The following is a 46890-nucleotide window of genomic DNA, read 5'->3' as shown; positions in this document are numbered from 1 at the left end:
CCGGCAAACCCCGGCCCGGCACGTACAACTACGCCATCAACAACTCGTTCGGATTCGGCGGACACAACGTCGCGATCACGTTTGGGCGGTACTGATCCTCTCGAACATCACCGAAACAGGAGACACGCGATGACAATCACGGCCCCCGAGGCGGTTGGCGAATCGCTCGACCCCCGCGACCCGCTGCTGCGCCTGAGCACATTCTTCGACGACGGCAGCGTGCAGTTGTTGCACGAGCGTGACCGCTCGGGCGTGCTCGCCGCCGCGGGGACCGTGAACGGCGTGCGCACCATCGGCTTCTGCACCGACGGGACCGTGATGGGCGGCGCGATGGGTGTCGAGGGCTGCGCGCACATCGTCAACGCCTACGACACCGCGATCGAGGAGCAGAGCCCGATCGTGGGCATCTGGCACTCCGGCGGGGCGCGGCTGGCCGAGGGGGTGCGGGCGCTGCATGCGGTCGGAACGGTTTTCGAGGCCATGATCCGCGCGTCCGGCTACGTCCCGCAGGTCTCGGTGGTGGTCGGCTTCGCCGCCGGCGGCGCCGCCTACGGTCCCGCGCTGACGGACGTGATCGTGATGGCTCCGGAGAGCCGGGTGTTCGTCACCGGGCCCGACGTGGTGCGCAGCGTCACCGGCGAGGACGTGGACATGGCCTCGCTCGGCGGCCCGGACACCCACCACAAGAAGTCCGGGGTGTGCCACATCGTCGCCGACGACGAGCTCGACGCCTACGAGCGTGGCCGTCGGCTCGTCGGATTGTTCTGCCAGCAGGGTCATTTCGACCGAGGCAGCGCCGAAGCCGGTGACACCGACATCAGGGCGTTGCTGCCCGAATCGCCCCGGCGGGCCTACGACGTGCACCCGATCGTCACCGCCGTGCTGGATGCGGACACGCCGTTCGACGAGTTCCAGGCCAAGTGGGCGCCGTCGATGGTGGTGGGGCTGGGCCGGTTGTCGGGGCGCACCGTGGGCGTGCTGGCCAACAACCCGCTGCGCCTCGGGGGCTGCCTGAACTCCGAAAGCGCCGAGAAGGCCGCGCGTTTCGTGCGCCTGTGCGACGCGTTCGGCATTCCGCTGGTGGTGATCGTCGACGTTCCCGGCTACCTGCCGGGGGTCGACCAGGAGTGGGGCGGCGTGGTGCGCCGCGGCGCCAAGCTGCTGCACGCGTTCGGCGAGGCCACGGTGCCGCGCGTCACGCTGGTCACCCGAAAGATCTACGGCGGGGCCTACATCGCGATGAATTCCCGCTCGTTGGGCGCGACCAAGGTGTTCGCCTGGCCGGACGCCGAGGTCGCGGTGATGGGCGCCAAGGCCGCGGTGGGCATCCTGCACAAGAGGAAGCTGGCCGCCGCGCCCGAGCACGAGCGCGAGGCTCTGCACGACGAGCTGGCCGCCGAGCACGAGCGCATCGCCGGCGGGGTGGACAGCGCCATCGAGATCGGCGTGGTCGACGAGAAGATCGACCCGGCGCACACCCGCAGCAAGCTCACCGAGGCGCTGGCCCAGGCGCCGGCACGGCGCGGCCGCCACAAGAACATCCCGCTGTAGGGTCGCCGCCTTTAGCGCGAGCAGACGCAGAATCGCATCGCGCGCGGCGCGCGCGTGCGATTCCGCGTCTGCCCGCCACAGCTATCCCCAGCCGTGAGTGGCCGATGCGACATGCCCCTCGCATGCTTTGGCGGTGCATCCGGAAGCGTCAGCAGTCCTTGAGCGGGCCGGCGGTTTCGCCACCACCGCGCAGCTGCTCACCGTGATGACCCGTCAACAGCTCGACGTTCAGGTCAAATCAGGCTGCCTTATCCGCGTTTGGTATGGAATCTATGCGGCCCAACAGCCAAATCTGTTGGGCTGCTTGGCCGCCCTCGACATCTTCATGGGCCGGCACGCGGTTGCCTGCATGGGCACCACCGGTGCACGTCCTGGGCCCCGGGGTACGGATGCGTCCGACGATCGGTCTGATGATCCATCAACGCACCGGCGCACCGCTGAGACGGACAGCCGGACGTCTGGCCACCACACCAGCGTGGACCGCAGTTGAGGTCGCACGACAATTGCAGCGCCCGCGAGGACTGGCGACGCTCGACGCCGCATTGCGTTCGCTGTGGTGTACCCGCACCGAGATCGAAAGCGCCGTCGCCGAACAGCGAGGCCGTAGAGGCATAGTCGCGGTACGCGGGCTGTTGCCTTTCGCCGACGGCCGTGCCGAATCTGCGATGGAGAGTGAAGCCCGCCTCGTCATGATCGATCGCGGGCTGCCGCTGCCGGAACTGCAATATCCGATCCATGGCCGCGATCGCGAGCTGTGGCGCGTCGACTTCGCATGGCCGGATGGGCGGTTGGCGGCCGAATACGAAAGCATTGACTGGCATGCGGGGCGCGAAGAGATGCTCCGCGACAAAATCAGGTGGGCCAAGATCCAGGAGCTGGGCTGGACGATCATTCCCATTGTCGTACAGGATGTTCGCCGCGAACCCGACCGCCTGGCCGATCGCATCGCCGCTCACCTGGACCGCCAGTGCATGGCTGGTTGATGCTGGCGAGCAACCTCACCGCGAGCCAGGATACTCGAGAGCACCTGGCGCAGTTCGGCTTCCGGCTGCTCGGGCAGCGCCTCCGCGCGCCAGGCCACGAACGCGTCCGGGCGAACCAACAGCGCCCCTTGCGAATCGAGCCCGGTGACGGCGCCCCAGGCGTCGTCGGCGATGCAATGCATCGCGATCGAGACGCCCAGCTCGGCCGCCGCCGATGCCACGGCGGAACCCCAGCGCTCGTCGCCGGTGAGCATCGTGAACCCGCTGCCGAGCAGGTCGAGGGTCGACACGCGCTCCCCCTCGTACCGGATCCAGGCGTGCGGAACACGGGTGCCGGGTTGTCCCCGAAACTCGTCAACCAAAGACACCGCATCCGGGCCCGCGGGCGGCGTTTCGCCGGAAACGACTGCCGCCGAACGGTATTGGTAGCCAGCCAACAACCCCAGCATCGGCGTCTCTTCGTCCGCCGGCAATTGCGGCCGGTCGTCGTCGAGGCGAAGCAGCACCAGCGACGGCCCGGTCAGCGACTGGTGCGCGTTGAAGCGCCCGACGGGATGCCGCTCGGTGTGATAGGTGCTCAGCAGCGCGGGTGCGGCCTGATCATTCAGCACGGCGGCGAGCTTCCAGGCCAGGTTGTCCGCGCTCTGGATGCCCGTGTTGGCGCCGCCGGCCTTGAACGGCGGCATGGTGTGGGCGGCATCGCCGACGAGAAAGACCCGCCCGCAAGCGAATTGGTCTGCCACCCGCTCGTAGGGCTGCCACGGCGCGATCTCGATGACCTGCATGTCGATGCGTTCTCCGACGGCCCTGGTGAGCAGCTCGGCGCACCGCTCCGGCGTGAATTGTGCCGCCGTTTCACCCTCGCGCGGCAGGTACGTGGTGATGAACATGCCCAGGTCGCCCTCGGCCACCAGGAAGATCCCGTCCACGTCGGCGTTCTTGACCTGCACGCCGTCGCCGTCGCGCAGGTTCGGCACGAAGGTCCGCCACGGCGCCTTGAAGTAGACGAATACGATAAAGATCGGCAGCGCGCCATACCCTGAGGTGGTCAACCCGAGTGAATCCCGGACCGGGCTGTGCACCCCGTCGGCCGCGACGAGGTAGTCCGCGCGCACCGTCTCCGTCTCGCCCGAATCCCTATCGCGCACAACGGCCGTCACGCCGGCGTCGTCCTGCTCGAACGACACCAGTTCCGTCGCGTAGCGAACCTGGCTCCCCCGCCGGCGCGTGTCGGCGAGCATCATCGGTTCCAGCCTGCTCTGCGGGCAATACTGCGCGGGCGGTTCGGGGCTCAGGCCGGCGAACGGCGCGAAGATGGCGTCGACGTCCATGGCGGGCGCCTCGTCGGCGCTATTGAGCGTCGGCTTGACGACCATGCCGGACACCCCGTCGGCGACGGCGTGGACCCGGTCGCTCAAGCCCAGCCCGCGAAGAATCTCCAGGCTGCGGAAGCTCAGGTTGCGGGCCTTGGGATACAGGAAGACCTCGCGTCGCTTTTCGATCAGCAGTGAGGAGACCCCGTACTTGGCGAGCAGATCGGACGCGGCGAGCCCGACCGCGCCGGCGCCCACGATCAGCACCGGGACACGCGTGACGTTGGTGTTCATTTCGCCTCCTCGGAGTCAGACCGCATAGGCGAAACGTATCAGTTCCGTTCCGTGTCGAGGATGACACCAATGTCCCCGGCGCGCAAGGGCCGGACGGGCGTCAGCCGGCGGCCAGCGGCAACAGCACCTGCTCCAGGGCGCGCCGGACGTAGACGCGATCGATCGGTCGTCCCGTCACCAGTCGCAGGACGTTGAGGCCCAGCAACGCGTCGGGTATCAGACTCAGATCGCGGTCCGCGGGTATCTCGCCGCGGGCCACGGCGTGGTCGAGAACGACCCGGACGATCTGGCGCGGCGCCGACAGCGCCAGGTCGTCGAGCGCGGCCGCCAGCACCGGATCGCGCATCGCCGCCGTCGCGACCCCGACAATCACCTTGACCGTGCTCAGCTCGGCCTGGTTGAGGTCGGGAACCATCGCCACGATGGCGTCGATGTCGCCTTGAAGCCTGCCGGTGTTCGGGGGCTCTACGGGCCCGAGGCCTCGTCGCCAGTGGGCGATCGCCTCGGCGACCACCGCGGCCTTCGACGGCCAGCGCCGGTAGATCGCGGCCTTGCCCACCCGAGCCCGCGAGGCGATGTCGTCCATGCTCATCCGGTCGTAGCCCTGCTCGCCGAGACCGGCCAGAGCCGCCTCGAGGATGGCCGCGTCCAGCGAGGGGTCAAAGCGCCCCCGAGTGCTGCCCGACGGTCGGCGCGGCGGCCGGTCGCTTCGAACGCTGTCGGGACTCATGGCGGCAAATCCTCGGTCCGTTTGGCGATACGAAGCGGTTCCGCCGCAAATTTACCGGCGCGGCAGGGCCAAGGCAAGCACAACGGCGTCGGGTCAGCGCCGCAGCGCCAGGAATTCCTCGGCCACGGCGACGACGCGCTCGCGATCCCGCGGCACCAACCCGATCCGGGTCCGCCGGTCCACGATGTCGCCGACCTCCAGCGCGCCCTCGTGCGTGACGGCGTATTCGAACTCCGCGCGGGTCACGTCGATGCCGTCGGCGACGGGCTCGGTCGGGCGTTCGCACGTGGCGCACGCGATGACGTCGGAAGCCTCCGCGCCGTACCGCGCCACCAGCGACGCCGGCAGCCCGGCGGGTGGGCGCCCCGCGCCGATCAGCGGGAGGTTGCGGGTCCGGCACCGAGAGGCGCGCAGCCGCCGCAGGCCGACGGCGCGGTTGACGACATCCTCGGCCATGTAACGGTATTCGGTCAGCTTGCCCCCGACCACGCTGATGACGCCGGACTCGGATTCGATGACGGCGTGATCGCGCGACAGGTCGGCGGTGCGGCCCTCGACGCCGGTGTCGATCAGTGGCCGCAGCCCGGCGTAGGCGCCGATCACGTCCTGCGAGCCGAGCGCGGTGCCCAGCGCGGTGTTCACGGTGTCCAGGAGAAACGACACCTCGGCGGCGGACGGCTCCGGCTCGTCGGGAACCGGGCCGGGAGCGTCCTCGTCGGTCAGGCCGAGATAGACGCGACCCAGTTGCTCGGGCATGGCGAACACGAACCGGTTGAGCTCGCCGGGGATCGGAATCGTCAGCGCCGCAGTCGGATTGCCGAAGGTGGCGGCGTCGAACACGAGATGGGTGCCGCGGCTGGGCCGCAACCGCAGCGACCCGTCGATCTCCCCCGCCCACACCCCCGTCGCGTTGACGACCGCGCCGGCGGACACGTCGAACGAATCGCCCGTGCGCCGATCGGTCAGGCGCACCGACGTCCCGGTGGCCTGCGACGCCGCCACATAGGTGAGGATCCGGGCGCCGTGCTGGGCCGCGGTGCGCGCGACCGCGACCACCAGTCGGGCGTCGTCGATCAATTGCCCGTCATACGCCAGCAGGCCCCCGTCGAGGCCCTCGCGGCGAACGGTGGGCGCCATCTCCACGACGCGCTGCGGCGAAACCCGGCGCGATCGGGGCAGGGTCGACGACGGCGTCCGGGCGAGCACCCGCAACGCGTCACCGGCGAGGAACCCGGTGCGGATCAGCGCGCGCTGGGCATGCCCCATCGACGGCAGCAATGGAACCAGCTGCGCCACCGCGTGCACGAGATGAGGGGCGTTGCGCGTCATCAGGATTCCGCGCTCGATGGCGCTGCGCCGGGCGATCCCCACGTTGCCGGTCGCCAGGTAGCGCAGGCCACCGTGAACCAGCTTGGAGCTCCAGCGGCTGGTGCCGAACGCGAGGTCGTGCTTCTCGACCAGCGCCACCCGCAGTCCGCGCGACGCCGCGTCCAACGCGATGCCGGTGCCGGTGATGCCGCCGCCGATCACGACGACGTCCACCGGCTCGCCGTCGGTCAGCGCCCTCAGGTCGGCCGCGCGCCGTGCGGCGTTGAGGGCGACGGTCATGACAGGTATCCGTTCAGGGCGTGGACGAGTTCGGTGTCCAGCGCGTCGGCGTCCAGGATCGGGCGCACGATCCGCTCCGACTGGATGGTCGACTGCGTGATCAGCAACACCATGGTGGCCAGCTGGACGGGATCGCCCGCGCGGACGCTGCCGTGCCGCTGCGCCGCCCGGAGCCGGGCGGCGAGGGTGTCGATCATCATGCGCTGGCTGGTTCCCAGCCGTTCGGTGATGTAGGTCGGCGCGAGCTCCGAGTGCAGCACCGACATGACCAGCCGGTCGCGGCGCAGCAGGTCGGCCACCGTCACGATCTGGCGCACCAGGGATTCCCGGTCGTCGCCGAGCAGCGGCGCCTCGCGCGTGGCATCGGTGACCCGCCGGGTCAGCAGGTCGGCGACGATCGACCTGGTGTCCGGCCAGCGCCGGTACACGGTCGGCCGGCTCACCCCGGCGCGCCGCGCGATCTCGGCGAGCGTCACCCGGTCGACACCGAAATCGACCACGCAACTGGCCGCCGCGACCAGGATTCGCTCCCCGGTGTCCGACGGCGCATTACTGGTTGACAACATCTGTAATACTGTAACGCATGACCCAACCCGGGGAGCTCCTGCCGCCGATGAAATGGAACGCCTGGGGGGATCCCGCCGCGGCCACGCCGCTTTCCGACGGCATCCGGGCGCTGCTGACGCAGGCCGTGGGCCTCGAAGACCACGACCGGCCCGACCTCGACCCCGACCAGGTCAACCTGCGCCCGTCGGCGTTGTCGCGGGCCGATGTCGACGCGCTGGCCGCCATCGTCGGCGCCGAGTACTGCCGCACCGCCCACCGCGACCGGTTGCTGCACGCCGGCGGCAAGTCCATCTTTGACCTGCTGCGACGCAAGGACACCGGCGTCCAGGACGCGCCCGACGCGATCCTGCTGCCCGGCGACGAGGACGCCGTCGCCGCGATCCTGCGCCACTGCTCGAAGCACCGCATCGCCGTGGTCCCGTTCGGCGGCGGCACCAGCGTGGTCGGCGGTCTCGATCCCACCCGCGACGGGTTCGCTGCCGTGGTGTCACTCGATCTGCGCCGCTTCGACCGCCTGATCTGGATCGACGAGGTGTCCGGGCAGGCCGTGTTCGGGGCCGGCGTCACCGGGCCGGACGCCGAACGCCTGCTCGGCGGACACGGTTTCTCGCTGGGCCATTTCCCGCAGAGTTTCGAATACGCCACCATGGGCGGCTACGCGGCGACCCGATCCTCCGGTCAGGACTCGGCCGGCTACGGCCGGTTCGACGACATGGTCCGCGGACTGCGCGTGGTCACCCCGGTGGGCACGATGGACCTGGGCCACGCCCCCCGCTCGGCCGCCGGTCCCGACCTGCGCCAGCTGCTGCTCGGCTCGGAGGGCACCCTCGGCGTCATCACGCAGGTGCGGCTGCGCGTCCACCGCAAGCCGGAAGTCGTCCGCCACGAGGCGTGGTCGTTCCCCGACTTCGCATCCGGGACCGCGGCGCTGCGCGCCGTCGCCCAAACCGGCACCGGCCCCACGGTCATCCGGCTTTCCGACGAGGCCGAAACCGGGGTCAACCTCGCCACCACCGAGTCGATCGGCGAAAGCCAGATCACGGGCGGCTGCCTGGCCATCACCGTGTTCGAGGGCACCGCGGAACACGCCGGGAGCCGGCACGCCGAAACCAGCGCGCTACTCGCGGCCGGCGGCGGCACGTCACTGGGCGAAGCGCCGGCGCAGGCGTGGGAGCGGGGCCGGTTCGCTGCGCCGTACCTGCGCGACTCGCTGCTGGCGGCGGGTGCGCTGTGCGAGACCCTCGAGACCGCGACCGACTGGTCCAACATCCCCGCGCTCAAAGGCGCTGTCACCCAAGCGCTTACCGACACGCTGGCCGCGACGGGCACGCCGGCCCTGGTGATGTGTCACATCTCGCACGTCTACGCCTGCGGCGCGTCGTTGTACTTCACCGTCGTCGCCGGGCAGCGCGGTGACGCGATCGAGCAGTGGCGGGCCGCCAAAAAGGCGGCGTCCGACGCGATCGTGGCCACCGGCGGGACGATCACCCATCACCACGGCGTCGGCGCCGATCACCGGCCCTGGATGCGTGACGAGGTCGGCGACTTGGGCGTGCGGGTGTTGCGCGCGGTCAAGGCGACACTGGACCCGGCCGGAATCCTCAACCCCGGCAAGCTGATTCCATGACACGCCGCGAGATCGGCAAGGTGATCGCGCTGACCAACCCCGCCTCGGGCCACGGCGCCGCGATCCGGGCGGCCCAGCTCGCGATCGCCCGGCTGCACCGTCGCGGCGTCGAGGTCGTCGAGATCATCGGCGACGACGCGCACGAGGCGCGCCAACTGGTCGGCGCGGCGCTCGAGCAAGGTGCCGACGCGGTGGTGGCGACCGGGGGTGACGGCGTCGTCTCCAACGCGCTGCAGGTGCTCGCGGGCACCGGGGTCCCGCTGGGGATCGTCCCGGCGGGCACCGGCAACGACCACGCCCGCGAATTCGGCATCCCCACCAACGATCCCGAGGCGGCCGCGGACGTCGTCGTCGACGGCTGGACAGAAACCGTTGACCTGGGCCGGATTCAGTGGTCCGGGGGGGACAAGTGGTTCGGGACCGTGGCGGCGACCGGCTTCGACTCCCTGGTGACCGATCGGGCCAACCGGATGGGCTGGCCCCACGGACGCGCGCGCTACTACCTGGCGATGCTCGCCGAACTCTCGCAGCTGCGGCTGCTGCCGTTCCGCATGGTGCTCGACGGAACCCGGGAGATCGCCGCCGATCTCACGCTGGTGGCGTTCGGCAACACCCGCAGCTACGGCGGGGGCATGCTGATCTGTCCCGACGCCGACCACGGCGACGGCCTGCTCGACATCACCATGGTGCACGAGGCGTCCCGCACCAAGCTGGTCCGCCTGTTCCCCACCGTCATGAAGGGCACGCACGTCGACCTCGACGAGGTGAGCACGGCGCGCGCCGGCTCGATCCAGGTCGACTGCCCTGGCATCAACGTCTACGCCGACGGCGACTTCGCGTGCCCGCTGCCCGCCGAGATCTCCGCGGTTCCGGCCGCGCTGCGGGTGCTGCGGCCTAGCCCACGCCCCGGCTGAGCCAGGTCACCTCGCCGGCGTCGCCGCCGTCGCGATAGGCCTCGAGCGCGTCGTCCCACGCCGTCCCCAGCACCGTGTCCAGCTCGGCGGCCAGCGCGTCGGCGCCCTGGGCCATCATGGCCCGCAGCCGCATCTCCCCGACCATGATGTCGCCGTTGGCGCTCATCGCCCCGCTCCACAACCCCAGCTGTGGGGTGTGGCTGAACCGCTGCCCGTCGACGCCGGGGCTGGGGTCCTCGGTGACCTCGAACCGCAGCACCGACCAGGAGCGCAGCGCGTTGGCCAGCCGGGCGCCGGTGCCGACCGGCCCCACCCAGTTGGTCACCGCGCGCAGCTGTCCGGGCATCGCCGGCTGCGGCGTCCACGTCAGGTTGGCCTTGGCGCCCAACGTCGACGACAACGCCCACTCGACGTGCGGGCATACCGCCGCGGGCGAGGCATGGACATACACCACGCCCGCCGTCACGTCGGCGAATTGATTCGTCGCACGCATCTGTTGCTCCTTCGGTTCCACGAGGGACGTCTTCCCCAACGACCTGGTGGACCCGACAAGCGGGATGCTGTGCTGATGTTGTTGTGTCTTGCGTGTCTAGTGTGCCCTGTGATGCCCGTGTTGCGCTAGTCTTCACAGCCGATTAGTGGTATTCGCCGAGCACGGCGTCGGAGATCGCGGGCCACAGCTCGTGCGCCCACTGCCCGAAATCCCGGTCGGTGAGGACCACCAGCGCCAGCCCCGCGTCGGGATCTGCCCAGATGAAGCCCCCTGACTGGCCGAAATGGCCGTACGTGCGCGCCGAGTTGCGGGCGCCCGTCCAGTGCGGCGATTTGGCGTCCCGGATCTCGAAACCCAGGCCCCAGTCGTTGGGCCGCTGCACGCCGTAGCCGGGCAGCACCCCGTCGAGGCCGGGGAACTGCACCGTGGCCGCCTCGGCGTGCAGCTGCGCCGAGACGATCGAGGGGCACAGCAGGTCGCCGGCGAACGACGCGAGGTCGGCCACCGTCGAGGTCGCGCCGAACCCGGCCTCCGCCGCGCCGCCGTCGAGCCGGGTGCCGCCCATGGCCAGCGGTTCGCACACCGCCTCGGTGAGGTAGCGCCCGAACTCGATGCCCGACTCCCGCTGCACGGTCTCGGCGAGCACCGTGAAGCCGTAGTTGGAGTACATCCGCCGGGTGCCCGGCTTGGCCAGCACCCGATCGGAGTGCATGGCCAGGCCCGACGCGTGCGCCAGCAGATGGCGGACCGTCGCACCGGGCGGCCCGGCCGGGGTGTCCAGGTCGACGACCCCCTCCTCGACGGCGACCTGGGCGGCCCGCGCCACCAGCGGTTTGGTCACCGAGGCCAGGGCGAACACCCGCCGGGTGTCGCCGTGGTCGGCCAGCACGCCGGCGGGTCCCACCACCGCGGCGGCGGCGGCCGTAACCGGCCAGTCGGCGATGGCCGCCAGGGCGCCGGGAGCGGCCATCACTTCCTGGCGACGTAGTAGTTGTTGATCGGGTCCGACTCGATCTCGGCCACGCGCACGTCGCCGAACCCGGCGTCGGCCAGCATCGAGGTGGCCAGCTGCTCGCCCCAGGCGGCGCCCAGGCCGGCGCCGTCGAGCGCCAGCGACACGGTCATGCAGTGCATCAACGACGTCGTGTAGAGGTATGTGCGCATCGGCACCCCGACGTTGTCCTCAAGCCGGCTCGAGGCCTTGATGTCGGCCATCAGCAGGACGCCGCCGGGCCGCAGCGCGCGGTGGATGTTCTCCAGGACCCGCGCCGGGTGGGCCTGGTCATGGATGGCGTCGAAGACCGTGATGACGTCATACGCGCCGGCCTTGTCGAGTTCGGGCAGGTTGCGGCTCTCGAAGCTCGCGTTGGTCAGGCCCAGCTCGGCCGCCTCCCGGCGGCCGGCCGCGATGCCCTCCTCGGAGAAGTCGATGCCGGTGAACCGGCTGGCCGGGAACGCCCGCGCCATCACGTTGATCGCATGCCCGCTGCCGCAGCCGAGATCGGCCACGTCGGCGCCGGAACGCAGCCGTTCGACCAGCCCGTCGACCAGCGGCAGCACCACGTCGACGAGCGCGTTGTCGTACACCGCCGCGCTCTGCTCGGCCATCAGGGTGTGGAAGCGGCGGTATTCGCTGTAGGGCAGGCCGCCGCCCCGGCGGAAGCAGTCGATGATCTGCTGCTCCACCTCGCCCAGCTGCGGGATGAACATCGCCGCCAGCGCCAGGTTGTCCGGTCCGGCCGCCCGGGTCAGCACGCGGGCGCGGTGGGCGGGCAGCGCGTAGGTCGCCGAGTCGGGGTCGTAGTCGACGACGTGCCCGGTGGTCATGCCGCCCAGCCACTCTCGCACATAGCGCTCGTTGAGGCCGGCCGCCTCGGCGATCTGCGCGCTGGTGGACGGGGGCAGCCCGGCGATGGTGTCGAGCAGACCGGTCTGATGCCCGATGCTCAGCAGCAACGCCAGACTGGCGCCGTCGATGGCGCCCACGATCCGCCCGGCGAATTCCTTGGTGGTTTCGGTGGCTTCGTGCGTGGTTTCCTCGGATGCCGTCACGCTTGGCGACGCTACACCGGCGGCATGAACCTGCGCCGATTCCGGCGGATGGGTGGACGGGCCGCTGCGAAATGTATGGCGGTCACCAGTAGGGTCGGGGCTATGAGTCAGACAGTGCGCGGCGTGATTTCACGGAAGAAGGGCGAACCCGTCGAGTTGGTGGACGTCGTCGTCCCCGACCCCGGGCCGCGCGAGGTCGTGGTCGACGTCATCGCCTGCGGGGTCTGCCACACCGACCTGACCTACCGGGACGGTGGTATCAACGACGAGTACCCGTTCCTGCTGGGCCACGAGGCCGCCGGCACGGTGGAAGCGGTGGGGCCTGGTGTGACGGCGGTGGCGCCCGGTGACTTCGTGGTGCTGAACTGGCGCGCGGTGTGCGGCCGGTGCCGGGCCTGCAAACGCGGCAGGCCACACCTGTGCTTCGACACCTTCAACGCCGCGCAGAAGATGACGCTGACCGACGGCACCGAACTTACCCCGGCGCTGGGCATCGGGGCGTTCGCCGACAAGACGCTGGTGCACGAGGGCCAGTGCACCAAGGTGAGCCCGGAAGCCGACCCGGCCGTCGCGGGACTGCTCGGCTGCGGCGTGATGGCCGGCATCGGCGCGGCGATCAACACCGGCGGGGTGACCCGCGACGACACCGTGGCGGTGATCGGCTGCGGCGGCGTGGGCGATGCCGCGATCGCCGGCGCCGCGCTGGTCGGGGCCCGGCGGATCATCGCCGTCGACACCGACGACACCAAGCTGGAGTGGGCCCGCAAGTTCGGCGCCACCCACACCGTCAACGCCCGCGAGGCGGACGTCGTGAAGACCATCCGGGACCTCACCGACGGCTTCGGCGTCAACGTGGCGATCGACGCCGTCGGGCGGCCCGAGACCTACAAGCAGGCCTTCTACGCCCGCGACCTGGCCGGAACCGTTGTGCTGGTGGGTGTCCCGACGCCCGACATGCACCTGGACATGCCGCTGGTGGACTTCTTCTCCCACGGCGGTGCGCTGAAGTCGTCGTGGTACGGCGACTGCCTGCCCGAGCGCGACTTCCCCACCCTGATCGACCTGTACCTGCAGGGCCGGCTCCCGCTGGAGCAGTTCGTGTCGGAACGTATCGGGCTGGGCGACGTCGAGAAGGCGTTCCACAAGATGCACGGCGGCAAGGTGCTGCGTTCGGTGGTGATGTTGTGACACGCCCCATCCAGAAAGTGGTCACCCACGGGACCTTCGAACTCGACGGCGGCAGTTGGGAAGTCGACAACAACATCTGGATCGTCGGCGACGACTCCGAGGTGGTGGTGTTCGACGCCGCCCACACCGCAGAGCCGATCCTGGACGCCGTCGGCGGCCGCACGGTGGTCGCGGTGGTCTGCACGCACGGCCACAACGACCACGTCACGGTGGCTCCCGAACTGGGCAACGCCCTCGACGCGCCGGTGCTGCTGCATCCCGGCGACGAGGTGCTGTGGCGGATGACCCACCCGGACAAGGACTTCCGCACCGTCTCCGACGGCGACACGCTGCGCGTCGCCGGCACCGAGCTGCGGGCGCTGCACACCCCGGGCCACTCCCCCGGATCGGTGTGCTGGTATGCGCCCGCGTTGCACACGGTGTTCAGCGGCGACACCCTGTTCGCCGGCGGCCCGGGCGCGACGGGACGCTCCTACTCCGACTTCCCGACGATCCTGCGGTCCATCTCGGAGCGGCTGGGCAGGCTGCCCGGCGACACCGTCGTGCACACCGGCCATGGCGACAGCACCACCGTCGGCGACGAGATCGTGCACTACGAGGAGTGGGTCGCCCGCGGGCACTGAGCCCTCCCGCGAGGGTGCGCCCCTCCCGCGAGGGTGCGCAGAGTGCCGGCCCCACCGGCGTGTCGCCGTACCGACACGCACGCTCGCGCCCGCAGGCAACCGGCAAAGGCGCACACTATGGCCCATGAGTCATTTCCTCGTCGCCACCGTGCCGGACCTGTCCGGGAAGCTCGTCGTGGTCACCGGGGCCAACAGCGGGCTGGGATTCGGGCTCACCCGCCGGCTGGCGGCGGCCGGGGCGGACGTCGTGATGGCGATCCGCAACCACGCCAGGGGTGAGGCGGCGATCGAGAAGATCCACGCCACCGTTCCCGGCGCCAAGCTGACCATCAAGCCCCTGGATCTGTCCTCGCTGGCCGCGGTCGCCGCGCTGGGCGAACAGCTCAACGCCGAGGGCCGCCCCATCGACATCCTGGTCAACAACGCCGGCGTCATGACGCCGCCGGCGCGCGACACCACCGCCGACGGCTTCGAATTGCAGTTCGGCAGCAACCATCTGGGCCACTTCGCCCTGACGGCACACCTGCTGCCGCTGTTGCGGGCCGCCAACGGCGCACGGGTGGTTTCGCTGAGCAGCCTGGCGGCCCGCTACGGCCGCATCCACTTCGACGACCCGCAGTTCGCGAAGAAGTACTCGGCGATGGCGGCCTACGGCCAGTCGAAGCTGGCCGTGCTCATGTTCGCCCGCGAGTTGGACCGCCGCAGCCGCCAGGCGGGCTGGGGCATCGTGTCCAACGCCGCCCACCCCGGCCTGACCATGACGAACCTGCAGATCAGCGGGCCGTCCCACGGCCGCGACAAACCGTCGCTGATGGAGCGGTTCTACAAGGCGTCGTGGCGGTGGACACCGTTTCTGTGGCAGGAGATCGACGACGGGATTCTGCCCGCGTTGTACGCGGCCGCCACGCCGGGCGCGGCGGGCGGAGCTTTCTACGGGCCCCTCGGCCTCCTGGAGGCCGCCGGCGGCGGCGTGAAGCCGGCCCACGTCCCCGCCCGCGCCCGCGCCGACGCCGACTGCCGACGGCTGTGGGAGCTGTCCGAACGGCTGACGGGCGTGAGCTACCCGAAGCCGGCCTGAGAAACGCGCTGCACCGCAAAGGCTTTCCAATCGCGCCGCCGAGAGTATGGTCGCGCCGATCGACAACACGCCCCCTCGTCCGGCGCTGAGCGTGATTGTGCCGCCGGAACATGTCGCCTGTCCGGGCGCCCGCGATGCGTGAGCTGTGTTACGCGCGGGGAGTCAGCGAATGTTCCCGACCCCCGCGATCAGCGGCAGGTCCAGCGGCGTGACCCAGCCCGGCCGCAACTCGTTGACCGCGGGAACCGCGTGCAGGGCCCGCATCCCGGTGGCCAGGCAACCGGCCGTGGCCGCGTCCCGGCCCGAACCGTCGGTGAACCGGAACGCCGTCTCCTGGAAGATGCTCGGCGTCCCCTCGATGTCCACCCGGTAAACGTCGTCGTCGTGACCGGACGGCCAGTCCGGGGCGGCGTCGCGGCCGATGCGATTGACGTGTTCGAGCTGAATCCTCTTCTCGCCCTTATAGATTCCGTTGATGGTGAATCGCACGGCGGCGACGTGCCCGGGTTTGATGACGCCCTTGATCGTGGTGCGCTCGGTCGGGGTCACCCACTTGTCCCAGGTGGTGGTCATCTCGTCGAGCATGATGCCGGCGGCGTGCGCGATCATCGGGACGGTGGCGCCCCACGCGAAGATCAGCACGTCGGGGTTCTCCAGCATCGGGCTGTATTCGGGCTCGCGGCCGATGCCCATCTCGACTTCGTAGTCGCCTTCGTAGTTGGTGTAATCGAGCAGTTCTGAGGCGCGCACCCGCCGCACCTCGGAGCACAGGCCCATCAGCGTCATGGGGAACAGGTCGTTGGCGAACCCGGGGTCGATGCCGGTGGTGAAGCACGACGACCCACCCAGCTCGCAGGCCTGCGTGATCGGCTCGATCCACTGCGGCGGGTTCAGCGACATGCTCGGCCAGACCCACGGGGTCATCGCGGTCGAGCACACGTCGATGCCGGCCCGCAGGAACCGGGTAATCAGCGCGATGTTGTCCTTGGCGTGCATCGCCGTCGGGCCGTAGTGCACCAGCGCGTCGGGTTTGAGGCCGATCAGGGCGTCGACGTCGTCGGTGGCGACGACGCCGACCGGCTCGGGCAACCCACAGATCTCGCCGACGTCGCGCCCGACCTTGTCGGGGTTGCTGACGCCGACGCCCACCAACTCGAACGCCGGGTGTTTGACGATCTCGGCGATCACCATCTTGCCGACGAACCCGGTGCCCCAAACCACCACACGCTTTGACCCGCGCTCCGACATGTTCACCTTCCTGTCACGGCCCCTGCCCGGCTTCACACACTAAGCGCGCGGCACCGGTGACAGCTAGCATCTGGCACGTGCAACGGGCGACGAAGCCGGCCTGGCTCACCAAGAACGTGTGGGTGCTGTCGCTGGTGTCGCTGCTGCAAGACTCTGCCAGCGAGCTGCTCTACCCGCTGTTGCCGATCTATCTGACGACCGTGCTGGGTGCGCCGCCGTCGGTGGTCGGGGCGGTGGAGGGCGCGGCGGAGGGCGCGGCGTCGCTCACCAAGGTCGTGTCCGGTCCGCTGGGCGACCGGTTCGCCCGCCGCCCCCTGATCGCGACCGGTTACGGCATGGCGGCGTTGGGCAAGCTCATCGTCGCGGCCGCCGGGGCGTGGCCCGGGGTGCTGGTCGGGCGGGTGGTCGACCGGTTGGGCAAGGGGCTGCGCGGCGCGGTGCGCGACGCCCTCCTGGTCGACGGCATCGAGCCGGCCCAGCGCGGGCGGGTGTTCGGGTTTCACCGGACGATGGACACGCTCGGCGCGGTCATCGGTCCGCTGCTCGGCCTGGCCGGCTATGAGCTGTTCGACCACCGGATCGGCCCGGTGCTCTACCTGGCGGTGGTCCCCGCGGTGCTCAGCGTCCTGCTGATCGCCTGGGTGCGCGAACGACCGCGGGACGTGGCGCGCGCGGTCCGGCACTCGATCTTCGCCGGCGCGCGGCAGCTGCCCGGCCGCTACTGGGAAGTGGTCTGGTTCCTGGTCGCGTTCAGCGTCGTCAACTTCCCCGACGCGCTGTTGTTGTTGCGGCTGAAGGAGATCGGCTTTTCGGTCGTCGGTGTCATCTTGGCCTACGTCGGCTACAACGCGGTGTACGCGCTGGCAAGCTTGCCGGCCGGTGTGCTCGCGGACCGCTTCGGCCGGCCGGTGACCTACGGGGTGGGGCTGGTGTTCTTCGCCGTCGGCTATCTGGGTCTGGGCATCACCACGGACCCGGCGACCGCGTGGGGTCTGATCGTCGTGTACGGGTTGTTCACCGCCTGCTACGACGGGGTCGGGAAGGCATGGATCTCAACGCTTGTCGGGGGTGGGCTGCAGTCCAACGCCCAGGGGCTGTTCCAGGGCCTCAGCGGGTTCGCGGTGCTCGCGGCGGGACTGTGGGCCGGCTACCTGTGGGGCGCCGACGGCCGGCTGCCGTTGCTGATCTCCGGTTCGGTCGGCGCGGTGTTCGCCGTGGTGCTGCTCGGCGCCGCCGCCCGACGCTGACGCCGCACTGCCCTGGTCGACCCAGTTCAGGGGCTTCGGCGGCGAGGTGCTCGTCCTGAGCGCGCAGGGGCCCGGACCGATGCACTGCCGGATCCTGCTCGACCGCAACGTGGTGAGCGACGCACAGTCGGCGGGCGGCAGGACCGTCGGCACGCACTGACCGCGCCGGGCGCACGTAACACTCCCGCCGGCGGTTCGAACGGATTAGGCTCTCCCCCACCACTTCAACGGCGAAGGAGATGCAGGTGAGCCTCGAGACGGGCATCGCGACGCGTGCGAACGGGGCGCCGCCGCCCGAGATCCCATTGGCCGACATTCATCTCCAGTCGCTGGAGTTCTGGGGCCGCGACGACGACTTCCGCGACGGCGCCTTCGCTACCCTGCGCCGCGAGGACCCGATCTCGTTCTGGCCCGCGATCGAGTACGAGGGGTTCGAGGGGGGTAGCGGGTACTGGGCGCTGACCAGGCACGACGACGTTCATTTCGCCAGCCGCCATCCGGAGATCTTCAGCTCGGCGGGCGGCATCACGATCGGCGACCAGTTGCCGGAGATCTCCGAATACTTCGGCTCGATGATCGTGCTCGACGATCCGCGGCATCAGCGGCTGCGTTCGATCGTGAGCCGGGCCTTCACCCCGAAAGTGGTGGCGCGCATCGAGGCGTCGGTGCGCGAGCGGGCCCGCCGGCTGGTTGCCGCGCTGATCGCCGACCATCCGGACGGGCAGGCCGAGCTGGTCACCGAACTCGCCGGGCCCCTGCCGTTGCAGGTGATCTGCGACATGATGGGCATCCCCGAGGAAGACCACCAGCGGGTCTTCCACTGGACCAACGTCATTCTCGGGTTCGGCGACCCCGATCTGTCCACCGACTTCGACGAGTTTCTCCGGGTTTCGATGGACATCGGCGCCTACGCCAGCGCGCTGGCCGAGGACCGCCGCGCCAACCCCCACGACGACCTCACGACGAGCCTGGTGGAGGCCGAGGTCGACGGCGAACGGCTGACGTCGGCCGAGATCGCGTCGTTCTTCATCCTGTTGGTGGTGGCGGGCAACGAGACGACGCGCAACGCGATCAGCCACGGGGTGGCGGCCCTGTCCCGCTACCCCGCCGAGCGCGACCGGTGGTGGGCCGACTTCGACCGCCTCACACCCACCGCCGTCGAGGAGATCGTGCGCTGGGCCTCGCCGGTGGTCTACATGCGGCGCACCCTGACCCGCGACTACAAGCTGCGCGGCACCAAGATGAAGGAAGGCGACAAGGTCGCGCTGTGGTACAACTCGGCCAATCGCGACGAGTCCACGTTCGGCAACCCCTGGCTGTTCGACGTGGCGCGCACCCCCAACCCGCACCTCGGGTTCGGCGGCGGCGGCGCGCACTTCTGCCTGGGCGCCAACCTGGCCCGCCGCGAGATCAGGGTGGTCTTCGACGAGTTGCGCCGCGAGATACCCGACATCGTGGCGACGGACGAACCCGCGCGCCTGCTGTCGCAGTTCATCCACGGCATCAAGAACCTGCCCGTGGCCTGGACTCCCCCGAGGTGACGACCCGCCCCGGCTATAGGCTCGGAGGCCATGCCCGCAACGACGCCGCCGACCGTGAGGAAGCTGAGCAGCCACATCGGCCTCTGCATCGAGGGCGTGCGCCTCGGCGGTGACCTCGGGGCGGAGATGGCCGAGCAGATCTACCGCGCCCTGCTGGAACACAAGGTGATCTTCTTCCGCGGCCAGGACCACCTCGACGACGCCGGTCAGGTCGCGTTCGCCCGACTGCTGGGCGATCCCCTGTCGTTCATGCTGGCCGGCCACCCGTCGACGGGGTATTACCCGCTGCGGAATGCGCCGCTCGTTCATCGGGTCGACTCCCGGTACGGCTACGACAACCGCTGGCACAGCGACCTCACGTTCGCCACGAACTACCCCGGGGTGGAGATGCTGCGCGCGGTCACCATGCCCCCGTACGGGGGGTCGACGCTGTGGACCTGCACCGCGGCGGCGTACGCGGCACTGCCCGAACCGCTCAGGCGGCTCGCCGGGGACCTGTGGGTGGTGCACACCAACCGAACCGGCAAGCCGGAGTATCACACCGAGCATCCGCTGGTGCGGGTCCACCCGGACACCGGTGAACGCACCCTGGTGGCGGGCAGCTTCGCACGCGGCCTCGTCGGCCTCGACGATCACGAGTCGAACGTGCTGCTGGAGTTGATGCAGCGGCGAATTACGCTGCCCGAGAACAGTATTCGCTGGGACTGGCAACCGGGCGACGTGGCGATCTGGGACAACCGGGCGACCCAGCACCGCGCCGTGGCCGACTACGACGGCCAGCAGCGGCTCCTGCACCGCGTCTCCTTGATGGGTGATGTGCCGGTCGGCGTGCACGGAGAGCACAGCCGGGCGATCGTCGGCCCGCCGCTCGAGCCGTCACCCTGACTGCGCGAGCAGCCCCGCGTTCCCCGCGCCCGAGGTGCGGGCCGCGCGCCAGAAATTCGTGCTCGACCACTTCCGCGACGAGGTCCGTTATGCCCGGGACGACGTGCTGTCGACGTTCCCGCATCCGCGCTACGAGCTGCTCCCGCAACTGGTCGTCCACGACGGCGACGGGCGGTGCGCGCCTACTCCGCCGACACCCGCACCGCGTTTCCCGGGATCACCGCGCTACGGCACAGCGCCGACGCGGTGGTCGTCGAGTTCTGGCTGACGGGTACCCATCGCGGCCACCTGGGCAAGGTTCCGCCGACCGACGGCAGGTTCCGGGTGCGCATGACCGCCTATCTCGTTTTCGACGAGTCCGAAACGCTTGTCTGCGAACGCATTTACTTCGACACGCCGACCATGGTCAGACAGCTGCCGGGGGGCTGGACATGAAGTGGCCGGTGAACTGGCTGGTCGCCGCGCGCTGCGTGCGCGGCCTGCTGTCGATGTCGTCGACAAAGCCGGATCGGGCGCCGACAAACACCGGGCCCTGCGCCTTCACCTGACCTACACTGCACGGCGTGCGAAGCCTGCATGCGGTGTGCGGACTGGCCGCAGCCACGACCCTGACGGCCTGCGCCACGAACGGCGTCCAGGCCCGCCCGACGGCCGCACCACCGCCCGCTCCGGCCGCCGAGATGGTCACCGCGGCCCCGCCGCCGCACGGCTCGCGGACCGAGAAGTGGATCGACCTCGAGGTCGGCGACTGCGTGTCCGACCTGCCGCCGGCTGACCTGAGCCGGGTGACCGTCACCGTCGTCGACTGCGGCACGGCGCATCTGGCCGAGGTCTACCTGAGGGCCCCGATGGCCGTCGACAGTGCCGTCGCCACCGTCGCCAACCGGGACTGCGCCGCCGGACTCGGGCCGTACACCGGCCGGCCCGGCGACGGCGGGCCCTACACCATCACCTACCTGATCGACTCCAACCAGGACCGCACCGGCGCCGACCCCACCCCCAGCACCGTCATCTGCCTGCTGCAGGGCGCCGACGGCCAATCGCTCACCGGGTCCGTGCACCGCTGAAACGTTCAGCAGCCGAGTTGCTCGGCGAGGTCGAGGAAGTCGGAGGCGTTGACGTCGAACTCCGCGGAGTAGGCCACGTCGGCTGCCCCGCCGGGCCCGAATTCCAGCGGTCGCGCGACAAATGCGGTGCCGAACCCCAGAGCCGCCGCGGCGCGCAGGTCGTACTTGTGGCTCGCCACCATCATGATCTCGGCCGGTTCGAGCCCCAGATAGGTGCCGGCCATGCGGTAGATCGCCGGGTCGGGTTTGAACACCCCGGCCATCTCCGCGGCGAAGACCGCATCCCAGGGCAGCCCGGCCCGCTTGGAGATGTTGACCAGCGCCGACACGTCGGTGTTCGACAGCGTCGCCAACGTGAACGCGGTCTTCAGCCGCGTCAGCCCGGGCACCACGTCCGGCCACGGCCGCAGGCGCTGCCAGGCCAGCGTGAGCTCGTCGCGCTGGGCAACCGACAGAACGCCGTCCTCCAGCACATCGTCGAGAGCGCCGCGATACACCGAGTGCACCGACAGCCACCCGTTGTGGTGAGCACGCGCGTCCTTTAGGGCGGCAAAGTAGCCGGCGCGCCATCGGCGCACCACGTCCGGCCAGTCGACGCCCGGGGCGGGGCTGATCCGCCGCGCCTCCTCGCAGAGCGTGGAAAAGAAATCCGTCGCCGTTCCCTGCACGTCGAACAGCAACGCCCGCACCACGGGCACCAATCTACGATGTGCCTCGTGGCCGATGACGCCGACAGCGCCGGACGGGAAGAACCCGACTACCGGTTCACCTTCGCCAACGAACGGACGTTCCTGGCCTGGCAGCGGACCGCACTGGGGTTACTCGCCGCCGCCGTCGCACTGGTGCAACTGGTTCCGGAGCTGACCGTTCCCGGCGCACGCCGCGGGCTGGGCGTGGGCCTCGCGGTGCTGGCCATCCTCACCAGCGGCATGGGGTTGCTGCGCTGGCAGCAAGCGGACCGGGCCATGCGCCACGGCGACCCCTTGCCCCGTCACCCCTCGCCGATGTACCTCGCGGTGGGCCTCAGCCTGGTCGGGCTCGTCGCGCTCGGGCTGGTCATCGCCAAGGCGGTACTGGCTTGAGTGACGCACCGGCCCCCTCCGACCGCGGGCTTCAGGCGGAGCGGACGGCGCTGTCCTGGTCGCGCACCTCGTTCGCGTTCCTGGTCAACGGCGCGCTGCTGATGATCAGGAATTTGCACGGCCCGCTCGGGCCGGCGGGGGTGATCCCGGCGGTGCTGGCCGGTGCGGTGGCGTTGCTCACCTACTGCATCGCGGTTCGGCGCCAGCGGATACTGCAGCGGCCGATCGGCACCAGGATCACCGCCCGGCGGCCGATCTACGTCATCGGGGTGGCCTCGCTGCTGCTCATCGTCGTGACGACCATCGGCCAGCTCCTCCGGTAGCCGTCAACGACCGCTGCGACTCCAGTTCGGCGTGCTCGGCGACTCGCCGTAGCTGTTCGGCCAGCCGGCGAACTTCGTGGCGCAGCTCGGCGATTTCGGCGGACGAGGTCGCCCGGTTCGCGGTGTCGGTCTCCGACACCCGCTCGACGATCCACGAGGCCAGCGACGCGGTGACCACGCCCACCAGGGTGATGCCGCCGATCATCAGCATCACCGCAACCAGCCGGCCGGGGACGGTGACGGGGTACAGGTCGCCGTAGCCGACGGTGGTCACGGTGGTGACGGCCCACCACAACGCCTTGCCGAACGACGTGATCCTGGCTCCGAGGTGGTCGCGTTCGAAGTCGAGGACGGCCAGCGACGACACATAGATCAGCAGGCACACACCCGTGACGGTGTACGTGAGGATGCGGCCGCGCACCGCCATACCGACGGCCTTCTGCAACGCCCCGGCCAGCACGGCCAGTCGCAGGAGCAGCAGCGGTCCCATCAGTGGGAGCACGACGACCAGCAGGTCGAACGGGTGATGGACGAACCAGTGCCGCTTGTCGGACGCCAGTTTGAGGCGGACCAGGTAGTCGCCGACGAAAAGACACCAGGAGACCCAGCTCGACATCCACAGGATGTGCCTCCCCGCGTGCCCGAGGTGGCCCAGCACTTGTACCGAGTACAGGGCGATGAAGGCGATGGCGACCAAGGCCAACGGCAACTCGGTGACGCGTTGCCAGCTTTCGTCTCGTGTCTGCTTGATGCTTCGCTCACCCACGCGGACGGCCCTCCGAACTCCTGATCGCTGCCGGCTTCCCAGTGTTCCCGAGTTTCGCGGCGCTACACCGACTCGGCCCGGCCCACGGCCGGTCCGCCTGACGCGACCGACAAACCCTGGGAGTTAAACCCCGGGAATCAAACCCCGGAAATCAAACCCTGGAAATCAAACCCTGGGAATTCCGTTCTCAAAGCCAGTTTCCGGGACAATTACCACCTTATGCAACTATTGCTCTTGGTGGTAAATTAGCGGTTTCGCCGCGCGCCAACGCGAGTCGCCGAGAGGATCGATCCAGCATGAGGCACGGAGACATCTCGTCGAGTCCGGATACCGTCGGTGTCGCCGTGGTCAACTACAAGATGCCGCGACTGCACACCGTCGACGAGGTCCTCGCCAACGCGCAGCGCATCGCCGACATGGTGGTGGGCGTCAAGCGGGGCCTGCCCGGGATGGATCTGATCGCCTTCCCGGAGTACTCGACCCAGGGCATCATGTACGACGAGGCGGAGATGTACGCGACCGCCACCACCGTCCCCGGCCCCATGACGCAGATCTTCGCCGAGGCGTGCCGGGCCGCCAAGACGTGGGGGGTGTTCTCGCTGACCGGCGAACAGCACGAGGAACATCCCCACAAACCGCCGTACAACGCCCTCATCCTGATGAACGACCGCGGTGAGATCGTGCAGAAATACCGCAAGATCATTCCGTGGAATCCGATCGAGCCGTGGTATCCGGGGTCCGACACCTACGCGGTCGAGGGCCCGAAAGGGATCCTGGTGTCGCTGATCGTTTGCGACGACGGCAATTACCCCGAGATCTGGCGTGACTGCGCGATGAAAGGCGCCGAGCTCATCGTCCGCTCGCAGGGCTACATGTATCCCGCCGCCGAGCAGACGGTGTTGATGTCCAAGGCGATGGCCTGGGCCAACAACGTCTACGTCGCCGTCGCCAATGCGGCCGGATTCGACGGCGTCTACAGCTATTTCGGGCATTCCGCGATCGTCGGATTCGACGGCCGCACCCTGGGTGAAACCGGGACCGAGGAGTACGGCATCCAGTATGCGCAGCTGTCCATCTCGGCGATCCGCGACGCGCGGCGCACCGGGCAATCGCAGAACCACCTGTTCAAGCTGTTGCATCGCGGCTACACCGGTGTGCACGCGGCCGGCGAGGGCGACAAGGGCGTCGCCGAGTGCCCGTTCGACTTCTACAAACTCTGGGTGAACGACCCGAAGAAAGCCCAGGAGAACGTGGAGTCGATCACCCGCGACACCATCGGCGTCGCCGAGTGCCCGGTGGGCGACCTGCCCAGCGGGCAAGACGAGACGTCGGCGTGACGGTCACGATGACGCCGCCCCTGGTGCGCACCGCGCCCGGTGTGAGCCTGATACGCCCCATCGTCGAGTCGGGAGGGTCCGGTGACCGGTGCCCGGTCTGTGCGGGTTCCCGCCGGGATCAACGCGCGTGACATCGACGTTCGAGGTATCCGCACGCGGGTCTTCGAGGTCGACCCGGGCAACGGCGTCACGCCCCTGATCCTGCTGCACGGCGGCGGCCTCGACTCGGCGCTGGTGTCCTACGGTTCGGCGCTGGTGTCCCTGGGGCGGCGCCGGCGGGTCATCGCCCCGGACCTGCCCGGCTACGGCGACAGCGAATTCCCTTCTGATTCGCCCTTTTCCGTCCCCTGGTACGGCGAGTGGGTCGCCGAGCTGATCCGCGGCCACGGCTTCGACCGGGTCGATCTCGGAGGGTTGTCGCTCGGGGGCTGGATCACCCTGGCCGTCGCCATCGACCACCCCGGCGTGGTGCGCCGTATCCTCGCGATCAACCCGGGCGGCATCACCGACAGGTTCAGGTTCATGCGCACGGTCGAGTGGCTCGTCCGTCACCCCGCGCTGCAGAGGCGAATGTACCGTCTCTCGGTAAGCCTGGGCCGCGGGCTCATTCGCCTGCAATTGCGCGCCGGTCTGGGCATGACGAACGCGGCCGCGCTGACCGACGGTCTGATCGACGCAGTCGTCGTCAGTGGCAAGCGCCCGCGTGCCGGCGAAGCGTTTGCGGCCACGCAGCGATGGGCGTTCGCCGACCCCGCCAATTTGTCGCTCATGGCGAAGCTGCCGCAAATCGAAGCGGAGACGCTGATGCTCGCGGGCCGCGACGACAAGCTCGTGCCGGTGGCGGATTCGATTCGGGCGTCGCAAGCGGTCCCTCACGGGCAGCTGCGCGTCCTCGCCCCATGCGGCCACTGGCTCGTGCGCGACCGCCCCGTCGAGTTCGCCGACGCGGTGAACGAATTCCTCGATGCGGCGAAGTGATTCGGCGCCGGCGCACCGCGGTCTAGGAGTTCAGGAACGCGACAATCCCCGCGGTGACGGCGGCGGCGTACCCGGCCCGGCCGTTGGGGCTTTGCATCCGCGTCGCGTCGTCCACGTTTTTCATGTTGCCCAGTTCGACCAGGACCGCCGGGTATTCGGCGAGGTTGAGACCGGCCAGGTCGTCGCGGCCGTAAAGACCGTCGGAGCCGATGTAGGTGGCCGGGCGAAAACCCCACTGCACCAACGCATCGCGCATCGCGTGGGCCAGCCGGACGGCGGGGACGGCCTGGACCTCGTTCAACGGCGGGCTGGAGTAGTTGACATGGAATCCCGACCCCGACGGCGGACCGCCGTCGGCGTGGATGCTCACGATCGCCTCGGGTCGCGCCGCGTTGGCCAGGTTCGCACGCTGGTCGATGCAGGGCCCGACGCCGTCGTCGCCGTCGCGGGACAGCTGGGTGCGAATCCCCTGCTGATTCAGCGACTGACCGACCAGCGTGACGACGGCCCAGTTGAACGCGTGCTCGGGGTAGCCGTCGGCAGTCGCGGTGCCCGAGGTGTTGCACGGTTTGGTGCTGCCCCGGCCGTTGGGCACCTGCCGGGCCATCGACGCGTCGCTGATGGCGTTGTGGCCCGCGTCGAGGAAGACGACCCCGGAGCCGGCGGCGGCCGCGCGGGGGACGCGGGCCAACGCGGCGAGACCGATGGCGACCGACGCCACCCCCGCGCATCTGAGCAGGTCGCGCCGCAAAACCGGCCGGACGCGTGCGGTCCCATCACTCACCGCGCGATGGTAGCAACCGAACCGGGTCACGGCGGCCTCCGCAGCGGCCGCCTTGCCGGGAACAGATCGTGCATGAGCGCGGCACCCTCGGGGCCGTAGATGCCGCGGTCGTCGCCGCGCAGCACCCAGTTGTGTTGCTGATCGGCGCGCGCCGCCAGCCCCCGTCGCCGTCGCGCGCGCGCGGCCGCACGCCTGCCGTACCAGCGCACCACGGCGCGTAGGAGGAAGAACAACCCCGCCAGGGCGATCGTCGCGAGGATCCACCAAATCAGCTTGATGATGATCGCGATCAGCACCAGCACCGCCACGAAGCCACCGAACCCGCCGCCCGAGCCCGACCTGGAAGCACTCATGGCGCGAACGTACGCCGGCCCACCGACACGGCGCCCCGCGTCGGGACCCACCCGCGGGCCGTGCCGATTCTCCGGTGACGCCGAACCGGGCCGCCGAACCGGACACGGCGCCACGCAATCTGGGCGGTTGACCATGGCCGAACCCCGCGCGCCGAGAAAACCGTTGCTCGGCAAGAGTTTCGGTGCCCCGCGGCGCCCCGGGGGGAGGCCCGATGCGCGTCCGACCGACCGGCGCCGCGAAGTCCAATTTGCGCATGCCGGTTGCGGATTCGGCGATCCTGTGCACAAATAGATAGGTCGGGTAATTCGTAGGTTTGAGATCCGTCCGCATCGGGAGTATAGCCGCATGATCACACGTCACATCGCTCGTTTTCTCGGTCCGGCCGCCGTCGCGGCGGCGGGCCTGGGCACCTCCGTCCTGACATCCGCCGTTCCGTTCGCCGCCGCCCAGGGCTGCCCGGACGTTCAAGTGGTGGCCGCCCGCGGCACCGGGGAGGAACCCGGCCCCGGCCCGACCGTGCAGGCCTTCATCGACGACCTGCGCCCCCGCCTGGCCGGCAAGTCCTTCGACGTCTACTCGGTCAACTACCCCGCCAGCGACCAGTGGGACACCGGCATCGACGGCGTCAGAGACGCCGGGGCACACGTGCTCTCCATGGCCCAGCAATGCCCCAACACCAAGATGGTGCTCAGCGGCTACTCCCAGGGCGCCGCCATCATGGGCTTCGTCACCTCCGCGCAGGTGCCCGACGGCATCGACCCGGCCACCGCGCCCAAACCCCTGAGCCCCGAGGTCGCCAACCACGTCTCCTCGGTCGTCCTGTTCGGCACACCCAACGAGCGCGCCATGAACTTCCTCGGCGAGCCGCCGCTGGCCATCGGCCCGCCGTATCAGGCCAAGACCATCAAGGTCTGCGTCCAAGACGACCCGGTGTGCTCCGACGGGCTCAACTTCGCCGCCCACAACACCTACACCGACGACGTCAGCATGATCGACAGGGGCGCCGCCTTCGCCGCCAGCCGCATCAACGGCACCCCCGGCCCGCAGGGACCGGTCTCGGTGGCCGGCGCCACCGCCGGCGGCGGCTTCGGCAACTGACACCCAGCGGCCGCCCCGGTCGGCGATGGGATGACGCCGCGTTGGACGCGCACGCGCGCAGAGGTGACGATCATCGGCCACCTTGGCATGATGAATGCGTGGCAGTGCGGCACGGTTCGACGGTCACTTTCGACGACCGCTCGACGGCGGGCGCGATCGCCGTCAGCGACAGCCTCGCGGTGGCCGGCTCGGTCGCGACCGCGGGCGCCGTCGCAGTGGCCGGCTCGGTCGCGACCGCGGGCGCCGTCGGGGTGGCCGGCTCCGCGGGCACCGCGGGCAGCGTCGGGGTGGCCGGCTCCGTGGGCACCGCGGGCAGCGTCGGGGTGGTCGGCTCCGTGGGCACCGCGGGCAGCGTCGGGGTGGTCGGCAGCGTGCTGACGGTGTTGAGCGTTCTGGTGCGCGAATGCGTGGCGTGCGTGGCGTGCATCGCCTGCACGCGGTGCGCCGCCTGCGTGGGTTGTGCGCGCTGCGTCGACTGTGTGGGGTGCGTCGGGTGCGTGAACTGCTCGGGTCTTCGCAATGTCCGGGGCGCACGCAACCTGCGCACTCAGTCCGCCGCGTGAGGGTCGTGGACGACGACGGACAGGGCGCGGGCGGTCGCGGCCGTGGGGTTGCGGTAGTGATGCGGCGTCGCGGGGTCGAATGCCAGGGAATCCCCTTCCGACAGCCGCAACGTGTCGAATCCGATGACGGCCTCGAGTTCTCCCTCGAGGACGTAGAGGTATTCGCGGCCACCGTGCCGGATGGCCTGGCCGTTGCCGGAGGATTGGCCGCCGGGCGCGTAGACGACCTCGAGGAAATCGACCCGGTTGTCGCGGGCCGGCGTGAGGCGCTCCCAGCGCACCCCCGTGGACAGCTGGATGGTGTTGCGCCCGTTCGCCTTTTGCAGGATGCCTGCGCCGTCGGGCCCGATTGCACGGCCCCATGAACCGGTCGCGCCGGGCGGCGCGGACGGGGGCGCCGCGGTCTCGATCGGTGCCGTCCCGAACAGCGTGTCCAGCGCGACGCCGAGTTCGTTCGCCAGCGCGTAGACCACGTTGGCCGACGGCGCGGTCACGCCCCGTTCCACCTGGGAGACGAGGCTGGCGGAACATCCGGCCCGGCGCGCGAGTTCCCTGACGGACATGTTTCGCGCGGTGCGGACCTGACGCAGCCGCCCGCCGAGGCCCTCGGTCACCGCGGGCGTCGCGCCGGTAGCCCTTCTGTCCGCCATGAGCACTCCACCTGTTCACCGAAGTGCACGCAACCGTCGTGCCGAAGACTATAAACGATCGGATTTGACAGCGAAACTACCCAAAGTGTTCAGTACAGTGAACGTTACGTACGGGGAGGGGGACGATGACCGGCGTTCGCCTGCTGAGCTTTGCCGAAATTTCCGAAGAGGCCGCCACCCACCAGGACACGCACCGGCACCCGCGCGCCGCCTCCGCCCGAGTGCCGCATTTCTGCGGCGGCGCGGTCGAGGAGATCGCCCATGAGGCATGCCCACAACAGGAATCCCTTGTTACGCAGGGAGCGTCATGACCGGGGATCATCACATCGGCTGGCTCGGAACGGGCCGACTGGGCAGCGCGATGGCCACTCGCCTGCTGGCCCATGGCGTCACGATGACCGTGTGGAACCGCACGGCGCCGAAGACCGGGCCGCTGATCGGGCTGGGCGCCACCCGCGCCGCCGCCGTCGGCGATCTGGGGCGTTGCGACATCGTGTTCACGACGGTCACGTCGTCGGCGGACCTGCTTGCGGTGACGCTGGGCCCCGGGGGCTTGTTCCGCGCGCAGCCGGCGCCGCGGATCGTCGTGGACTGTTCGACCGTGTCCGCCGAGGCGGCCGCGGAGGTCCGCGCCGAGGCCGCCAAGCGGGGGATCGCATTCCTGTCGGCGCCGGTGAGCGGCAACGCGGGCATGATCGCCCAAGGACACGGTTCGATCATCGTGTCCGGCGCGGCGAAGACCTTCGAAACCGTCCAGCCGTATCTGCGCGCGATCGCGCCCAACGTGACCTATTGCGGCACAGGGGAAGCCGCACTGCTCACCAGGCTCTGCCACAACCTGCTGCTGGGGATGGTGGGCGAGGTGCTGGCCGAGGTGACGACCCTGGCCGAGAAGGGGGGCGTGGCGCCATCGACCTTCCTGGATTTCATCGACGAATCCGTGCTCGGATCGACGTTCATCCGACACCAGGGCCAGGCGATACGCGCCCGCAACTACGAGCCCACGTTCACCACCGAAAGCGTGCGCACGGACTTCGATCTGGGGCTGGCCGCCGCCCGGCAACTCGAGGTGCCGATGCCGGTGGCGGCCACCACTCACCAACTGATCCAGACCGCGATCGGACATGGACATGGCAAGTCCGACTTCGCCGTCCTGTACGAGGTGGCGGCACGCGCGGCCGCGCTGCCGCGAACCAAACGCTGAGCCGGGTCCGCGACGCCTTGCCCGCACCGGGACAACATCGCGAAGTCCGCGTCATCACCGACCCCAGCGAGGCCGACAGGTTCGACGAGCTCGTCGAGGTCATGCTGCGCACGGTGCAGTCGCTGATCGTGGATCCCGGGCACCCGCCGGCGCACCGGCGCCAAGTTGCGGACCTTCCTGCAAGACTGGGTCGCGCCGTCGGTGCGCGCCCACTCCGCGGTCGAACGCCACCACGGAAAGGCTGGTACTGATGGGGAATCCCGTGAAGATCGGCTGCTTCCGGTACGAGACGACGGCGGCGCTGTTCGACGGCAGCGTCACCGTCGACGGCGTGGACGTCGCCATGGAGACCGCCGCAACGATCCCCGAGATCTTCCAACGCATGATGCGCGGCCGCGAGTTCGACGTGGCCGAACTGGGGCTGACGTTCTACCTGCGCACCTTCGGTGACGCTTCGCCGTTCATCGCGATCCCGGTCTTTCCCAACCGGGTGTTCCGCCACTCGTGCGTCTTCGTCAACACCGCGAGCGGGATCCGCGAGCCCGGCGATCTCGTCGGCAGGACCATCGGCGAGATGGGCATCTACGGCCAGGACTCCGGGGTGTGGGCCAAGGGAATCCTCATGGACGAGTACGGCTTTCGGCCCGAGCACAACCGCTGGCTCGTCGGCGGGCTCGACACCCCCATGGAGCCCTACGACTTCGTCCCGCAGACCCACGCCGCCGGGGTCGACGTCACGGCCGCGCCCGCGGCGCTGGGCCCGATGCTCGAGGCCGGGGCGATCGACGCGCTGTTCAGCGCGAACGTGCCGCAGTGCGTGCTGGACGGGTCGCCGGCGGTGCGGCGGCTGTTTGCCGACTTCGAGCCGGTCGAGCGCGACTACCACCGGCGCACCGGGATCTTTCCGATGATGCACACCGTCGTGATCCGGCGGGATTCGGCCGCGGCCGAGCCCGCGGTGGCGCGGGCGGTCTACCGCGCGTTCGTGGCGGCCAAAGAGGCCGCCGCCGAGCGTTACCGGGCCGGCCGGCGGGTCTACGAGGTGCAGAACATGACGCCGTGGATGAACGCGCTGTTCGAGCGGAACACGCAGCAGTTCGGCCCCGACTGGTGGCCCTACGGTATTGCCGCGAACCGCATGGCGCTGGGCACCAACCTGCGCTACCAGTTCGAGCAGGGGCTGGTGGACCGGCGCTGGACTCCCGACCAGATCTTCCTGCCGGAGTTGCTGGACACGTGATTCGCGGCGGGATGCCGAGCCCGCGCTGCCCGCGCTGGGCCGCCGGCGCGTTCTGGTGAATTCCCGCCGAACAGGCGGCGAACCGGGGGGTTCGCCTGGTGCGTGGGTGTAATGTCCGGGTTTGCCAGCGACAAGTTCCTGTTAACTCTTGGCCTGCCCGATCGCATGCCGACGGATCATTAGGGGTGCCGTGAGCACATCCGAGGTTTCCGACGTGTCGGCCGTGACTGATGCCGGGACCGACGAGGTCGTGGTGGCCCTCCACGACGAGGCCCTGCTGCTGGGCGGTGATCCCGCCGCCGTCGAGTCCTACCTGGCGCGGCTGCGCGCGAGCGCCGGGCACGCGATGCGGGTCGCCGGAATCGACGGCGCCTCGGTGGCGAACGCGGCGAGCGGGCTGGCCGGGCTGGCCTCGCTGCTGGCCGACACCGGCAAGTACGTGCAGCTGCACCGCGACAGCCTCGACGCGCTGAAGAACGGCGCGCTGCTCCCCGGCGGCAACGGCTTCTTCCGGCTGACGGCGCCCGCCGCCGACGGCCGGCTCCTGGCGCCGCTGCAGTGGCGTCCGGCGGGGATCGGGCCCGAGGCGATGATGTCGGCGCAGCTGATCGCCATGCAGATGGCGCTGAAGTCCGCGGTGGCCGAGGTGGAGGACGCCGTCCGCCGCGTGGAGGACAAGGTCGAGGCGGTGCTCGAGGTGGCCCGGGCGCACCGCGCCGGCGACGTCCTGGGCAACAACCTGACGGTGACGCGGATGGTGGACTCGCTGGCGAAGTACGGGTCGCTGCCCGACGCGTACTGGGATTCGGTGGCCGCGCTGGGGCCGGCGCTCAACGTCACCGTCGAGCAACTGCGCAACCACGTCACCCGCAGCCTGGCGTCGTTCGACCACACGATGGCCGTGCAGCAGCGCGCCGAGAAGCTGCGAAACGCGATGAACGACAACCGTATCGGCGACGCCTTGAGCCTGCTGGTGATCGCCGAGGAGTCGCTGCACAAGTGGCAGCGCCTGAGCCTGGCGCGCATCGAGTCGACCCAACCCGAGCAGCTGCTGCGGGCCATCGACGAGGCCCGCGAGCTCGTCGAGCGTCATCTCGGTGAGGACCTGCGCATCTATCGGGACGCCAAGGACGTGCTGGACCGATTCGGGAAGCTGTCGGCCATCGACGGCTTCCGCTTCTCGTCGGTGCGCGCGCTGGCCAGGCAGCAGTGCGCGCTGCGCGAGGAGCTCGACAGTTTCGCCAAGGCCCGCCATCAGCAGGTTCAGACGTGGGAGGACTTCCACATTCCCAGCGTGCTCGATGCCGCGATGGCCGCCATGGGGGCGGCCGCGACCACGACGGGCCAGGTGCTCGCGGCCTTGGGCCGCGGGGTCGTCTGGCTGGGCGCGCAGCTCGCGGAGCCGCTGCGGGGCGGGACCGCTGCCGGGGACAGTACCGGTCGGCCGTGATCGATTTCGGGCTGTCCGGTAAGCGTGCGGTGGTCTCGGGTGCGGGTTACCTGCCCGAGCGCGCGGGCCACGGCTGGTTCACGTCGCTTGTTCTCGCCGAGGCGGGCGCGTCGGTGGCCTGCATCGACATCGACGAGCAGCGCGCGCATCGCGTCGCCGACGAGATCGTCGCCAGGGGCGGGCAGGCGGTGCCGATCGTCGCGGACATGACCGATCCCGAGCAGGTCGGTCGGGCGATCGACGACGTCGTCGCGGCGCTGGGCGGGGTCGACGTGTGCGTCGACATCATCGGCGGTGCGACCTGGTCGAAGGTCGAGGATTTCACCGCCGAGCTGTGGGACGCGGCGATCCACTACAACCTGACCCAGGTCTACTACCTCTTTCAGGCCGTGTCCCGGCAGATGATCGCCCAGCGCAGCGGTGGCTCGCTGGTGGCGCTCGCCTCGGTCGACGGCATCGCGGCGGCGACCTACCACGCCGCCTACGGCGCCGCCAAGGCCGGCGTCATCTCGCTGGTCAAGACCTTCGCCGACGAGCTGGGCCGCTACGGCATTCGGGCCAACGCGGTCGCGCCGGGCAACGTGGGCTCGGGCAACGCGGACCAGCCGCCCGGCGAGTACGCCGTCAACGGGATCAACCCGCTGGCGGCGCCGCGCGCGCACGACGTCGCCAACGCCGCGTTGTTTCTGTCCTCCGAACTGGCCGCCCGCATCACCGGTCAGACACTGGTCGTCGACGGCGGTGCGTCCATTCGGCAGCTGTGGGGACTGCCGGAATCGATGATCCCGGCCAACCCGCAGGAGGCGATGCCGGCCTTCATGCGGCCGGGACCATCAGCAGGCTAGCGCTGGTGGACCATCGGCAGGCCCGGCACCGAGCTTCTGCCCTTGAGCACGTGCGGGGTCAGGATCGAGCCGACGTAGATGTCGCGCATGTCATGTCCGCCCCAGGCGATGCTGGTCGGGCCGTGCAATGCCGCGCCGTCGGGGTTGTCGAGCACGACGGTCGCCGTGCCGTCCGGGCGGATCGCGACGATCCTGTTCGCCAAAACGAGTGTGACCCAGAGGTTTCCCTCAGCATCGAACGCGCAGCCGTCGGCCATCCCCCACCGGCGGCCCACCTGCGGGTCGGCCAGGAAGCGGCCGGCGTCGGGGCCGAACTCGTCGGGGCGCCGGTCCCCCAGCGGCGGGCCGAATCGCTCTTGGGGCCCGAGCGTTTCGCCGTGGATCGGGAAGCGCACCACGTCGGCGGTCAGCGTGCGGACCACGTACAGGTAGGCCTCGTCGCGATCCAGCGCCATGCAGTTGGGGAAGCCCACCGCGTCGGCGACCACGTGCGCCGACCGGCGATCCGGTGCCACCCGGAAGAGGTGCCCGTCGGGTGTGCCACGCGCGATGGTGTCGAGCAGATCGTCGGCCGTGGTGCTCACCGAACACCACAGCGCCCCAAGGGAATCCAGCAGGACGAAGTTCAGCCACTTCAGCGGCCGCCCCTCGAGTTGGTCGGCCAGCAGCGTCGCGATCGCGCCGGTCACCGGGTCGAGCTCCTGCAGCGCGCCCACGCCCCAGTTGGCGATCAGGACGTGGCCGTCGCGGTCGAGCGCGAAGCCGTTCGGCTCGCCGCCGGCCCGACCGATGCGCCTTACGGTGTGCTCACCGGTGAGTTCGGCGACGGCAGAGGCCCTGTCGGAGGCGAAGACCCGGCCGTCACCGGTCACGACGACATGTTCGGGGCGCTCCACGCCGCGCCCAATGGGGTGCAGACCCTTCAGCGCGATCGGGGTCTCAGCCGTTTCGCTCATCGTTGCCTCGCCTGGGCGGGTGGGAAGCCGACTGTAGCGGATCTGCACATCGGCGAGGCACGCGTTCCGTCGGCGGTTCAGGTCGCGACGGAGGCCTTCAGCGACGCCAGGGCGCGGGCGCTGAGCCGGGCGAGTTCGTCGGCCTCGTCGGGGGTGAGCGCGGCCGCGAAAATCTCGGCCATCCGGCGGTTGGTCGCCCGCTCGACCTCGGCGTAGCGGTCCTTCTTGTCCGCGCCGTCGGCGAACGGCTCGGGCCAGCCGAACATCGCCGCGTACTGATGGCCCTTGTTGAGCATGTGCGCTTCCACCGGGGTGATGCCGGAAATGGTGAGGGCGTTGAAATGCACGCCGCCCCGCAGCTCGCGCAGAACCTGCATGACCTGCAGCGCCCGCGCCGCCGCGTCGTCGGCCAGCGGCATGGTGCGCCAGCCGGCATACAGCGGCAGGCCCGCGTCCGGTGCCGCCGCGATGATCTTCTCCCCCAGCGCCGCGATGCGGTCCAGGCCTTCGGCACCGGCCAGGTGCTTGCGGGCGAAGCGGGCGATCTGGTCCCAGTACACCTCGGCCGCGCCGGCGGCGCCGCGCACCGCGACGCCCTCCTCCCACAGGCCACGCAGGAAGTTGGGCTCGAACGCGACGAAGATCGAACCGACCGTGGCGCCGGTGGCCTCGCCCAGCACTCCGCCGCGGCCGGCGACGTATCCGGTGAGCGGGTTCTGGTAGCCGGCGGCGATGCTTTCGGCGAACGTCTCGGGGTGCAGCATGAACACCGCGACCGTTTGTTCGATCGGCGAGGCCGCGGCGATGGCGCCGTCGAACACGTCGTCATGACTCATGGGTTCTCCTTGTCATTCGTGGCGCTGCGTGTGTCGCACGCTACTCCTGGCGTCGGCAGCGACGACGCGGGCAGCGGCGTCCCGCCGCGGCCGCCGGTGCGCTTGATACTCCCCACGCCCGTGGGCAGACTTGTCGGATGCAGCCATGTGAGCAAGCCGCCGTCTTGGCGTCCCCGACCACAGCGCGCCCGGCGTGAGCCTGCCCGCCGGCGGGCCCGGGCCGCGCGGCCCGCTGACCTGCCTCTCGGACGTGCGCGCGTTCTTTCACACCAACACCGTGCCGCTGTACTTCATCTCACCGACCCCGTTCAACCTGCTCGGCATCGACCGCTGGATACGCAACTTCTTCTACCTCACCTACTTTGACTCGTTCGAGGGCGCGCATTCGCGCGTGTTCGTGCCCCGCCGGCGCGACCGCGTCGATTTCGACGGCATGGGGGACGTGTGCAACCACCTGCTGCGTGATCCCGAGACGCTCGATTTCATCGCGCGCCACGGGCCCGGTGGCCAGGCCTGCTTCGTCATGCTCGACGAGGAGACCGCGGTCCTGGCGCGGGAGGCGGGCCTCAACGTCATGCATCCCCCGACGGAGCTGCGGCATCGCCTGGGCTCCAAGGTCGTCATGACGCGCCTGGCCGACGAGGCGGGCGTGCCCAGCGTGCCGCACGTGATCGGGCGCGCCGGCTCCTACGAGGAACTGTCGGCGCTGGCCCACGGCGCCGGGCTGGGCGACGACCTCGTCATCGAGGCGGCATACGGCAACGCCGGCAGTGCGACGTTCTTCGTGCGCGGCGAGCGCGACTGGGACAGTTGCGCCGCCGGCGTGGCGGGGCAACCGGAAGTCAAGGTCATGAAGCGCATCCGCAATGTCGAGGTGTGCATCGAGGGCACGGTGACCCGCCACGGCACCGTGATCGGCCCCGCGATGACGAGCCTCGTCGGCTACCCGGAGCTGACCCCGTACCGGGGCGCCTGGTGCGGCAACGACGTCTGGCGCGAGGTGCTGCCGCCCGCGCAGATACACGCCGCGCGGGAGATGGTGCGCAAGCTGGGCGACGTGCTGAGCCGAGAGGGGTACCGCGGCTACTTCGAGGTGGATCTGTTGCACGACCTGGATTCCGACGAGCTCTACCTCGGCGAGGTGAACCCGCGCCTGTCCGGCGCGAGCCCGATGACGAACCTGACCACCGAGGCCTACGCCGACATTCCGCTGTTCCTGTTCCATCTGCTCGAGTACATGGACGTGGAGTACGAGCTCGACGTCGAGGAAATCAACGCGCGCTGGGAGCGGGGCTACGGCGAGGACGAGGTGTGGGGCCAGCTGATCATGTCGGAGACCTCGCCGGATCTCGAGCTGTTCACCGCGACACCGCGCACCGGCGTGTGGCGTCTCGACCAGGACGGGCGCGTCTTCTTCGCGCGCCAGGGCAACGACTGGGCCACGCTGCTCGACGATTCCGAGGCGTTCTACATGCGGGTGGCGGCGCCGGGTGACTTGCGTTGCGAGGGAGCCCAACTCGGCGTGCTGGTCACTCCCGGGCACCTGCAGACCGACGACTACCAGCTCACCGAGCGCTGCCGGCGCTGGGTCGACGGCCTCAAGGCGCACTTCGCCTCGACTCCCCTGGCGCCGGCCACGCCGATCGTCTCGCGGCTCGTCGCGCGAGCGTGAGCGGCGTTCCGGCCGGCCTGTCGCTGGACAACTGGCTGTCACCGCCGCACTCGCACTGGGCGTTCCAGCACATCGACGACTTCATGGCGAGCGCGGTGATTTCGCGCGGGACCGGACCGGCCGTGGCGTTGCCCGCCCTCAGTGCGCCGATCGCCGAGATCGCGGTGACCGGAGCCGACGGGACGGCCACCACCGTCGGCGCGGTGATGGCCGGCACCGGTACCGACGGGTGGGCCGTCGCCCACCGCGGTGCGCTGGTGGCCGAGGAGTACCTCGGCGGCATGGGCGCGCAGACCCGGCATCTGCTGTTCTCGATCAGCAAGTCGCTGGTGGCGGCCGTGGTCGGCGCGCTGTGCGGGGCCGGTGTGCTCGATGTCGACGCGCCGGTCACGGATTACGTTGGCGTGCTGGCAGAGTGCGGCTACGCCGGTGCGACGGTGCGCCACCTGCTGGACATGAGGTCGGGGATCTTGTTCTCTGAGGATTACGGCGATCCGGACGCGGAGATCCACGTGCGCGAGCAGGTGATCGGGTGGCAGCGTCAGACCAGGCCGGACCTCCCGTTGACGTTGCGGGACTACCTGCTGACCCTGCGGCGCAAGTCGGCGCACGGCGGCCCGTTCGAATACCGTTCGTGCGAAACCGATGTGCTGGGTTGGGTCTGCGAGGCCGCCGGCGGCAAGCGGATGCCCGAACTGATGTCGGAGCTGCTGTGGAGCCGCATCGGCGCGCAATGCGACGCGACCATCGGCGTCGACGCCGCCGGCACGGGAATCTTCGACGGCGGCATCAACGCCTGTCTGACCGACATGATCCGGTTCGGGTCGCTGTTTGTGCGCGACGGTGCCTCGTTGACCGGCGAGCAGGTGGTGCCGGCGGCGTGGATCGCCGACACCCTTGCCGGCGGGCCCGATTCACGTGCGGCGTTCGCCGCCTGCCCCGAGGACACCGACATGCCCGGCGGGATGTACCGCAACCAGGTGTGGTTTCCCTACCCGGGCAACAATGTCGCGCTGTGCCTGGGCATGTGCGGTCAGATGATCTACGTCAACCGCTCCGCGGAGGTGGTGGCCGCGAAATTGTCCACCCAGCCGAACTCCGGGGACCCGCAGCTCCAGTTGGACACGTTGCGCGCATTCGACGCGGTGGCACGCGAATTGGGTGGGGGCACTGGTTCAAAGTTTTTGTGACCTCAGGTTCGCGTGGGAATGAGTACCGCCACATCGCTGTGCAGGTGCGCCAGGCCGCTGTCGAGAGTCGCCAACTGCCCGTTGCGGATTCGTGCAAGCTGGGCGAGGTAGGCATCGGTGACCTGTCGGTGGCCGACCACACCGGTGACTTCTACGTCTGCGAAAGAAACACTGTCGGGCCAGAACTCGTGATGGACCGAACCCGCGACCGCACGTTCGCGTCGAGCAGCGCCGTCACTCCTCATCCTCCAATGACCGCACGTCCTCGGAAGTCACACGACCGTCCCAACACTCACCAGCGGCAACCCCGTCCTGGCGTCTCGGGAGATTGCGGCGGTCCCGCCGGCTCCGAGGCCGCGCCGAATGAGGTCGGCGACGGTTTCGCTCAACGTGCGGTGGGTGTCCCGCGCAATCGCCAACGCCTGGTTGTGCAGGTCGTCGGGGAGGTCAACGGTGGTGCGCATGGCCCAACCCAGCATCAGTGCATCAAGATGCAGGTGTGCACAAGTGGCACGCGTGTGGAACTGATGAAGGTGGGGATTCCGAGCTCGTCGGCGCGACGGCGAGGACGTCACGTCTGTCTCAGTGGTCACCGCCGCCGACCACCATGCGAATTGCGCCGCGACCGCGGTATCGGCACCAGCGAGGCGGTCAACCACATCGACGGGAAGTGATCAGGTGCCCGCGGCGGGCGCACATCTGCGAGGGCCCCGATGGCGTCGACGCAGGAGAACAGGCCTCGCCTACCGGTCAAGGGATGGATGAGAGCTGTTGCGCACCAAGCGCTCTACCCGGAGACCTTGACGACGAGCTTGCCGACATTCTTGCCGTCGAAGAGCATGTTGATGGCCGTGGGCAACTGCTCGAAGCCCTCGATGACGGTCTCGAGCGGGGTGAGTTTGCCCTCGGCGATCAGGCCGGCGATCTCGGTGATCGCCTCCGGCGCACGCCCGAAGTGGTCGAGGACGATGAAGCCCTGCACCGTCGCGCGCTGGATGAGCAGGTTGCCGAACGCGCGCGGCCCGGGCGGCGGGTCGGCCGCGTTGTAGCCGGAGATCATGCCGCACAGAGCCACCCGCGCACCGATGTTGAGGCGCGCGAAGATCGCGTCCATGATGTCGCCGCCCACGTTTTCGAAGTCGACATCGATGCCGTCGGGCGTGGCCGCGGCGAGCTGGGCGGCCCAGTCGTCGGCGCGGTGGTCGACGGCCGCGTCGAAGCCGAGCCGCTCGGTCACCAGCTTGCACTTGTCGGGGCCGCCGGCGATCCCGACGACGCGCGCGCCGGCGGCCTTGGCGAGTTGGCCGGCGACCGAGCCGACCGCGCCGGCCGCGGCCGAGACCACGACAGTCTCCCCCGGCTTCGGCTTGCCGATGTCGCGCATCCCGACCCACGCCGTGAGCCCGGTCATCCCGAGCGCGCCGAGATAGGCGCTCGGCGAGACACCGTCGGCGACCTCGACCGGCATCAGCGGCGCCGTCGGTGAGGCGACCGCGTACTGCTGCCAGCCGACCAGGCCCTGCACCATCTGGCCGACCCGATAGTCCGGGCTGTTGGACGCGATCACCTCGCCCAGGCCGAGCCCGCGCATGACCTCGCCGATGCCGACCGGCGGTAGGTAGGTCGGGGTGTCGTTGATCCACATGCGGTTGGTCGGGTCCAGCGAGATCCAGTCGACGCGCACCAGCGCCTCGCCGTCACCGATCTGGGGCACCGGCTCCTCGCTGAGCTCGAAGGTGTCCGCGTCGACGCGCCCGGTGGGGCGCTGACGGAGAAGGAAGCGACGGTTTCGTTCGGCCATGAGCGCACGCTACCGGACGCCGTCGGCGGGCCATAGGGGTCCGTCCGAGCCATATGGGTTCGTCGTACACAGCGGTCGAAACTGTCCCGCAGGCCCGCCGGTGCAGGCATACGATCATTCGCGACGCGAAATACCCTGCGCAGAAAGACTTTGCGCCGAATAACCGTGGTATGTCGCCCGGCGGCAGCCGCCGTTCACGCCTGCACGAGTCAGGTCCGGCGCGCGCGACAGGCTATCAGCGGTATTCCACGATGCCCAGCCCATCGATACGCCGGAAATCCGCCGTGTTCGCGGTGACCACCGGGATCCCTAATCGTAGGCTCGTGCAACCGATCCAGAGGTCGTTGGTGCCGATCAGTTCGCCGCGGCGACGTAGTTCGCGTGCCACTCTGGCGTAGACAAACGCGGTTTGATCATCTACCGGAACGACTACGTGTCCTTCGCGCATGGCTGCGACGGTGGGGTGTTCAGCTTGGTCGAATCCTTCAGCGAACTCGCCCAGCGCGATCGTCGACAGGAACAACTCCGCGTCTGGCGACCGTTTGAGGAAACGGTGCGCGGCGCCGTCGTCACCACCGGAGACTCGTTCCCTTTGAAGGTCGATCAGGAACGTGGTGTCGACGCTCAGCCGGAGCGCCATTGGTCATCCGGCGGCGTGTCCGCGTGCTGCGCTTCGTCCAGGCGCGCGAGAACGTCGTCGTTCACCGTCGGCAGTCCGGCGAGTGCATCGAGAAGCGCTGCTGCCGTGCGGGTTTCGTTGCGCCAGTGCGCGCGCTTGATGACATGAGAGAACGATTCGTTCGGCGAACGCCGAGCGGTCCGAAGGCGTTCGTAAGCCTCGAGATCGATCGATATCGTCTTGGTCGCCACAGTGCATGTATACATGCATGGGTCTGTGTATGCAATGGGACGCCCCGCACAGAGCTTGGGACGAGTACTGATGCCGACTGGTCTTCCGAAGACTTTTCGACGACGACCACCAGCGAGCAGCACCGGCGGCGTACATCTCAGGGATTGGGCCAGCCAGTCGGCGCCCGCAGGACTCCGTCGGCGCCGTGGGCTCTACACTGGCGCTTCGACAGGAATACCGAGGTCGGCGGCTGCGCCAGCCATACGGTTGTCATAGGTAACCACGGCGCGCAGCTCCGCACCGGCACGCCGGGCGGCGGCGAGGTGGATTGCATCAAGCGTGCGCAAGCGGGCGGGGCGAAGATCAGCGGCGGCATCAAGCAGGCCGCGGGTCAGGTTGACGGTGTCGAGCTCGTCCAGGATGCGACGCGCCTGGGCTACCGCCGCGATGCCGGCGCCGAGGACGGCGCGGACGAGCTCGGTTCGGGTAAGCGCCGCGGTGAACAGCGTGTCGTCGCCGACCCGACGCAGGTACGCGTGCAGGGCCGCCGATTCGCGTTCGGAAACAACGAGTTTGACCAACGCCGAGGTGTCGAGGTACGCCCTCATCGCTCCCCGGCTCGCAGCTCGGCGAGCGCTTGCGAGGCGTCAAAGTCGCTCGCTATCGGTTCGACGTCCCGGACGTTTCCCCCGCGCGCCGCCGGGGTGATCTCCCCGGCCGCAATCATGTCCGCCCAGGGCTCGTCGGTGATGGGGACGAGCCGGGCGATCGGACGTCCGTGCTCGGTGATTTCGATGGGGTCTCCGCTCGACGTGACCTTGGCCAGATACCGGCTGGCGTTCTGCCGAAGCTCGCGGACACCGATCCTCTCCATGTGCTACAGGGTAGCACTAATGGGGCGGTGCCAAGCAGCTCTCTGTGTCCGCTCCGACAGCCGCGCCAGGGTGAGCGGTTGCGACCATGCGTTATCGCGAGGCGTCCTGGAAATTCCATCACAATGGTCGCGAAACGGGCTGCGGGCGTGTCTGATGGACTCGGCACCAGTTGACGTTCGGCGCGCCAGCGGAGATGCGGTTGGCGCTGGCCAGCACGCTCTACTCCGATACCTTGACGACGAGCTTGCCGACGTTGACGCCGTCGAAGAGCATGTTGATCGGCGTCGGCAACTGCTTGAAGCCCTCGACGACGGTCTCGAGCGGGGTGAGCTTGCCCTCGGCGATCAACCCGGCGATCTCGGTGATCGCCTCCGGGGCGCGCCCGTGGTGGTCGAGGACGATGAAGACACCGCAGCGCCACACGACGACGGCAAACGGCCTCACCGGCGCCGCCGCATCGAATCGTCGTCGAAGTGCAGTGCCGCAATTACTTTGGTAAAACACTTTCCTGACGGAAGCAGGCTGCATACCCTCGACGCGTGTCCGATGCCGTGAAGATGAAGAGACCGCAGCCAGACACCAACAGCTCGGTCAGCAGCCTGGCCGCCTACCGCAAGTGCGCCGAACGTGCACGGGCGGCGTGGCCGGCGTTTGCCGCCGAGCGCCGAAGACGTCTGCGACAAGGCGGAGGCGGGCAACCCGTCGAGAAGGTCGCCGAGAACATCTTGGAGAACCTTTTCACCACCGTCCTGGACTGGCCGATAGAAAACATCCGGCCTCAGGTGGAACGGGCCGACATCGTGCTGACCCGGCTGGGGCTGAAGTACCTGGTCCTCGAGGTTAAACGGCCCGGCTGGCTGACCGGGCGCCAGACGGCGATCGACGCTGCCTTGAACCAAGCCCGCCTTTATGCCGACGACCAGCGTGTCAAGGCCGTGGCGGTGAGCGACTCGATCATGCTGTACGCGGCCGACGTCGTGGGTGGCGGGCTGCGCCCGCGGGTCTGGCTGCAGCTTGACACCGAGGAAGCCCCCGATGATCTGTGGTGGTTGTCGGTTCACGGCATCTACCGGCTCCGCCCGGATCTGCCGGTGGGTCTCGGGGCGCTGTCAATGCGCAACAGCGAGGTCGGTTCTGATGCGAATCTCGACGCCGCCGTTGAGCTGCACCCGAAATACAAGCTCGCCATGCAGTGCTTCGCCTATGTCGGCGCCGCGAACGACACCCACACCTGGAAGCTGCCCTACCTGTTGGCCGACGGCATCACCCCGGACGCCAGGCGGTTGCCGAAGGCGATCCAGTGCATCTTGAGCAACTACCGCGGCGCCGTGGTGGACATTCCGGAAGCCGACGTCGGCGATGTCCTGGTGCGGCTCGGGACGGCGGCGGCAGTGCTGCGCAAGATGCCCTGCCAAAAGCCGTCCACGGCCACCGCCTACCGCGAAGCCCACCAATTCCTGGCACAGCTGGATCGGCTCTGCGACGTCGGCTGTTGCCCGAAGGAGTAGCCGGCCAGCACCGCATCCCGCGATAGGGCTTCCCCGGCAAACACCTGCGCCGCCCGCCGTCTCGTCGGATACTGACCGTGGCGAAAGGAAGCAGGGAATGCGGTGAAGTCGCTCGTCGGAGGGATGTTCGGCAAGTATAAGGTCGTCCGACTGCTCGGTACGGGCGGCATGGGCAAGGTGTACGAGGCCTACGACACCGACAAGGGCAGAACGGTCGCGTTGAAGCTGCTCAACGAGCAGTATGCCGATGACGAGAAATTCCGTGCCCGTTTCCTGCGCGAATCGCGTGCCGCGGCCATCCTCCAGGAGCCGCATGTCATCCCGATCCACGACTGGGGCGAGATCGGCAACGTCCTCTACATCGACATGCGGCTGGTCCGGGGCCAGACCCTGCACGACATGCTCAAGAGAGGCGCCCTGGACCCGCAGCGCGCCACCGACATCGTCGGCCAGATCGCCGCCGCGCTCGATGCCGCCCACGCCGAAGGACTGATCCATCGCGACGTGAAACCACAGAACATCATCGTCACGCCGGACGACTTCGCCTACCTGGTGGACTTCGGTATCGCCGAGACCAGGGGCGACACTCACCTGACGATGGCGGGCTATCAGGTGGGCAGCTTCGACTACATGGCGCCGGAACGGTTCGGGGGCTCCGAGGCAACACCGGCGGTCGATGTCTATGCGCTGGCCTGCGTTCTCCACGAGGCGTTGACGGGCCACAAACCGTTCGCGGGCCACAGCGCCCAGGTCATCGCGGCGCATCTGTCGTCCCCACCGCCGCGGCCCAGCGCACTCAATGCCCGCGTTCCGGCATCGTTCGACGACGTCGTTGCCCGCGGCATGGCCAAACACCCCGATGACCGTTACGGCAGTGCCGGAGCGCTGGGCCGCGCCGCCAAGCATGCCCTCGCAGCGGGAGCGTCGGCGGCCGGTGCGCCCACGATGGAGGCGCCCCGATACGTGGCGGGACCGGTTAGCTACCCACCCTTCAACGCCCAATACGCTCCTCCGCCGACGGTTCCGCCGACGCAAAGCCGTGGCAACTACGTGTTGCCGGTGTTGATTGCTGCCGCCGCACTTTTGCTCGTCGGCGTCGTGGTGCTGACGATCGCAGTTGTCGCCACCCGCAACAAGGAGCCGGACACCCCGTCGCCGACACTGGCCGATACCCCGCCCAGCGTGCTCACCTATCAGTCGGAGCCGTCCTCGACCACGCAGCCGGTCTATCCCCAAAGCACGGCCATCTCCGCGCCGCCGGACGCCGAGCAGCGGCTGCGCCACATCGCCGATGAGGACCGGCCATTCGTGGCCGCCACCCTAGCCGAGTATTGGGTGCCGCAACTGAGCTCCAAACGTCCGGGCGTCGTCGACCAGGGTGTGGTGTGGGACAACACCATGACGCTGCAGGAGCATCTGGACCTCAGGCAGCGCTATCCCGACGTACGGCTGCTGTGGTCGGGTGACTGGTCGACCTTTTCGGCGCCCGACTTCTGGGTCACCGTGGTCGGTTTGGCATTTCCCGACTCCGCCGGTCCGCTGACGTGGTGCAGGGCCCAAGCACTGGACCGGGACCACTGCATCGCCAAGCTCATCAGCACGACGCATGCGGTCGGGGGAAGTACGGCCTACAACTGATGTGGGACAAACTAACCGGCCGGATACGGGTCCACGCCGTCCAGCCACAGCCGTTTCCCGAACCCGCCGACCTCAGCGCGCTTGCGGTCTCCGGCGTCGACGATGTCCGCGAGCGTGACGCCGTGCTCGGCGGCGATGGCCTGAAGCACTTCCAGCACGTCGGCGGCCTCTTCGATGAGGGACTCGGTTGTCGTCGCCGCGATCAGTTCGTCGACCTCTTCGCGCAGCTTCTCGTGCAGGGCGGTCCGGTACGTACCGGCGGCCAACGTCGTGACCCGGGGCGTGCGTCCGGAGGCTCGAATGATGTCGGGAATCTTGTCCCGGACGAGTTTGCCCACGCGGCCCCTTTCGCTGGCGATAATGCGTCGGTGCAGTTCTACCTCACCGGGCCGACAACACGGGTGCGCCGTGGATGACAGGGCCGATCCGCTTCTGCTCGGACAGCGGGTGGTGGCAATCCTCGAGACGGGTCTACGCACGGCCACCTACAAACTCGCCACGTTGATGGCACTCCTCGACCACTGCATCGAGAAAATGCCCGAGCGGCCCTTCGATGTTCTGCCGGTGCCGATTCCCGACCTGGCCCACCGGGTGCTGGAGATCTACTGGCAGCAGGTGCGCCCATTCGACGGCCACGAACTGCGCCAATCCACACAGCCGCGCGCACGAATCCTGATCGCCACCAATGCGTTACGTGCGGCGGCTGGGGTCAGCCGCACAAGCGTTTCGGTAGACATCGCCGGGCTGCGCGCTCCCGCAGCCTACCAGCGCGCCATCGACCAGATCACGTTGTGCCTGGCCCAGCAGCCGTTGCACCGGCTGCAGAAACTGCCCGGCTCATCGACGAGTGAGCCTTTCCTGTACGACGACTCGTTCCTGCACGACCACGTGTCGCGGTCGACGCTGCGCGCACACGGCGACGCCATCGAACTCAAACCCGGAGTAGCACACAGCCTTGCCCGGCTGGCGGGTCTGCTCAAACCCGCGCTGGAAATCATGTGGGTTGACGATGTGCGGCGGATGAACAAGTTCCTCTACGAGCAGGTCCCCGATGTCGCAGGTCATCTGTTCGGTCGTGAGCGGACCGCCTTGGCCGCCGTACGTGCGCCATTCAAGGAGGCCTTCGGCCCGCATTGCTTCTACTGCAATACACACCTGGCGGTCAACAACCCGGTCGATCATGTGCTGCCGTGGTCATTGGCGGGTATTGACGGCCTGGCCAATCTGGTGCTGGCGTGTGCTCGCTGCAACGGCGACAAAAGTGGCGCGCTGCCCGCGGTGTCGATCCTGGACCGGGTACTCGAACGTGACCGCCAGGTGCTGGAACAGATCGCATCCGAGATTCAGTGGCCGACGCAGCGCGACCGAATGGTTTCCGCGGCTCGCGGCATTTATCGGGTGCAGCCGGCCGGCGTGCCGACGTGGTCGGGATACAAACAGACCGAGCGGCTCGACATCGGCTTTCCGTTGTCGTGGGCGTGAACGTGAAGCGATGTCGCATTGAGTCGACATCTTCCTCGGGGCGAGGGGATTCAGCGGAACACCTATCACGCAACAGCCGCCCGCGAAGCGATAAATACCTCCATCGGCATCGGCCGGCGCAGTCGCCAGGTAATCGCCATCGGCCGCTCCCCTTCGTGGGAGACGTAGTCGGCCGGGCCGAGAAACACGTACGGCGACGTGCCCAACGCGTTGTTTTTCGTCTCGCGTACGAAGAGCAGGATGTGGGATCCGCGCTGGCGGTGGTGAATATAGCGCTGCCCGGTCGGTGATGCCGAGGTCGTCGTCGACTGCGATTCCCAGTTGTTGAGCGGCACTTTCGATGATGATGATGGCGTCATTGGTGTTGACGATGATCTGGTGATGGGAACGGCCCCGCTC

50 protein-coding genes and 5 pseudogenes are annotated in these 46890 nt (G+C 69.2%); 30 read left to right on the top strand and 25 right to left on the bottom strand.

Annotation, left to right across the window (positions count from 1 at the left end):
- The 3 genes and pseudogenes from FPZ47_RS29335 to FPZ47_RS09045 all read left to right on the top strand — a co-directional run.
- The coding region (locus FPZ47_RS29335) for a hypothetical protein (RefSeq protein ID WP_246859836.1) at positions 1-95 on the top strand (95 nt) is incomplete at its 5' end.
- A 34-nt stretch (positions 96-129) separates the two neighbouring features.
- Positions 130-1551 (top strand): acyl-CoA carboxylase subunit beta, encoded by a 1422-nt coding sequence (locus tag FPZ47_RS09050; protein WP_144948443.1) that lies wholly within the window; start codon positions 130-132, stop codon positions 1549-1551.
- Positions 1552-1684: 133 nt separating this feature from the next.
- Positions 1685-2534, top strand: a pseudogene (locus FPZ47_RS09045) (endonuclease domain-containing protein).
- Here FPZ47_RS09045 and FPZ47_RS09040 read toward each other — a convergent pair.
- The 4 genes from FPZ47_RS09040 to FPZ47_RS09025 all read right to left on the bottom strand — a co-directional run bounded on the left by FPZ47_RS09040 (position 2504) and on the right by FPZ47_RS09025 (position 7045).
- Entirely contained in the window at positions 2504-4141 is a 1638-nt protein-coding gene (locus FPZ47_RS09040; protein ID WP_144948440.1) for an FAD-dependent monooxygenase, read from the bottom strand. The pseudogene FPZ47_RS09045 and the gene FPZ47_RS09040 sit on opposite strands and share 31 nt — an antisense overlap.
- Positions 4142-4241: 100 nt before the next feature.
- Positions 4242-4871 (bottom strand): TetR/AcrR family transcriptional regulator, encoded by a 630-nt coding sequence (locus tag FPZ47_RS09035; protein ID WP_144948437.1) that lies wholly within the window; start codon positions 4869-4871, stop codon positions 4242-4244.
- Between the two features lie 93 nt (positions 4872-4964).
- Entirely contained in the window at positions 4965-6479 is a 1515-nt protein-coding gene (locus tag FPZ47_RS09030) for a glycerol-3-phosphate dehydrogenase/oxidase (RefSeq protein WP_144948434.1), read from the bottom strand.
- A complete protein-coding gene (locus FPZ47_RS09025) occupies positions 6476-7045 on the bottom strand; it encodes a TetR/AcrR family transcriptional regulator (protein WP_144948431.1) in 570 nt (189 codons plus the stop codon). The genes FPZ47_RS09030 and FPZ47_RS09025 overlap by 4 nt, the downstream gene beginning before the upstream one ends.
- Before the next feature lie 47 nt (positions 7046-7092).
- Between FPZ47_RS09025 and FPZ47_RS09020 the strand changes: the two genes are divergently transcribed.
- Together FPZ47_RS09020 and FPZ47_RS09015 are read left to right on the top strand one after the other, a co-directional pair.
- Positions 7093-8673 carry an FAD-binding oxidoreductase gene (locus FPZ47_RS09020; protein WP_144948512.1) on the top strand — a complete coding sequence of 527 codons (1581 nt, stop codon included), beginning with the start codon at positions 7093-7095 and terminating at the stop codon, positions 8671-8673.
- On the top strand, positions 8670-9587 hold the full coding sequence (locus FPZ47_RS09015) for a diacylglycerol kinase (RefSeq protein WP_144948428.1): 918 nt from the start codon (positions 8670-8672) through the stop codon (positions 9585-9587). Before FPZ47_RS09020 ends, FPZ47_RS09015 begins: the two co-directional genes overlap by 4 nt.
- On the opposite strand, the gene FPZ47_RS09010 is transcribed toward FPZ47_RS09015, so the two are convergent.
- From FPZ47_RS09010 to FPZ47_RS09000, 3 genes are all read right to left on the bottom strand, one after another.
- Positions 9568-10080 carry a DUF3145 domain-containing protein gene (locus FPZ47_RS09010; RefSeq protein ID WP_144948425.1) on the bottom strand — a complete coding sequence of 171 codons (513 nt, stop codon included), beginning with the start codon at positions 10078-10080 and terminating at the stop codon, positions 9568-9570. The genes FPZ47_RS09015 and FPZ47_RS09010 overlap by 20 nt on opposite strands.
- Before the next feature lie 142 nt (positions 10081-10222).
- Entirely contained in the window at positions 10223-11050 is an 828-nt protein-coding gene (locus FPZ47_RS09005) for a serine hydrolase domain-containing protein (RefSeq protein ID WP_144948422.1), read from the bottom strand.
- Complete coding sequence (locus FPZ47_RS09000; RefSeq protein ID WP_144948419.1) at positions 11050-12132, bottom strand: class I SAM-dependent methyltransferase; 1083 nt, start codon at positions 12130-12132, stop codon at positions 11050-11052. Before FPZ47_RS09000 ends, FPZ47_RS09005 begins: the two co-directional genes overlap by 1 nt.
- Before the next feature lie 102 nt (positions 12133-12234).
- Between FPZ47_RS09000 and FPZ47_RS08995 the strand changes: the two genes are divergently transcribed.
- From FPZ47_RS08995 to FPZ47_RS08985, 3 genes are all read left to right on the top strand, one after another.
- Complete coding sequence (locus tag FPZ47_RS08995) at positions 12235-13320, top strand: S-(hydroxymethyl)mycothiol dehydrogenase (RefSeq protein ID WP_144948416.1); 1086 nt, start codon at positions 12235-12237, stop codon at positions 13318-13320.
- Between the two features lie 8 nt (positions 13321-13328).
- Complete coding sequence (locus FPZ47_RS08990; RefSeq protein WP_425461742.1) at positions 13329-13943, top strand: MBL fold metallo-hydrolase; 615 nt, start codon at positions 13329-13331, stop codon at positions 13941-13943.
- A gap of 124 nt (positions 13944-14067) precedes the next feature.
- Positions 14068-15021 (top strand): SDR family oxidoreductase, encoded by a 954-nt coding sequence (locus FPZ47_RS08985; RefSeq protein WP_144948412.1) that lies wholly within the window; start codon positions 14068-14070, stop codon positions 15019-15021.
- Between the two features lie 162 nt (positions 15022-15183).
- Here the strand turns inward: FPZ47_RS08985 and FPZ47_RS08980 are convergent, their stop codons facing one another.
- Positions 15184-16269, bottom strand: coding sequence for an NAD(P)H-dependent amine dehydrogenase family protein (locus FPZ47_RS08980; protein ID WP_144948409.1), 1086 nt, complete (start codon positions 16267-16269; stop codon positions 15184-15186).
- Positions 16270-16346: 77 nt separating this feature from the next.
- Between FPZ47_RS08980 and FPZ47_RS08975 the strand changes: the two genes are divergently transcribed.
- The 5 genes and pseudogenes from FPZ47_RS08975 to FPZ47_RS08955 all read left to right on the top strand — a co-directional run bounded on the left by FPZ47_RS08975 (position 16347) and on the right by FPZ47_RS08955 (position 21009).
- Entirely contained in the window at positions 16347-17516 is a 1170-nt protein-coding gene (locus FPZ47_RS08975) for an MFS transporter (protein ID WP_144948406.1), read from the top strand.
- A 245-nt stretch (positions 17517-17761) separates the two neighbouring features.
- On the top strand, positions 17762-19057 hold the full coding sequence (locus FPZ47_RS08970; RefSeq protein WP_144948403.1) for a cytochrome P450: 1296 nt from the start codon (positions 17762-17764) through the stop codon (positions 19055-19057).
- A gap of 30 nt (positions 19058-19087) precedes the next feature.
- Positions 19088-19942 (top strand): TauD/TfdA dioxygenase family protein, encoded by an 855-nt coding sequence (locus FPZ47_RS08965; protein ID WP_144948400.1) that lies wholly within the window; start codon positions 19088-19090, stop codon positions 19940-19942.
- Between the two features lie 34 nt (positions 19943-19976).
- Positions 19977-20490: pseudogene (locus tag FPZ47_RS08960) on the top strand (ester cyclase).
- A gap of 132 nt (positions 20491-20622) precedes the next feature.
- Entirely contained in the window at positions 20623-21009 is a 387-nt protein-coding gene (locus FPZ47_RS08955; protein ID WP_144948509.1) for a hypothetical protein, read from the top strand.
- Between the two features lie 5 nt (positions 21010-21014).
- Here FPZ47_RS08955 and FPZ47_RS08950 read toward each other — a convergent pair whose 3' ends face one another.
- The gene (locus FPZ47_RS08950; protein WP_425461741.1) at positions 21015-21734 is read right to left on the bottom strand and encodes a haloacid dehalogenase type II; all 720 of its coding nucleotides are present in this window, start codon (positions 21732-21734) and stop codon (positions 21015-21017) included.
- Between FPZ47_RS08950 and FPZ47_RS08945 the strand changes: the two genes are divergently transcribed.
- Both FPZ47_RS08945 and FPZ47_RS08940 read left to right on the top strand, forming a co-directional pair.
- Positions 21726-22091, top strand: coding sequence for a YidH family protein (locus FPZ47_RS08945; protein ID WP_144948394.1), 366 nt, complete (start codon positions 21726-21728; stop codon positions 22089-22091). The genes FPZ47_RS08950 and FPZ47_RS08945 overlap by 9 nt on opposite strands.
- The gene (locus tag FPZ47_RS08940; RefSeq protein ID WP_144948391.1) at positions 22088-22414 is read left to right on the top strand and encodes a DUF202 domain-containing protein; all 327 of its coding nucleotides are present in this window, start codon (positions 22088-22090) and stop codon (positions 22412-22414) included. Before FPZ47_RS08945 ends, FPZ47_RS08940 begins: the two co-directional genes overlap by 4 nt.
- Here FPZ47_RS08940 and FPZ47_RS08935 read toward each other — a convergent pair.
- Complete coding sequence (locus FPZ47_RS08935; protein ID WP_144948389.1) at positions 22377-23180, bottom strand: potassium channel family protein; 804 nt, start codon at positions 23178-23180, stop codon at positions 22377-22379. The genes FPZ47_RS08940 and FPZ47_RS08935 overlap by 38 nt on opposite strands.
- Positions 23181-23476: 296 nt before the next feature.
- On the opposite strand from FPZ47_RS08935, the gene FPZ47_RS08930 reads away from it, so the two are divergent.
- Both FPZ47_RS08930 and FPZ47_RS08925 read left to right on the top strand, forming a co-directional pair.
- The gene (locus FPZ47_RS08930; RefSeq protein WP_144948386.1) at positions 23477-24517 is read left to right on the top strand and encodes an aliphatic amidase; all 1041 of its coding nucleotides are present in this window, start codon (positions 23477-23479) and stop codon (positions 24515-24517) included.
- Between the two features lie 81 nt (positions 24518-24598).
- The gene (locus tag FPZ47_RS08925; protein ID WP_144948384.1) at positions 24599-25495 is read left to right on the top strand and encodes an alpha/beta fold hydrolase; all 897 of its coding nucleotides are present in this window, start codon (positions 24599-24601) and stop codon (positions 25493-25495) included.
- 22 nt (positions 25496-25517) lie between these two features.
- Here the strand turns inward: FPZ47_RS08925 and FPZ47_RS08920 are convergent, their stop codons facing one another.
- Together FPZ47_RS08920 and FPZ47_RS08915 are read right to left on the bottom strand one after the other, a co-directional pair.
- Positions 25518-26279, bottom strand: coding sequence for an Rv3717 family N-acetylmuramoyl-L-alanine amidase (locus FPZ47_RS08920; RefSeq protein WP_246133274.1), 762 nt, complete (start codon positions 26277-26279; stop codon positions 25518-25520).
- 26 nt (positions 26280-26305) lie between these two features.
- Entirely contained in the window at positions 26306-26632 is a 327-nt protein-coding gene (locus tag FPZ47_RS08915; RefSeq protein ID WP_144948381.1) for a hypothetical protein, read from the bottom strand.
- Between the two features lie 346 nt (positions 26633-26978).
- On the opposite strand from FPZ47_RS08915, the gene FPZ47_RS08910 reads away from it, so the two are divergent.
- Both FPZ47_RS08910 and FPZ47_RS28320 read left to right on the top strand, forming a co-directional pair.
- Complete coding sequence (locus FPZ47_RS08910; protein ID WP_144948378.1) at positions 26979-27731, top strand: cutinase family protein; 753 nt, start codon at positions 26979-26981, stop codon at positions 27729-27731.
- Between the two features lie 179 nt (positions 27732-27910).
- On the top strand, positions 27911-28294 hold the full coding sequence (locus FPZ47_RS28320) for a hypothetical protein (RefSeq protein ID WP_425461740.1): 384 nt from the start codon (positions 27911-27913) through the stop codon (positions 28292-28294).
- Here FPZ47_RS28320 and FPZ47_RS08900 read toward each other — a convergent pair.
- Complete coding sequence (locus FPZ47_RS08900) at positions 28279-28944, bottom strand: helix-turn-helix domain-containing protein (RefSeq protein WP_144948376.1); 666 nt, start codon at positions 28942-28944, stop codon at positions 28279-28281. The two genes, FPZ47_RS28320 and FPZ47_RS08900, sit on opposite strands and share 16 nt — an antisense overlap.
- A 125-nt stretch (positions 28945-29069) precedes the next feature.
- On the opposite strand from FPZ47_RS08900, the gene FPZ47_RS08895 reads away from it, so the two are divergent.
- From FPZ47_RS08895 to FPZ47_RS08870, 6 genes and pseudogenes are all read left to right on the top strand, one after another.
- Positions 29070-29255, top strand: coding sequence for a hypothetical protein (locus tag FPZ47_RS08895; RefSeq protein ID WP_144948374.1), 186 nt, complete (start codon positions 29070-29072; stop codon positions 29253-29255).
- Complete coding sequence (locus FPZ47_RS08890) at positions 29252-30148, top strand: NAD(P)-dependent oxidoreductase (protein WP_144948372.1); 897 nt, start codon at positions 29252-29254, stop codon at positions 30146-30148. The genes FPZ47_RS08895 and FPZ47_RS08890 overlap by 4 nt, the downstream gene beginning before the upstream one ends.
- An 83-nt stretch (positions 30149-30231) precedes the next feature.
- Positions 30232-30364, top strand: a pseudogene (locus tag FPZ47_RS29330) (TetR family transcriptional regulator); the annotation flags it as partial.
- Between the two features lie 34 nt (positions 30365-30398).
- Positions 30399-31388 carry a substrate-binding domain-containing protein gene (locus FPZ47_RS08880; RefSeq protein ID WP_144948370.1) on the top strand — a complete coding sequence of 330 codons (990 nt, stop codon included), beginning with the start codon at positions 30399-30401 and terminating at the stop codon, positions 31386-31388.
- Positions 31389-31578: 190 nt separating this feature from the next.
- Positions 31579-32838 (top strand): hypothetical protein, encoded by a 1260-nt coding sequence (locus tag FPZ47_RS08875; RefSeq protein WP_246133273.1) that lies wholly within the window; start codon positions 31579-31581, stop codon positions 32836-32838.
- Positions 32835-33683 carry an SDR family NAD(P)-dependent oxidoreductase gene (locus FPZ47_RS08870; RefSeq protein ID WP_144948368.1) on the top strand — a complete coding sequence of 283 codons (849 nt, stop codon included), beginning with the start codon at positions 32835-32837 and terminating at the stop codon, positions 33681-33683. The genes FPZ47_RS08875 and FPZ47_RS08870 overlap by 4 nt, the downstream gene beginning before the upstream one ends.
- On the opposite strand, the gene FPZ47_RS08865 is transcribed toward FPZ47_RS08870, so the two are convergent.
- Positions 33680-34639: an SMP-30/gluconolactonase/LRE family protein gene (locus FPZ47_RS08865; RefSeq protein ID WP_144948361.1), complete on the bottom strand. Its 960-nt coding sequence runs from the start codon at positions 34637-34639 to the stop codon at positions 33680-33682. The genes FPZ47_RS08870 and FPZ47_RS08865 overlap by 4 nt on opposite strands.
- Positions 34640-34716: 77 nt before the next feature.
- A complete protein-coding gene (locus FPZ47_RS08860; protein ID WP_144948358.1) occupies positions 34717-35475 on the bottom strand; it encodes an SCO6745 family protein in 759 nt (252 codons plus the stop codon).
- A 193-nt stretch (positions 35476-35668) separates the two neighbouring features.
- On the opposite strand from FPZ47_RS08860, the gene FPZ47_RS08855 reads away from it, so the two are divergent.
- Both FPZ47_RS08855 and FPZ47_RS08850 read left to right on the top strand, forming a co-directional pair.
- Positions 35669-37147 (top strand): biotin carboxylase, encoded by a 1479-nt coding sequence (locus FPZ47_RS08855; RefSeq protein ID WP_144948355.1) that lies wholly within the window; start codon positions 35669-35671, stop codon positions 37145-37147.
- Between the two features lie 23 nt (positions 37148-37170).
- Complete coding sequence (locus FPZ47_RS08850; protein ID WP_246133276.1) at positions 37171-38337, top strand: serine hydrolase domain-containing protein; 1167 nt, start codon at positions 37171-37173, stop codon at positions 38335-38337.
- Positions 38338-38339: 2 nt separating this feature from the next.
- On the opposite strand, the pseudogene FPZ47_RS08845 reads toward FPZ47_RS08850, so the two are convergent.
- The 8 genes and pseudogenes from FPZ47_RS08845 to FPZ47_RS08810 all read right to left on the bottom strand — a co-directional run.
- Positions 38340-38531, bottom strand: a pseudogene (locus tag FPZ47_RS08845) (PIN domain-containing protein); the annotation flags it as partial.
- Positions 38532-38571: 40 nt separating this feature from the next.
- Positions 38572-38801, bottom strand: a pseudogene (locus tag FPZ47_RS08840) (antitoxin).
- 323 nt (positions 38802-39124) lie between these two features.
- Positions 39125-40138: an NADP-dependent oxidoreductase gene (locus FPZ47_RS08835; protein WP_144948349.1), complete on the bottom strand. Its 1014-nt coding sequence runs from the start codon at positions 40136-40138 to the stop codon at positions 39125-39127.
- A 235-nt stretch (positions 40139-40373) separates the two neighbouring features.
- The gene (locus FPZ47_RS08830; RefSeq protein ID WP_144948346.1) at positions 40374-40778 is read right to left on the bottom strand and encodes a type II toxin-antitoxin system VapC family toxin; all 405 of its coding nucleotides are present in this window, start codon (positions 40776-40778) and stop codon (positions 40374-40376) included.
- Positions 40763-41008, bottom strand: a complete 246-nt coding sequence (locus FPZ47_RS08825; RefSeq protein WP_144948343.1) for an antitoxin VapB family protein — start codon at positions 41006-41008, stop codon at positions 40763-40765. The genes FPZ47_RS08830 and FPZ47_RS08825 overlap by 16 nt, the downstream gene beginning before the upstream one ends.
- A 192-nt stretch (positions 41009-41200) precedes the next feature.
- On the bottom strand, positions 41201-41596 hold the full coding sequence (locus FPZ47_RS08820) for a type II toxin-antitoxin system VapC family toxin (protein WP_144948340.1): 396 nt from the start codon (positions 41594-41596) through the stop codon (positions 41201-41203).
- Complete coding sequence (locus FPZ47_RS08815; protein WP_144948338.1) at positions 41593-41862, bottom strand: type II toxin-antitoxin system Phd/YefM family antitoxin; 270 nt, start codon at positions 41860-41862, stop codon at positions 41593-41595. Before FPZ47_RS08815 ends, FPZ47_RS08820 begins: the two co-directional genes overlap by 4 nt.
- A gap of 220 nt (positions 41863-42082) precedes the next feature.
- Positions 42083-42307 (bottom strand): hypothetical protein, encoded by a 225-nt coding sequence (locus FPZ47_RS08810; protein WP_246133272.1) that lies wholly within the window; start codon positions 42305-42307, stop codon positions 42083-42085.
- A 95-nt stretch (positions 42308-42402) separates the two neighbouring features.
- Between FPZ47_RS08810 and FPZ47_RS08805 the strand changes: the two genes are divergently transcribed.
- Together FPZ47_RS08805 and FPZ47_RS08800 are read left to right on the top strand one after the other, a co-directional pair.
- Positions 42403-43371 carry a hypothetical protein gene (locus FPZ47_RS08805; RefSeq protein WP_144948335.1) on the top strand — a complete coding sequence of 323 codons (969 nt, stop codon included), beginning with the start codon at positions 42403-42405 and terminating at the stop codon, positions 43369-43371.
- A gap of 102 nt (positions 43372-43473) precedes the next feature.
- Complete coding sequence (locus FPZ47_RS08800; RefSeq protein WP_144948331.1) at positions 43474-45009, top strand: serine/threonine-protein kinase; 1536 nt, start codon at positions 43474-43476, stop codon at positions 45007-45009.
- A gap of 11 nt (positions 45010-45020) precedes the next feature.
- Here the strand turns inward: FPZ47_RS08800 and FPZ47_RS08795 are convergent, their stop codons facing one another.
- Entirely contained in the window at positions 45021-45347 is a 327-nt protein-coding gene (locus tag FPZ47_RS08795; RefSeq protein ID WP_144948328.1) for a nucleoside triphosphate pyrophosphohydrolase, read from the bottom strand.
- A 22-nt stretch (positions 45348-45369) separates the two neighbouring features.
- On the opposite strand from FPZ47_RS08795, the gene FPZ47_RS08790 reads away from it, so the two are divergent.
- A complete protein-coding gene (locus FPZ47_RS08790; RefSeq protein WP_168209397.1) occupies positions 45370-46491 on the top strand; it encodes an HNH endonuclease in 1122 nt (373 codons plus the stop codon).
- A 65-nt stretch (positions 46492-46556) separates the two neighbouring features.
- Here the strand turns inward: FPZ47_RS08790 and FPZ47_RS08785 are convergent.
- Positions 46557-46890, bottom strand: a 334-nt coding sequence (locus FPZ47_RS08785) for a DUF3427 domain-containing protein (RefSeq protein WP_144948322.1), incomplete at its 5' end; no start/stop codon positions are given.

Origin of the sequence: Mycobacterium helveticum, assembly GCF_007714205.1 — a bacterium.
Lineage (GTDB): Bacteria > Actinomycetota > Actinomycetes > Mycobacteriales > Mycobacteriaceae > Mycobacterium > Mycobacterium helveticum.
Note: the sequence above shows the minus strand (reverse complement) of the source record. Positions and strands in the feature narration are given on the sequence as shown.

Excerpts from the sequence above, each read along its gene's own strand:
- FPZ47_RS09050 (WP_144948443.1), top strand. The coding sequence starts at position 130 with ATGACAATCACGGCCCCCGAGGCGGTTGGCGAATCGCTCGACCCCCGC.
- FPZ47_RS09040 (WP_144948440.1), bottom strand. The coding sequence starts at position 4,141 with ATGAACACCAACGTCACGCGTGTCCCGGTGCTGATCGTGGGCGCCGGC.
- FPZ47_RS09035 (WP_144948437.1), bottom strand. The coding sequence starts at position 4,871 with ATGAGTCCCGACAGCGTTCGAAGCGACCGGCCGCCGCGCCGACCGTCG.
- FPZ47_RS09030 (WP_144948434.1), bottom strand. The coding sequence starts at position 6,479 with ATGACCGTCGCCCTCAACGCCGCACGGCGCGCGGCCGACCTGAGGGCG.
- FPZ47_RS09025 (WP_144948431.1), bottom strand. The coding sequence starts at position 7,045 with ATGTTGTCAACCAGTAATGCGCCGTCGGACACCGGGGAGCGAATCCTG.
- FPZ47_RS09020 (WP_144948512.1), top strand. The coding sequence starts at position 7,093 with ATGAAATGGAACGCCTGGGGGGATCCCGCCGCGGCCACGCCGCTTTCC.
- FPZ47_RS09015 (WP_144948428.1), top strand. The coding sequence starts at position 8,670 with ATGACACGCCGCGAGATCGGCAAGGTGATCGCGCTGACCAACCCCGCC.
- FPZ47_RS09010 (WP_144948425.1), bottom strand. The coding sequence starts at position 10,080 with ATGCGTGCGACGAATCAATTCGCCGACGTGACGGCGGGCGTGGTGTAT.
- FPZ47_RS09005 (WP_144948422.1), bottom strand. The coding sequence starts at position 11,050 with ATGGCCGCTCCCGGCGCCCTGGCGGCCATCGCCGACTGGCCGGTTACG.
- FPZ47_RS08995 (WP_144948416.1), top strand. The coding sequence starts at position 12,235 with ATGAGTCAGACAGTGCGCGGCGTGATTTCACGGAAGAAGGGCGAACCC.
- FPZ47_RS08985 (WP_144948412.1), top strand. The coding sequence starts at position 14,068 with ATGAGTCATTTCCTCGTCGCCACCGTGCCGGACCTGTCCGGGAAGCTC.
- FPZ47_RS08980 (WP_144948409.1), bottom strand. The coding sequence starts at position 16,269 with ATGTCGGAGCGCGGGTCAAAGCGTGTGGTGGTTTGGGGCACCGGGTTC.
- FPZ47_RS08965 (WP_144948400.1), top strand. The coding sequence starts at position 19,088 with ATGCCCGCAACGACGCCGCCGACCGTGAGGAAGCTGAGCAGCCACATC.
- FPZ47_RS08955 (WP_144948509.1), top strand. The coding sequence starts at position 20,623 with ATGGTCACCGCGGCCCCGCCGCCGCACGGCTCGCGGACCGAGAAGTGG.
- FPZ47_RS08930 (WP_144948386.1), top strand. The coding sequence starts at position 23,477 with ATGAGGCACGGAGACATCTCGTCGAGTCCGGATACCGTCGGTGTCGCC.
- FPZ47_RS08915 (WP_144948381.1), bottom strand. The coding sequence starts at position 26,632 with ATGAGTGCTTCCAGGTCGGGCTCGGGCGGCGGGTTCGGTGGCTTCGTG.
- FPZ47_RS08910 (WP_144948378.1), top strand. The coding sequence starts at position 26,979 with ATGATCACACGTCACATCGCTCGTTTTCTCGGTCCGGCCGCCGTCGCG.
- FPZ47_RS08900 (WP_144948376.1), bottom strand. The coding sequence starts at position 28,944 with ATGGCGGACAGAAGGGCTACCGGCGCGACGCCCGCGGTGACCGAGGGC.
- FPZ47_RS08895 (WP_144948374.1), top strand. The coding sequence starts at position 29,070 with ATGACCGGCGTTCGCCTGCTGAGCTTTGCCGAAATTTCCGAAGAGGCC.
- FPZ47_RS08890 (WP_144948372.1), top strand. The coding sequence starts at position 29,252 with ATGACCGGGGATCATCACATCGGCTGGCTCGGAACGGGCCGACTGGGC.
- FPZ47_RS08880 (WP_144948370.1), top strand. The coding sequence starts at position 30,399 with ATGGGGAATCCCGTGAAGATCGGCTGCTTCCGGTACGAGACGACGGCG.
- FPZ47_RS08865 (WP_144948361.1), bottom strand. The coding sequence starts at position 34,639 with ATGAGCGAAACGGCTGAGACCCCGATCGCGCTGAAGGGTCTGCACCCC.
- FPZ47_RS08860 (WP_144948358.1), bottom strand. The coding sequence starts at position 35,475 with ATGAGTCATGACGACGTGTTCGACGGCGCCATCGCCGCGGCCTCGCCG.
- FPZ47_RS08835 (WP_144948349.1), bottom strand. The coding sequence starts at position 40,138 with ATGGCCGAACGAAACCGTCGCTTCCTTCTCCGTCAGCGCCCCACCGGG.
- FPZ47_RS08830 (WP_144948346.1), bottom strand. The coding sequence starts at position 40,778 with ATGGCGCTCCGGCTGAGCGTCGACACCACGTTCCTGATCGACCTTCAA.
- FPZ47_RS08820 (WP_144948340.1), bottom strand. The coding sequence starts at position 41,596 with ATGAGGGCGTACCTCGACACCTCGGCGTTGGTCAAACTCGTTGTTTCC.
- FPZ47_RS08815 (WP_144948338.1), bottom strand. The coding sequence starts at position 41,862 with ATGGAGAGGATCGGTGTCCGCGAGCTTCGGCAGAACGCCAGCCGGTAT.
- FPZ47_RS08790 (WP_168209397.1), top strand. The coding sequence starts at position 45,370 with ATGCGTCGGTGCAGTTCTACCTCACCGGGCCGACAACACGGGTGCGCC.